This is a genomic window from Shewanella sp. SP1S2-4, assembly GCF_031932075.1.
Taxonomy (GTDB): Bacteria; Pseudomonadota; Gammaproteobacteria; order Enterobacterales; family Shewanellaceae; genus Shewanella; species Shewanella baltica.
Genome location: NZ_JAUOET010000006.1, coordinates 173,014 through 224,181, shown reverse-complemented (window position 1 = coordinate 224,181; position 51,168 = coordinate 173,014). Strand labels below are relative to the sequence as shown.

The window sequence follows — 51,168 nt, the reverse complement described above, 5'->3', positions numbered from 1 at the left end:
GGCTTGGATCTGGGCGCTGAGCACTGGCGCATCGTTCGTGCCCATGATCGTGACGGTGACGGTGTGGGTGGTGCCGTCGGTGTGGGTGATGGTGACGGAGTCGGTCGCCGTCTCGCCGTTCTTGAGCGCATCAGTGCCGGCGCGGCTGTTGTCCAGCGTGTAGGTCCAGGCGCCGCTGGCATCCATCGCAAAATTGCCAAGCGGGGTGCGCTGCTGCAAGGGCACGAACTCGGCGCTTTCGCCTGTGGCCACCAAATTGCCGCCAGTGACCGCCGACACGTCTTCCTTGACCACGCCCACATCCACACCGCCGATCACGACGCTGTCGCGCTGGCCCTGGATGGTGACGGTGATACTGTGGCTGCTGCCATCGGCGCTGTGCACCGTGAAGGTGTCGGTGGCGGTCTCGGTGCTCATGAGCGCCTGAACCTCGGGCTTGCTGTTGTCCAGCTGGTACTGCCACTGCCCGTCTTCGCTGAGCGTCAGACTGCCGTAGCTGCCGGCCGTGGCCGTCTGGGCGACGAAGTGCGCCTGGCCGTCGTCTGCGTCGGCAATCGTGAGCTGGCCGCTGACGGCTTGGGTGTTGTCCTCGGCGGTGCTGCCCGTGTTCACGCCGGCGATCGTCGGGCCGTCGTTCGTACCGGTAATTGTGATCGTCAGGTTCTGCGTACTGGTGGCGCCCGTGCCATCCGTTACCGTGATCGGAACGACCACGTCCTGCGTCTGGCCCATCGCCAGATGCTGATAGCTCGCGTGGCTGGGGTCGAAGCTGTAGCTGCCGTCGGCATTCAGTGTGAAGCCGTCGACGGCATTGGCGAGGCTGAACGTCTGCGTGTCGCCAGCATCGACATCAGTTGCAAGCATGTGGCCAGTGAGCTCGCTGCCGTCTTCGGTGACGGCCTGTGTTTGCGCCTGAAGCACGGGTGCATCGTTCGTGCCCTGCAGCGTGACCGTGATCGTGTGGGTCGTGCCGTCGGCACTCTGCACCGTCAGGCTGTCCGTCAGGCTGTCGCCCGTCTTGAGCTGCTGAATGGCCACCTGGCTGTTGTCGGCGGTGTAGGTCCACGTGCCTGAGGTATCGAGGCTGAAGTGGCCGAGGCCGTTGCTGCCCGCGATGTCAGTCTGCGCCATGAAATGCGCTTCGCCGCTGTCGACATCGCTGATCGTCAGCTGGCCGTTGGCTTGTAGATGACCGGTGGTGACGGCCGTGTCCTCGGTGACGGTCGCGATGTCCACGCCGCCGATCACCGCGCCATCTGCGGCGCCCGTCACCGTGATCGTGAGGTTTTGCGTGCTGGTCGCACCATCGCGGTCGGTCACAGTGATGGGGATCACCACGTCCTGCGTCTGGCCAGCGGCCAGATGTTGGTAGCTGGCATGACCCGGATCAAAGCTGTAGCTGCCGTCGGCGTTGAGCGTGAAGCCGTCGACTGGCTGGGCGATAGAGAAGGTTTGTGTGTCGCCGGCGTCCACATCAGTGGCGACCATGTGGCCGCTGAGCTGCGTACCGTCTTCGGTCACGGCCTGCGTCTGTGCTTGCAGCACCGGAACGTCGTTCGTGCCCTGCAGCATGACCGTGATCGTGTGGGTCGTGCCGTCGGCGCTGGTGACGATCAAGGTATCGGTGAGGCTGTCACCGGCCTTGAGCTGCTGAATAGCCGCTTGGGTGTTGTTGGCGGTGTAGCTCCAGGCGCCCGCTGCATCAATGCTGAAGTGCCCGTAGCCGGCGCTGCCGGCCACATTCGTCTGCACGGTGAAATGCGCTTCGCCGTTATCGGAGTCGGTGATCGTCAGTTGGCCACTAGCCTGCAGATGACCGCTGGTGACGGCGGCATCCTCAGTGACCGTTCCCACATCCACACCGCCGAACACTGCGCCGTCTGCGGCGCCGGTGACGGTGATGCTGAGGTTTTGCGTGCTGGTGGCGCCAGCGCTGTCGGTTACAGTGATGGGGATCACCACGTCCTGCGTCTGGCCAGCGGCCAGATGTTGGTAGCTGGCATGACCCGGATCAAAGCTGTAGCTGCCGTCGGCGTTGAGCGTGAAGCCGTCGACTGGTTGGGCGATAGAGAAGGTTTGTGTGTCGCCGGCGTCCACATCAGTGGCGACCATGTGGCCGCTGAGCTGCGTACCGTCTTCGGTCACGGCCTGCGTCTGTGCTTGCAGCACAGGAACGTCGTTCGTGCCCTGCAGCATGACGGTGATCGTGTGCGTCGTGCCGTCGGCACTCTGCACCGTCAGGCTGTCCGTCAGGCTGTCGCCCGTCTTGAGCTGCTGAATGGCCACCTGGCTGTTGTCGGCGGTGTAGGTCCACGTGCCTGAGGTATCGAGGCTGAAGTGGCCGAGGCCGTTGCTGCCCGCCACATCGGTCTGCGCGGTGAAGTGCGCTTCGCCACTGTCAACATCGCTGATCGTCAGCTGGCCGCTGGCTTGCAGGTGGCCGCTCTGGACGGACGTATCCTCGCTCACGCTGCCGACGTCCACACCGCCGATCACGGCGCCGTCTGCGGTTCCCGTGACGGTGAGGGTGAGATTTTGGGTGCTGGTCGCGCCGGCGCTATCGGTCACAGTGATGTGGATCACCACGTCCTGCGTCTGGCCAGCGGCCAGATGTTGGTAGCTGGCATGACCCGGATCAAGGCTGTAGCTGCCGTCGGCGTTGAGCGTGAAGCCGTCGACTGGCTGGGCGATAGAGAAGGTTTGTGTGTCGCCGGCGTCCACATCAGTGGCGACCATGTGGCCGCTGAGCTGCGTACCGTCTTCGGTCACGGCCTGCGTCTGTGCTTGCAGCACAGGAACGTCGTTCGTGCCCTGCAGCATGACCGTGATCGTGTGCGTCGTGCCGTCAGCGCTGGTCACTGTCAGCGTGTCGGTCAGGCTCTCGCCTGACTTCAGTTGCTGGATCGCCGTCTGGGTGTTGTCGGCTGTGTAGGTCCAGGCACCTGTTGAATTGAGGCTGAAGTGCCCGTAGCCGGCGCTGCCGGCCACATCGGTCTGCACCGTGAAGTGCTCCTCGCCGCTGTCTACATCGCTGATCGTCAGCTGGCCGTTGGCTTGCAGATGGCCACTCTGGACGGGCAGGTCCTCTGTCACACTGCCGACGTCCACTCCGCCGATCACGGCGCCATCTGCGGCGCCCGTCACCGTGATCGTGAGGTTTTGCGTGCTGGTGGCGCCCGCGTTGTCGGTGACAATGATTGGGATGACAACATCTTGCGTCTGGCCCGCAGCCAGATGTTGGTAGCTGGCATGGCTTGGGTCAAAGCTGTAGCTGCCATCGGCATTCAGGGTGAAACCGTCCACAGGCTGGGCGATGCTGAAGGTTTGCGTGTCACTGGCGTCCACATCGGTTGCAATCATTTTGCCGGTCAGCTGTGTGCCATCTTCGGTGACTGCTTGTGTTTGCGCCGCGAGTACTGGCGCGTCGTTTTTGCCGTTGATGGTCACGGTCACGGTATGGCTAGTGCCGTCCGTGCTGCTGATGGTGAAGGTGTCGGTAAGTGTTTCACTAGCCTTCAGTTGCTGGATCGCGGCCTGTGTGTTGTCGGCGCTGTAGGTCCAGGCGCCAGTGCTGTTCAGGCTGAAGTGTCCGTAGCCGCTGCTGCCGGCCACATCCGTTTGGGCGGTGAAGCGGGCTTGTCCGGCATCGGAGTCGGTGATCGTCAGTTGGCCACTAGCCTGCAGATGACCGCTGGTGACGGCTGTGTCCTCGGTGACTGTGCCTTTGTCGGTACCCGCAATGACGGCGCCATCATCACGGCCAGCAACGGTGACACTGACCGTGTGCATGGTGCCGTCGGCGCTGGAGACGGTGAAGCTGTCGGTAACGGTCTCGCCGCTCTTAAGCGCTTGGACGGCGGCCTTGCTGTTGTCCAGCAGGTACTGCCAATGCCCGCCCTCGTTCAGCGTTAGACTACCGTAACTGCCTGTCGTGGCAGTCTGGGCGATGAAATGTGCCTGGCCGTCGTCCACATCGGCGATGGTGAGCCGGCCAGTCACAGCTTGGCTGTTGTCTTCGGCCGTGCCGCCGGTGTTCACACCGCCGATGGTTGGGCCGTCGTTGCTGCCGGTGACTGTGATGGTGAGATTTTGTGTGCTAGTTGCTCCGGCGCTATCAGTTACAGTGACCGGAATAATCACATCTTGCGTCTGGCCCGCGGCCAGATGTTGGTAGCTGGCATGGCTTGGGTCAAAGCTGTAGCTGCCGTCGGCATTCAGCGTGAAGCCGTCGACGGCGTTGACAAGGCTGAAGGTTTGCGTGTCGCCCGCGTCAACATCGGTGGCAATCATTTTGCCACTGAGTTGTGTGCCGTCTTCCGTTACACTTTGCGTTTGCCCAACTAGCACGGGCGCGTCATTGCTGCCCTGTATCGTGACGGTCACGGTGTGGCTAGTGCCGTCAACACTGCTGACTGTGAAGGTATCGGTGAGGCTCTCGCCAGTATTGAGTTGCTGAACGGCAGTCTGCGTGTTGTCGGCGTTGTAAGTCCATACCCCTGAGGAATTAAGGCTAAAGTGTCCGTAGCCGTTGCTGCCAACCACATCGGTTAGTGCAGTGAACTGGGCTTGGTCAGCATCGGGGTCGGTAATGGTGAGTGTGCCATGTGCCTGTAATTGCCCATGCTGGGCAGATTGATCTTCGATAAGCGTTGCGGTGACGGTTCCACCGATAATCGCTTTATCATCAGCACCTTTGATCAGAATCGTGATCTTTTGGCTTGTTCCATCCAATGCTTGTACAAACAGGGTGTCAGTTAAGGATTCACCATGCTTGAGAGCTTGTATGCTGGGATTGTTGTTGTCTGCTGTGTAGGTCCAATGGCCATGGGTGTTGATGGATAATATGCCGAATTGACCTTGGAGTTGTTCGGCTGCAAATCCTGCTCGCCCGGTATCGGGATTGCTTACCCAGAGTTGACCGTCTGTATGGAGTTGTCCTTGAGAAAGGCGTTTGTCTTCAAACACCCTCATTACTGATGTGCCCATAATCACAGAGTGATCATCGGTACCATGAATGGTGATGGAGATGGTTTGCTGTGTGCCATCTTGGGTTTGTACCACAAGGGTGTCAGTGATGGATTCTCCGGTTTTGAGTGCTTGAATTGCCGTCTGCGAGTTATCTGCGGTGTAGGTCCAGTGGCCTAATTCATCAATGATGAGGGTACCAAACTGACCATATTGCTCTGTAGCTGTAAATAAGTGTGGTCCGTGGTCGTTATCTGTGATGGTAAGGTTGCCATCGGCCCTAAGCATGCCTTGATAAGTGTCACTATCTTCAGTGAGTGAGGCCGAGGTTGTGCCTGATATTTCGGCCTTATCATCAGTTCCATTAATCGTGATTGTAATGTTTTGCCCAGTACCATCGGCGCTGTGGATAGTAAAAGTATCAGTAAGATGCTCACCCGATTTAAGGCTTTGAACGGTGGCCAGTGAGTTATCGGCGCTGTAGATCCAATGGCCGTTTACATCGATCGTAAGATAGCCAAATTGTCCCTGCAATGAACCTGCCGAAAAATGGGCTTGATCCTTATCTGGATCTTGGATGCTTAATTGACCTGATACCGTTAATTGGCCGTTGAGAGCCTGAGTATCTTCCGTCACTAAACCCGTCATATCACCTTTAATGATGGCGGTATTATCAGCCCCATTCACTTGAATGCTGACTTGCTGGCTAACAGGATGGCCTGATTGATCTGTTGCGGTGACGATAAAGGTTTCCGTCACTTGTTGGCCAGAGACTAGAGCAAGCGTGGCGTTTGCATGGTTATTTAGTTGGTATTGCCATTGGCCCGTGAGTGGATTGATGCTCAGTTGGCCATATTGACCTTGTCCATCAAGCACAGCCCAAGTGATTACATCGTTATGATCGGGATCGACACTGCGTAGTTGCCCCATCACTGTCTGCAAGGAGTCCGCCGAATTAATACTGGCGAGGTGCGATCCTAAAATTTGGGGCAGATCGTTACTGCCTTCGACATCGATGATGATGACAGTGTTTACTTGTTCGCCATTGGGGCTGCTGACGGTAATCGTAAATTGTTCGGTTTGATGCTCACCTTCGGCTAATGCATCAGTGTTAAGTGCATTATTATCGAGTTGGTAATGCCATTCGCCCGTTGTTGGATCGATATCAAGGTGACCAAATTGACCTTGATGTTCTGCGACCGTCCATTGGAGTGGGGTTACTATTCCCCCATGGGCGTGCAGTTTTCCAGAGGCACTCGCGACTGGGGCATCTTCTTTAACCGATTGATGGCCGGCTTGTTCGTCAATGGTGAGTGGGGTGTGCTGTTCAGTGCTAATGATTGGGGGGCGCACAATTTGAGTTAATGTGGTTCTTGCCATTGATACCGTTAATACTGCCGGTTCAATCTGCTGCTTAACATGTCCAATTTCAGGGAGTTGGCTGAGGGTAACAAGGGGCAATTGTGTGTCGTCAAAGTGTGGACCTTGCCCTAAATGGGTTGATTCACTCGAACCATAATCTTGGAACTTAGGGGCATTTTGGGTTTGCGTTTCATCCGCTTGCTGTGGCATCTCTGACAAGGTTTTTTCCGAGTCTGTGCTAGAGCTAGCTGACTGGGCTGTTACATGGCGGTTATCAATGTCTACGGTAGCGGGTTGCGAATCAGGCTTTTGCTCTGTCGATTCTTCGGTATTAACAAGCTGCGTTGCTGCGTGCGAGGGTAAGCGCCAAGACTTGCTTGCCACAATATCTGGGCTTGCAGTGCTTTGGACTTCACTCCCTCTAAATTCCTTTGCCTTGAGCTTGGCGACATCTTTATCAAGCTTTTTAGCGGCAATTTCAGATTTTTTGGCGAGTTTTGCTGAAATGCGACTTTTTCGTTTTGCGGTTGAGAGCGTTAATGGTTTTTTTTGGCTCATAGTTCGTGCTCCCTAGCGTTCACCAAAGGCTTCAGTCACATTGGTAAATACGGGTTTCCACAGGTATTGAAAGACGGTTTTATCCCCTGTGACAATATCCGCTTCGCCAGTCATACCGGGGATCAGCTCTAGCTTATCGGGTTGATCGCCAAAGTAGGGCTTGTCAATCGAGATTTGTACTTTATAAAAAACGCCGCCTTTTTCATCTGCATCTGTGCTTGGGGAGATGCGTTTGACGATACCATCAAGTGCCCCATAGCGACTGTAATCAAAGGCATCAATTTTTATGCGCGCGTTTTGTCCCACACTGACAAAGCCAATGTCCCGAGGGGAGAGTTTGGCCTCAAGTAGGGCTGTTGGCGTGGTGGGAACAATCACCGCAACTGTGCCACCTGGTTGAATCACACTCCCTGATGAGGTGTTTGGAATGGACTGGATGATGCCATCAACAGGGGAGGTAATGGTGTTTTGTTGCACCTGCAAATCGGAGGATTTTAAACGTGCGGTAATCCCTAATAATTCAGCTTGTGCATCAGTGCGAGCTTCACCAACCTCTTTTAGCAATGTGGCTTGTTTTTGCTCCAACTGCCGTTGAAGATTTTCAATATCCCGTGCCAATACCTGTTGTTTACCTTCCATACTTTTTAGTTCACGTATGTAGGAGTCTAATTTTTGTTGCGATTCCAGCATAGTGAGCTTAGAGATAGCCTGAGATTCTTTGATGGAATCCATCATATTGATGGTTTGTTGGGCTGAATTGATTTGATGTTTCAGTGGCGGAATTTCTTGATCAAGACTTGCCAACTCAGCTTTCGATTTGGCGATTTCCGCGAGGGAAGATTGAATGATGGCTTGTTTTTCGGTATTCATCCGTTCGAGATCACTAATATGCCCTTTCACAAGATTGGGATGACTTTCAAGGTAGCGAGCAAAGTTGGCCTCTCTGGATTCGATAAAAGCACTGTAACGCTCAATTTTGAGCACCAGATTAGCTTGTTTACTTTCCAGCTCTTCAGCGGCAGCTTGGCTATCGATGGCGATAAAGTTGGCGAGGACATCGCCTTTTTTCACTAAATCCCCCTCAGAGACCAAGATAGAGGCTATGGTTCCCCCTGAAAAACTCTGAATCACTTGTTGATGTCCAAGGGGGATAACCTGACCTTTCGCTTTGGCAATTTCTTCAATATTAGTGAACAGTGACCACACAAACATAATGAACACTGAACCCGCAATAAAGTAGGTGATTTGTTTGATGATGCGCTTTTCTGCTGGTGCTTCAATGGCTTGACTGAACTCGTGTTCTGGCAAAGAACGATGGTTAAGTTGACGATCATTCATTGTGTGTTGTCTCCATGCTAGCCACTGATTGGTTGCCATTGTCTACATTAGGTTTGTTTGGGATAGGACCAGCATAAACCACTGACCCTTTATCTAAGATAACGACCTTATCCGCGTGTTGGATCAGTTCTTGATCATGGCTAGTAAATAAAATAGTCGTTTTCCCTTTTAACTTGGTTAAGGTTTCGATAAAGGTTTTTTTCGCAAAAGGATTGCGGTTGGCTATGGGTTCATCCATGACAAGTAAAGGCGATTTTTTTAATAGGGCCCGAGCTAGGCTGATATAACCACTCCCAATCACCGAAAACATATTGGCTCCCTGAGCGGATAAACTGCGATTTAAATCGCCACCGAGCACCTCTTTTAAAGCGTCTCCACCTGCTTCATACAATGCTTGACACAACTCATCATCGGTGGCATCGGGTTTAGCCAGCCGTAAGTTATCTGCTAACGAGCCCGGTAGTAGTTCGGTGTGGGTCGGGCTGAATGCGGCCCATTGGCGTAAAGCTTCGGGGTCGAATTGTTTCAGGTTTTTACCATCTAAAGTGACAAAGCCTGCTTGGGTATCAATTACGCCTATGGCTGTCAGCAATAAGGTGCTTTTACCATTGCCATTAGGGCCGATAATGGCGACGGTTTCTCCTGCTTCAACATCAAATGTGACGCCAGAGAGTGCAGGTTCAGCTTCAGCACTGTAACGAAAGGTGACATGTTTAAAGTTGAGCGCGGGTGCTTTATTTAGGTTAGGTCCATCGAGGCGGAGTTGATTAAATTCGGTCGTCACCTCCATAAAACGGTCAAACTGGGTGACAGTACTGGTTATCATGTTAATTTTAGACGCCGAAGAAAATGCTAATTGGGCGGGGCCTGTGATGCGCCAAATCAACATACCACAGGCGATTAAAGCGCCGGGTGATATACTTTGATTTAACACTAAAAAAATGCCACAAAACACGGTAACTAGGGCTGTCATCAGCCCCATGGCATGGGCAACTGCCGCTGTCAGCCCATTACGTTTGGTATATAAAAATTGTTGTCGGCAGTGCTCACGGCAACGACGGATAAAATCTGCGTACCAGCCTTCGGTTTCCCCTGCGGTTTTCAGCTCTAATACATTTTTAGCTAGTTCATTGAGACTGTTTTGATAGTCATTACTGATGGTTGGGCTGGCGGCTTGGGTAAAACGGTTTAGGGCTTTCATCACTAGGTAAAACAGAATCAGCATACAAAATGGTACTAATACCAGCCAACCACTGAGAACTGTGATGGCAATAAGCGCCACGATCGTAAAGGGCAAATCAATCAGCCCACCTCCGCTAGGGCCTGACAATAATCCTCTCACCTTTTCTGCATTACGAAGTCGTGCTAAATGATTCGATAATCCAACTCGGGATAACATCATCAACGGCATACTGAGGAGTTGATTAAAGGATACGGCTGAGAGATCCCTTGCCAATTTATTGCTTGCTCTGGCCAGTACTTTGGCTCGCAGCATTCGGCTATAAATAAAAATGCTTAAGGCAAGCAATGCACCTATTGCGATCCCAGGTAAAATTTCGGGGGCTTGTCCTCCAATGACTCTGTCGTATACCGCCATGGTAAAAAGCGGTATCGCTAATCCGGTCAAGCTGGCGACGAGGCTTAACAAAAAAACGGGTTTGAACCACTTTTTTTGCTGCTTAAACTGGCTTGCAAAGCGACTCCTTTTTTGATTGGAAGAAGGTAGGCTATTAATAATAAAAACTTTTCCATCAGTGGGGAGTGTGAGTGGTTGCCATTGATGGTGTGGGCCTAAATACTCAAAGGTGTGCTGGCTTCTGCGGCCTATTTGCGGTTCGCCCTCTTCGGGTAGGATCAGGAACGGGTAAATTGTATGGCTGAGTACCTCGGGATCAAGAGATCGTAAATCGGCAACAACATGATGTTTTTTAAATAAGATATACAAATCTAAGTAACTCGCATCATCGACTAACGCACTGCGTTCAATATTCTTGGCTTGGGCATTAAGTCCGAGTTGATTAAATAGTGTGACTAGTTGGGATTTTAAGTTTGGGACAGACTGGGTTTGGCTATGCATTGTTAAAGTTCCCCATTTGACATCATGGTTGCATCCCCTTGAGATGAAATATGGATGCGATAGTCACTGATCGCTGCAATTTCCGTAAAATAGGAGGCCACAATCAGGGTGATGTGGTTTTTGAGTTCGAGTAACAAAGCAAGTAGACGTTGCTGAGAGTCTGCATCGAGGGAGACCATAGGCTCGTCGAGTAAGAGTATCGAAGGGGATTGGGCAAGCGCTCTGACAATGGCGATGAGCTTTATGGCACCCTTATTGAGCATTTGGCTGTCATTATTACCCACTAAGGTTTGATAGCCCGCAGGCAACTGCGCAATCGTGGCAGATAAGCCCAGTTTGTCAGCGAGAACCATGGCATAGGCTTCCCGCTCATGGCGAAAGAGAGTCAGGTTATCCAAGATGGAACCTGCAAATAACGTTGCCCATGGCGACACATAACTAATGGATTGGCGATACTCCAGCGGGTCATGTTCAGTTAATGGGATAGAATCAATCTTGATGGCACCTTCAGTCACCTGATGATATCCGCCCACGGTACTTAACAATAAACTGGCATGTGTGAGTGGGTTTGAGGTTACAGTGACCAGGCTACCCGCGGGGATTGTCAGGTTAATGTGCTTAAGCTTTGCCCCTGTTTGTTGTGCAGATACTTGATCAAATTGAATGGGGCCTGAGGGTAATTTTTGATGGTAAATCTTATTACCATTTAAGGATTCTGGAGGGGAGGCTATGATTTCGTTAACATCTTGCATTGCAGATTGCGCGGTAACAAACTTCGCTTTTAAACTGCCAATGGCACTTAAGGGCGCTACGGCTCGGCCTGCAAGGATTGAGCATGCGGCTAATCCCCCCGTTGTTAGATCGCCATTTAAGACTTCAAAACAGCCAATCAGTACCAGTGCTAGTGTGGTGGCCTGTGAAGCCCCCTGGATCCATTCTTGTAACTTGGATGATAGCCAATCAACCTCATTTTGCTGCGCTAATCTTTGGTAGTTGATTTTTTTGTAGGCAGAGGTAATTCGGGATTCCAAGGCTAGGGCCTTTGCCGTTGTTAAGCCTGATAACACTAAAATGAGTAAGCGGGTTCGTTCATCTTCACTTATGGCGAGTTCTCGGGTGGCGATGGCGAGTTTTTTGCCGATTTGCCACACTCCAACGCCTGCTATACCCCAAACTAGTATGGGGATAAAGACTAATGGCCCGCCAATATAGGCTACCAAGGCTAAAAATATGATAACAAAAGGGAAATCCATTAATGCGACTGCTGCTTGCCCAGAGTAAATCTCACGCATGGTCGCGATACTCGTAATTCCGTGGAGTATTTTGCCTGCCCCTAATTGCTCAACATGGTGATAATCCGCCTTCATTAGCCGGTCGACAAATTGAGTGGTGGTTTGTAGCTCATAGTTTGAAGCATTGAGGGCAAGCAACCAACTACGTATATAGCGCAGCAGCAGTTCCAGAAGTATCGCTATCCCAACGCCAATCGCTAATACACTGGCTGTGCCATAGGCCTCATTGGGTAAAATCCGATCATAGATTTGCAGCATAGTGAATGGTAATGCCAGTGACAGTACATTAATGAGCGTGGATGAAAGCAAAAGCTCGGTAAATGATTTGTGCTGTGCCAATAGACGTAAAGATTCGATCATGTTTCACACACCTTATATACGTTACATTTATCACGAAAATCAAAAAGCGCATTAACATCACAGTTAACATTATCATTAACAATTTATAGTGTATATCACCAAACAAATGAATTTTATTGCTTATTTAGTTTAACTTTTAATGTGTTCACTCTGTTTTGTCGTTAACATTATGTTTGCTTTATGTTGGTGGTCGATGTGGTGTTTTAGTGGTGTTAGACAACGTAATCATTATTTAGGGTGACAGTCGGGTATGAATAAACCATGTTCAAAATAAAGTACTTCATCATTTTTCTCGTCGTATTTGCACTCGGATTGGTGCTGGTGAAGGGCGTGGATCGCATCATTGCTAATAGCGTTATCGCGCGTGATTCGGAGATGCTCGCAAGTAAATTTCAGATGTATATTACTGAATCAGCTGAACAACTACTTGAAATGCCTCGCTTAGAGCCTAGTGTGATTTGCTCTGCAGAATTAGAAAGTCTATTGAAACAGAAAGCCTTTGACTCCAGCTTTGTCCGCTGGTTGGCCATTTACAAAGATAATCAGGTGCTCTGTCAGTCTGGCGTAATACCCCATGATTTAACTGCATTGAAAGCCCATAAGGTGAGAGAGAATTTAAGTATTGCGGTGGCAAGCCATAATACTCAGACAAGTCACGAATTATTTTTAATACGTCACATGGAGGGGATTGATTACATTGCCAGTATCACTCCCCTTAGGCCGAGGTATTTTGTTCCTGTGGATTGCGAGCGATGTCTTGAGTACAAGGTGAGCTTAGATTCAGATCCTTATATTGAGTTTGGGTTTGATAATTTTGCTGATGAACCTGTGGTTTACCATGTCGTTCAAGAGCAAAATCCCTACTACCATGCGACCTTTGAGCTATCAGGTAATCGTGTTTTCCTTGAACAATATTCACAGCTCGGTTGGCGGGTCAGTGTAGCAACCGGGATTGTCTTAGGTTTGTTGGCGTGTTTAGTGTATTGGCGTTGGAACAACCATCAAATTTCCCTTGATAGTCAAATAAAACGGGGCATTCAGCGGGGGGAGTTTATTCCCTATTATCAGCCTATTGTCGATAGTAGTACGGGAATGCCTGTGGGGGCAGAAGTGTTGGTGCGCTGGCTTCGGCATGATAATCGGATGATCCCACCCAATCAGTTTATTCCCTTTGCTGAAGCGAGGGGACACATTCTTCCCATGACGACGAGTATGTTGAACAAGGTCATTAATGATATTCAACTGCTAGGGGGGCAATGCCCGCCGTTATTTTTTAGTATCAACATTGTGCCTGCTCATCTTGAAAATGATGATTTTTATCATCAATTACAAAAAATTGTCGAATCAGGAATACTGGGGCATCACAGGTTATCCTTGGAAATCACCGAGCGACTACCGATCAAAGATATGATGTTAGCTCGCCAGACACTCGATAAGATTTATGCGCTAGGTATTGACCTTAAGTTGGATGACGCAGGTACGGGCTATGGTTGTTTTAGTTATGTTCAACACCTTGGGATCAGTACATTGAAGATAGATAAGATGTTTGTCGATACCATTGGTCAATCCCATAATTTTAATGGCAAAACCTTAGATGCCATTATCTCGTTTGCAAACGAGTCTAAGTTGCATGTTATTGCGGAGGGGGTGGAGACGGTTGAACAGCAAGGGTATTTAGGTGAATTAGGAGTTAAACTTATCCAAGGTTACTATTATTCTAAGCCTTTGGCTGCGGAAGATTTTTTCAAGTTTACTCTTGCTTAGTGCTCGAAAATTATCGTCATGCGATGCGTAAATTCATCTTGTTATCATCGCAAAGTGCAAGTTTGAGGTTAATTCCTTTTGTCGATTGCATTTACCGCTCACTTAACGCGTGTTGAGGTTAGGTTGTGAGATAAAAAAAGAGAGCTTAGCCGACGGGATACTAAGCTCTCAAAGGTTTGCAGGGGAGCGATACTCGCCTTGGCCTCGATTAGGCTTTAGGCGAGTCAATAGGGTTATTGCTTATGTTTAGGGCCTTGTTTGTTTTTCATTGGGTCGCCTTGATACCCCAAGGCTTGCCAATCAAGTCGTGTGCCTTTGTTATGGCAGTCGTTACAATTTAATGCTTGCTCCTTAGGTGATACCATGTGGTTGATACGCCACCACATTTCGGTGGCTGCAAAGTCATATTCACCACTGTATTTGATGCCTTTTTCCAACATGGTTGGATTGGCTTCCATACCCAGTTTCGCAGCTAAATTCCAGTCAAACTCGCTCCAATATCCGCCTTTGCCATAGGTTTTTGGGGTGATAAAGATATTGAGTTTCTTGTCGTAAATTTGCTTACCAGTATGCACTTTAAAGGGATAGATTTTGGCTTTGGCATCGTTAATATCACCCATTGGGTAGGTGAGTTTAGTGACGACATTCGGGTCCATCTTGTCTCCCGCCATATAGGCATTGGCGGTGCCGTTGTACCAAGCGTACTGGGGCTTAACCATTTTCTCCCATACAAAGTCACCCTTTTTCTTCTGATAGGTGTGTTTACCATATTGATCTACGGTTTCAGGCTTATCATCCCCTGCGGTTGACCAATCCCACTGCATCTTGGTGGGTTCATTCTTAGCGAAGAAGGGAATATGGCAGGTTTGGCAAGCCACGGTTGCGGTATGGGTATTGAGCTTTTTATTGCTGTGCGGCGCGCTATCGTGGCAGTTTTCACAACCTATATGGTCGATACCGCCTGGTGACACGCCCATGGCATTACCCGAAATTTGATGTTTTTCAGTGGTATGGCAGTTTTGGCATTGGAAGTCATTGCCATCACTGTCCATATGCACATCGGTCGCTTTGTCAGGGTAAGACATGGAAGAATCAAGATCCCCGTGTTTCACCGCATCACCACCACCGCCGTAGAAGTGGCAGCTACCGCAGTTGTCCCGTACTGGAGCGCCGACATTTTGGGCTATCTTCGCTAGATCGAGCTTAGCCATAGGTTCGCCAGCGCCCGCAGGATCTTTCACATAGGTGCCAGTGGTGTCGTGGCAGACTAAGCAGTCCACTTTGGTTTTATCTTTAAAATCAAAGGTGTTGTCCTTCCAACCATAGCCAGCATGACAGCTAGTGCAGCGAGGCTCATTGCTGGAGATAGACACGCAGAAGTTGTTAATACTGTTTTTCTTGCCCCGCACTACTATCCTATCGGGGAGTTTTTGGGCTAACTCCCAAGTCCAGTGGGAGGTTTTCATCACATCTGTTGCTTGGTCTTCGTGGCAGACTAAACATTGTGTGGTGACTTCGGAACCTGTGGTAAAGGGGCCTTTTAGTGCATCTTTATGGGGATTGGCGGCATAGGTTTGTAATGTCATGCCCGCCAAGGCAATAAATAAGAGTCTTTTCATTTTGTACTCCCGCCCTCGGCTTGACCGAGGGCTGATTGCGATTATCTATTCGGATTAGAAGTTAATGGTCAGTGAGGCGTTAACATCAAAGGCGGTATCGACCACAGGCAACATGGAGTAAGCCGTGCCCGCTAACACATCATCAATTTTTTGAGGGGCACCCACTGGCGTACCGCTGCCTGTGTATTCATAGTCGTAGTAGAGTCCCGCAAGCTTGATAAACATTTTTGGATTGATATCAAAAATGTAATAAGCTTCGGCCACATGACCACGGGTGGCAAGTTTGCTACCGATAGGGTCGTCTTGGGCTTGGGTGAAGGGTGTCCAATATTTAGAACCATAGTTATATTCCAGACCAAACTTGCCGTAGGGGGCGGGGATTTGAATGCCCACATAGAGGCCATAACCGTCTTTGGCGTCAGTATCATCGCTGGTCTTAGGCACCATGATGATTTCAGTGCCTGTGCTATTTAACTCGGCCTCAAAAACGGCGTCGGATAACATGCCGCCAAACATACCTGCATTGCCATTAGGCTCGGCGCGAGTCCAACCTAGTGAGGCAAACCATTTGATATCGTTAGCTTCTTCACGCGCAAAGCCAATGCCGCCGAGGTACATGTCGCCGATAACTCCGCTGGGTTGCACTCGGGTGACAAAGTTAAAGTTGTCGAACTTTTGCATATCTTGGTACATGGTGGGGGCAAAAATGCCGGCGAGCTGGGTCGGGAAGGCCATAGTGCCCTTAAAGCCGTCGTTAACGTCTTTAGCACCAAACAGCGTAAATTGCAGGAAGTTAGTGCCATCGTTGATGGCATCGATATTAAAACCGCCGAGGTGGGTATCTTTAGTTATGATGTCGCCAAACATTTCCCCATTACCCCATTGGGATTCAAACCCTTGGCCGTAACAGAAACGCACTACCTGGCCTTCAACATCGGTAATTTCACCCAGGTTGTAGCCTAAGGTGGCGCCATCGAAGTTGAAATTCACTAAGTGGCCTGAAGGTGTGCCACCACGCATTTCATTTTCACGGTAGTGGGTTGGAGGGCCGTAAGTGGATGGACGACGACCAATGGAGAGATAAAATTCTGAACCATTGATGTTTTTCCAGTCGAAATAGGCGCGCTCGACCCGCAACCAGTCACCGCTGGTATTGCCACTACTGGTGCCATCCATAGTGAATGACCGCCAAGAATCAAATACTTGCACGCCAGTTGAGTCGCCCCAGTTTTTATACATGCTCAGGCGACCTGCAAAGCTGACGTTATCCCATACTTTGGCTTTCAGATTTAAACGCAGGCGAGTGGTGTAAAAAATATCGTTGTCGATATCTTGTATATGTTGAGGTGCGAGCACGTAGGGCATCACTCCCTGCAACAGACCATTTTGGAAGGCGGCTGCAAGGTCTGGATTGGCTTGCATCATTTGCCCTAGTGGTGAGTTAGGATCATTGGGCATGCCAAAGGCGCCCGACATGGCCTTGGCAGCAAAGTCATTGAAGTTGACATTAATCGCAGGGTTCCAAACCACATCACGGTAATGCAGCGAGTGGGCTTTGGTTCTAAAGTCACCAGTAATTTCAAGGCGATCTAATGACGTGTGTCGCTCGGTTTTATCGACCCGGTTATTGAGGTCGTCTAATTGTTCCGTGATATCTGCGAGTTGTTGATTTAACTCCGCTATTTTTTGAGCTTCGGTCTGTGGGTCCTGGGGGGTAGCAAAAGCGCTACCGGACATAAACAGTGCATTTGCAACCAGTATTGAGATAAGGGTACGCATAAGGTTTCTCCCTGAGTTTTCCCTACGGCGCGTTCAACTTAAGCTGAATTGCGCCAAATTTACCCAATAGGAGTCCCTGAGGTGTGTTCCCCATTTTTCTCACATTGGGTTTGAGTGTTAAGCCGCTAGGTGTAAAGCAGTTGCAGGGCCGCTCTGTGCTATGGCTTTAGGCTGTTAAGGCGCGAAGGCCTTGCTCGAGATCAACCGCAGGTTTGAGGTTGGTCTGAGTCCGCCGCGTGGTCATACAGAAATTGCTGTATGTCCTTGAGATCTTGCTCCGAGAGGCCGTTGAATACTTCAGGCTTGTTTTTGTGTTTATCTTTATCGAAGAAGCGATCCCACTGGCCCATGGTTTTAGCCATAGGGGTGAGTTCGCCACCCTCACCACCTTGGCCGTGGCAGGCTTTACATTCCTTTTTGTATAAGTGTTTACCTTTCTTTGGGTTGCCCCCCTCCGCAGCATAGGCATTGATGCCTATTCCCCCGATTAGCGCGAGTGCGATAGCGATCTTTACTGACGTTTTCATCATCTCATTCCTTTATTTTTTTGTGATCAAATATGCGGCTTTGTTGGTGAAATACATTTATTGATTTCACCTTGTTAATTAATTTATCAAATCGAGGGCGCTGCAAATTTGAGGTGCGTCACTTCCATTAAAAAAATCTAATTGATAAAAATTTCATTGATAAAAATCTAATTGATTGGCGGCATAAGGGTTTTAACAGGGATTTACATTTTCAAAAACAAAGGTTTGTTTCTATAGCTAAATTAGCTTGTTGTGTAGCAAGGTAGGTTTAAGGTCGAAAAGGGCTCAAATTCGACAGTGATCGAGTTAACACTTTGTAAAATTTACTATATCTAAAGTAGTAACTCTGAATAATTTGGCTCGATTAGAAGCGTCTAGGCTTGATGGATTGCTTGCTATTCGGCTTATCAGATAAGCGAAGATAAAGCCTAATCTCGACTCAGAGAGGGTCATGCAGCGTGCTATAGGGAGCACGCTGTGTTTTGCTCGGCATTGGGGCAATGCAGCGTAGCAAGCAAATCCTTTAAGGTTGCTGACGTGTTGGCGCCAAAACTATCTCACGCACACAGACATTTTGCGGTTGTTGCCATGCAAACAGCGCGGCAGCGGCGACGTTTTCAGGCGCGATTACGCCGCCCATTTCTTCTTTCCAGTCATGGTAACCGGCTTTAATGTCATCGCTGGTGGTATGGCTTAGCAACTCAGTTTCTACCGCGCCGGGAGCGATAGTGATCAGGCGTACGTCATCCATTGCGACTTCTTCACGAATGTTTTCTGTTAAGGCGTGCACGGCAAATTTAGTGGCGCAGTAAGCGGCGTGGTTTGGAAAGGTTTTACGCCCCGCCACTGAGCTGACATTAATGATAGTGCCAGTTTTGCGAGCTTTCATGTCGGCTAATACCGCATGAATGCCATTAAGTACGCCCATCACATTGATATTGAGCATGCGGCTCCATTCGTTAGGATCTTGCACATCGATTTGACCCAGCAACATCACACCCGCGTTATTGATAAGACAGTCGACAGGACCGAATTGTGCTTCGGCTTGGGTTATGGCGGTTTTAATGGCTGCAGCGTCGGTGACATCGACGCTGATAGAGAGGCTGTTAGGTAATTCAAGCGCTTGCATTGCTTCAACCCGGCGTGCCAGTAATAACAGTGGGTGGCCTGCGGCGCTAAAACTTTTGGCCATAGCGGCGCCAATACCCGATGAAGCGCCCGTGATGACCACCAGTGATTTAGTAACTTGATTCATTAGTATTTCCTATTAATTGAAGCCAATCTGAGCCGTAAACAAATTGTTCTTCGGCGTCTTAAAGTTGGCAGTAGTATAGGCTGGGGATTTTTAGCCGAAAAATACTTATTCCAGCTGGATATGATAGGCTCAGCCTATGACACTATTGTCGAACTTTGTACTTAATTCGCCGTTGTCGGAGAAGATAAAATGGTTGATTTACGTTTGCTGCGTTTCTTTATCGCAATTTTTGAAGAGAACAATATCACCGCAGCGGCTAACCGTTGCTTTGTGAGCCAGCCTTCACTGTCAGCTGGCTTAAAGCAATTGGAAGAAGAGTTAGGCGGCCAGTTATTTGAGCGTAGCAAAAAAGGCGTTAAACCTTTGGACAGCGCGCACTATCTATACCCTTTGGCGGTTAAATTAGTCGAGGAGGCGAGTAAGTTACCAGGCTTATTTATGGCGAAGGCGAGCCGGCAAAAGCTACGTTTGGCTGTGATGCCAGACTTAAGTCAGCGGCGTTTGGCGGGATTTTTACAGCAGGTGAATCAAGCCATTGAGAAGCTAGATCTGGAGCTGGTGGATTACCAAAGTCCCGCAGATTGTCGTTTAACTATCGACAGTTTACGCCATGAAGATGAAGTGTTTTTCCCGCTATGGGAAGAAGATTATGTGCTGTGCGTTCCGACTGAGCATCAGCTCGCACAGGCTAACCGTATTCGCCCCGAAGAGTTAAGTCAGTATGATTTTATTGAATGTCCGCCCTGTGAGGCACATCAGCAAACCATAGGACTACTAGCATGCAGTAATTTGTCACTGAATCTGGTCGCAAAGGCTGACTCTAAATCTTTGGTGATGTCATTGGTGCTGGCTGGATTTGGGGTGAGTTTTTTACCCGATGGTTTAATTGAGGATGAGCCTAGGCTCAAGCAAGTAAAATTTGATGGTCCGAGAATGTTTCGTCGTATTGGTCTGTGTTACCCGTCCCATCAGACGATTGCGCCAACGCTGGCTGCCTTGTTACGGCATTTAGCCGCACGCGCGAATTAATTCCAAGTTAGTTTTGGGTTATCAGTATTCAGATCAGTGAGTCGCTAAGGGCGATTCAGTGAGATTTAGCGGTGGCTCGACACCATAGGATTCAAATAGCCGAGTGATTTCGCCTGAGGTGCGCATATCGTTGACTATCTGGTGAACTTGCTTGGCATATTGATGCAGCGGCGACATGAGCGGAATGCTGAAGTAACGGCCGTTCTTGCTGATGTCGACGTATTCCATTTGCTTAAGCTGGGGGTCTTTAGCAAAGAATTGCATTTCATGTTGTTCGGAGGTGATGGCTAAATCGATACGTCCAGCCTTCAACATGTTGATTAACTGACCGTTATCATTAACAAAAGACACTTTTAGTTGGTTTTGATTGTCATTGAACTGCGGACAGTAAAAAGCGCCTCTGAGTGCGCCAATGATATGGGGTTTTAATTCATCGAAATGTTTGACCTCAAGCTGTCGATTCGCAAGGGCAAAGTAATAGACGTAGCGTTTGTCGTAGCCCAACAGCATCGGGTCTAGAAAATCCTTACGCTCGGGTGTCATCGAATGGACGGGAATGAGGTCGACTTGTCCCGTTTCGGCGACTTTAATCGTGCGTGCCCAAGGCACATTACTCCAATTTACCTTGTGACCTAGGCGGGTGATGACTTGATTGATCACCGCAGCACCAGGGCCTTTACACTCACCCTTTTCGACATAAATAACAGGATGCCTATCGCGGCAGTGTGCTTGCCAGACAACAGCAGAAGTTTCTGCCTTCGCTTGGGACAGAAATAAGCATGAAATGACAATGGTCAGTATCAGCCTCATTCATCTTGCCTATTAAAATGGTCAGTTTTAATTATCGGGCTGGACAGTTAATCGGACTAGGTTTTATGTCTAGTCATTTGGCCGTACAGGTTTAGTGAATACAATGATTGTAGTGCTTATATATCTATTGTGCTTTTTAAGGATTTATAAATGCACTCTATTTTGCCACTAAAAGGTTTGGCTTATTTAATTTGGCCAAACCTTTTTGGGACTCATTCGCTGCTGGTAAACTTACCTTTCTGACTCAAGATAGGGCGTTAATTGAGTTTCAATGGCCTCAATTTGGGTTTCGGCGTAGGCAAGCTCAGATTCTGTTAGGCAAGATTTAGCGTTGGTTTGATAGAGCAGCTGATCGCTATTCATACCGTATTTGCCAAAATGACGCAGTAATAAGCTAGACCAAATAAACACTTGTACTGGCTTGTTTAATCGCTCCGCGCTGTAAATATCCACCAGTTCTTGCATGGCATTTTCATTACCTAGCTCTGCCGATTTGATGTACCAAGCTTCTGCTGCCTGTAGATCCTCTCGCGTAGGATTTTCACCACTTAGAAACGATTCAGCCTTGTTGCCATAGAAATAGGCTTGTTGCTCAGTGGGGATCGGATACTGATGCAAGAAACTGTCACGCAGCCGCTCGGCCTCTCTTATCTCTAAGGTGCCTAATTGTTGACCCAATCTAGCTAATTCTTTTAGGTGATCAGCGCTATGGCTCATGGCCGCGAGCTGATAATACATTAACGCTTTAATCGGCTGGCGGCTCACGCCTAAGCCTTGTTCATGTATTTTGCCTAAGCCTGATAGGGCGTCCTCATTCCATTCTGTGATGAGTTCTTCGTAGTAATTTTTGGCTTTTAGGTAGTCATCATCATTTTGCGGGTCGACGAGTAAAAGATTGGCCAACGTGACCTGAGCAAAGCTATTACCTGCTTCAAAGGATTTCGTTAACCAATAACGGGCCTTGACATAATCCACTGGAAAATCTTCGCCATAAAAGAAGCGTCTACCCAAGTAAAATTGTCTGAAATCATTGTCTTCGGCTTGTTCGCTGAGCAAAGCCTCTGCACGAGCTACATCTTTTGGCCCACCTTGGCCAGCGAGGAGCATATTGCCTAAGTGCTCTTTGGCCAGTTCATCGCCATTAGCCGCCGCCTTTTCAAAGTACTGCCTCGCTTTGGCAAAGTCAGACGTCACTCGTTTGTCATGCCAATAAAGCGCCCCTAGGTGGTAATCGGCATCTGGATGTTGCTGGGCTGCGGCTTTTTCAAACCAATCAATTGCTTGAGTCGCATCTGGATCGAGTAAAGGCTGCCTTTCATATAAAAGCCCGAGTTCATACTGAAAGGCGGCATCGCCTGCTTCAGCATTGGATTTGAGCTGAGCCTCCAGCATTTCTAGATCTTCCCGCGTTTGCGCTTCTGGCGAAAGCAAATTCGGTAGCGTTAACAGTGATAAGTATTGGGCATCCAGTTCGGCCGCTTTTTTATACCAATCGTTCGAGGCTTTAGCATCGGCTGGCACTTGTGGAAATCGGCCCGAATATAATTCGGCAAGGGTGATAGCCGCAACTGCTAGCCCTTTATCCACGGCTTGATGAATAAAATCTAAGCCTGTTTCTACTTGATCTTTATTAATCAGTGCGATGCCATGATGGAGTAGCGCATTGGGCTCTCCTGCGGCAAGCGCTTCGGCTTGAGCTTGTTTTTTTTGATATTTAGCGAAGAAAATAAACAGTACAACAAAAGCAATAATTATGAGTATCAACAACATAGTAATCCATCACTATCGATATTTGGGAGCATAGTAAACGTAAATTCGTACAAGAATGCAAGTTTACAATGTGAGCTAGGCTGACTGACTACGCCGGTCAACCCCAGGATCATTAGCGTTATTTATCTTGCAGATGGATCTCTCTGATGGGGCAGGCAATCTCTATTCCCGCCTGCTTAAGGGCGTTGTAGAGGGCTAAGTTCACCTTATATTTATGCTGAAAATAGCTTTGCGTGGGCACCCAATAGCGCACTCCCATTTCAATCCCGATAGCATTAAAACCATTGATGCCGACATTGGGCATGGTCTCTTGATAGACATAGGGATTGTTGCTCAATAACTCAGTGATCACACTAATGGCCCGTTCGGGATCTGTGTTGTAACTGAGATTAAACTGGGTTTCGACCAGTTTATTGCTAAAGGAATTATGCAGGATCTCACCGACGATATGCTTATTGGGAATGCTGATTTGTTCGCCTTCCTCATTGGTGAGTATGGTCATGCCTAAGTGAATACGTTTAACGACGCCGCTTTCCCCTTTGATTTCGATAGTGTTTCCCACCACGAAAGGACGGGTGACGATAATGGTCACGCCGGCGGCATAGTTGGCCAACATGCCTTGCAAGGCTAAGCCAGCACCTAAGGAGGCTGCACCAATGGCTGCCACCATAGGGGTGACGCTGATGCCAATTTTGCCGAGGGCGATGATCCCAACCATGATGATGATCAGAATGCGGATCAGGTTACTGACAAAATTACTTAAGGTAATGTCGATATTGTGTTTTTCGAACTGCTTCGCGACTAAACGTGATGCCTTACTGGCGACCCACAAACCCAGTAAAAAGATCAGCAAAGCGCCGACCAATTGGAAGCTATAGGTAACTAAAAACTCTGTGATCAGCTGATAAACGCCTTGTAGTTGCTGCAATTCCTGATCGAGTCCAGGTGTTATCATTATGATATCCTTGTAATAAACTTAACTGTGCGATTATAGCGCAGAAATCCCATCAAATGCTTATTCGCCATGCATGTGTGAAGCGTATCATGTAATCGCGGTTGGTTTAATGAGTCGATAGGGGGAGTCAGGTATGCTGTCCGCCTATCCAATAATGGAGTCGAGTGTTTATGAAAACGCTGTTGTTATGTCTGTCTTGTCTATTAACCCCCATGTGGGCCTATGCTGCGAGTTATGTTGCTGGCGATGCGATTAATCCTATTTCACTTCTCGATCAAAATGATCAAACGATAAGTGTGACAGATGAAACTCAAGTTTTACTCTTTAGCCGCAGCATGAAAGGCGGCGATGTGATTAAAGAAGCACTCACGCCTCTGAGTACGACTCAAATGCCTGCTGGGTTAGTTTATGTCGCGGATATCAGTGGCATGCCTTCTTTGATTGCTAAGTTTGTTGCTGTGCCACAAATGCAAGATTTACCCTTTGCGATTGGGTTAGATAGGGAAGGTGAGATCAGTCGCTTATTACCCGATACCAAAGATATGGCCACTATGATATTGCTTAATCAGCGCAATATTTTAGATATCGCCTATTTTGATTCCAGTGAAGCCTTGGGCCAAGCAATCACAAAATTGAATCAGCCGCAGTAACGATTCAACTTACTTGAACCATTTTAAGGCATCACATTAGCTCGTTTTCGTGGCGTGCTCGCCCCCTCAAGTTTATCGCTTTGGGATGGAAATGTTGGCTTGAGCCAGTCTATCTCTCTCCTTTGCGATAACGTCGTAAAAAATTCACTTTTTATTCTGATTATGCACACAAATTTACCTTATACCAATCACATTAAATATCTAATCAGTTCAGAGCCTCACAGGCATCTCAATCCAAGGCGCATTGACGCAGAAATGGTCATTCCCTTTTAAGTCAATGTAACACCGGAGTGGGATGCCTGTGTGGCTCCCGAAGGGCGGGTTTCAACGCGCTTTATACTGCGTTTAAGGCTTTCGACAGAGCACCACTATGCCTTCAAGCCTTCGCCTTGTCTAAAGCGCGTTGAACTCCCGCTGAATGAACAGATATTTAATACGATTGGTATTAGAGTTTGTGTGCATAATCATTTGTTTTATAGAGGCTTTTTTTGATTATTTAGTTCCTTAAAACATTGCGGAATAAAAAGTTATAAAATCAGCATAAAAATTCGTTGCGTAAAGCAAAAAAATATCGTTTACTGCGCACGTTTTTTAAGACATTACACTCACTTTTTTCTACTTGACCCAAAGGAGACTCTGGCCCAATGAGCCAATTTCAATCTATTGATGTTGCTGACTATTATGACGTGGATACATTCAAGCGTATTGAAGCGTTTGCCAAAGACAAAGCAACCCCGTTCGTAGTAATTGATACCAGTATCATAGCGAAACAATACGATGACATGGTTAATAGTTTTCCTTACGCCAACGTTTATTATGCAGTTAAGGCAAACCCCGCGGCCGAGATCTTATCTTTACTGAAAGATAAAGGGTCAAACTTTGATATTGCCTCGATTTATGAGCTAGATATGGTCATGAATGTCGGCGTGACAACCGACCGAGTCAGCTACGGCAATACTATTAAAAAGCGTCAAGATGTACGTGCATTTTATGAGCGCGGCGTGCGTATGTATGCATCCGACTCAGAAGCCGATCTGCGAATGATCGCCGAAGAAGCACCGGGATCGCGTATTTACGTGCGCATTTTGACCGAAGGTACAGACACGGCTGATTGGCCATTATCGCGTAAATTCGGCTGCCAAAACGAAATGGCCTATGAGCTATTAGTATTGGCGCAGGAATTGGGCTTAGAACCTTTTGGTATTTCTTTCCACGTCGGTTCACAGCAACGTGATATCGGTGCTTGGGATTCTGCCATTGGTAAAGTGAAAAGCATTTTCGACCGTCTCCGTGATGAGCACAATATCACCTTGAAGATGATCAATATGGGCGGCGGTTTCCCTGCTAACTATATTGATAAAACTAATCAATTGGGTGTGTATGCCGAGCAGATCACTCACTTCCTGAAGGAAGATTTCGGTGACGATTTACCGCAAATCATCCTAGAGCCGGGCCGTTCGTTGATTTCTAACGCGGGGATTTTAGTGTCTGAAGTGGTACTGATCAGCAAAAAATCCTACACAGCGTTAGAGCGTTGGGTGTTTACCGATGTGGGTAAATTCTCAGGCTTGATTGAAACGATGGACGAGGCAATTAAGTTCCCGATTTATACTGATCGTCAAGGCGAGTTGGATAAGTGCGTGATTGCCGGCCCAACCTGCGACAGTGCCGATATCATGTACGAACACTACAGCTATGGTTTACCGAATGACTTAGCCATTGGTGACCGCATGTATTGGTTAACCGCTGGCGCTTATACGACGACGTATTCAGCAGTGTGCTTTAACGGTTTCCCACCGCTGAAAGATTACTATCTGTAAGCGATTAAGTTGACATGAATAAGGGCGCTTAGGCGCCCTTGTTGTTCGCTAAAGAAGTTTGGAATTACTCGTGGGATTTGAGGATCTGATAAATCTCTTCTTTTAGGTGTAACTTTCTGCTTTTGAGTTCTTTCACTGTCGGGTTGAAATCACTGGCGACACGTTTTTCCAGTTGTTTGATTTCCTCGTCTAACTGATTATGCTCGTTAAACTTACGTTGAAAATGAGCATCTTGGGTTTTCAAGGTGGAAATTAATTCTCTGTACTCTGGAAACATCGGCATTCTCCTTGTCGTCATTTATTACACTTCTGGTTTCGTCTTAACCCTAACCTTTCACTCTGTAGTGAAACGTGATTTAGATCACCTTTCATCCCGCTTCAGATTAATACTAAATGATGATTTATTTTAATTTCTTATAAATCAGTTTATTAAACGATCTTTGCCGCTATCTATGGCATGTGATTAGGATCTGGTTCACACTTTGTTAGGCATAAATCAGACTGACATTCGCAGTGCGGGCAAATTTGCTATCTTGTGATCAGATGTGAGGGTGATTGGTAATTTGATTACGACTAAACAATTACTTCTTGCCGATAATTCTGTGATCAAGTTAACCTTCACCGCTTCGATACTAGGTTAAAGTCGATTTTATAAGAATTTAATTATCAAAAATGAAAGGGGTTTTCACAATGGCTGATGTATTTCATTTAGGTTTGACCAAAGCAATGCTCGATGGTGCAACTTTGGCAATCGTTCCAGGTGATCCAGAGCGCGTAAAACGTATTGCCGAACTAATGGACAATGCGACGTTTCTTGCTAGCCACCGCGAGTATACAAGCTATTTAGCGTATGCCGATGGTAAGCCAGTAGTCGTGTGTTCAACCGGTATCGGTGGCCCATCGACTTCTATCGCAGTAGAAGAACTTGCACAGTTAGGTGTGAATACCTTCCTGCGCGTTGGTACTACAGGTGCAATTCAACCCCATGTGAATGTGGGCGATGTGATTGTGACTCAAGCTTCAGTGCGTTTAGATGGCGCAAGCTTACACTTTGCACCTATGGAGTTCCCTGCGGTTGCAAACTTTGAATGTACCACTGCTATGGTTGCAGCGTGTCGCGATGCAGGCGTAGAGCCACACATTGGCGTAACGGCTTCTTCCGATACTTTCTACCCAGGCCAAGAGCGTTATGACACTGTCACTGGCCGTGTAACGCGTCGTTTCGCGGGTTCAATGAAAGAATGGCAAGATATGGGCGTACTGAACTATGAGATGGAATCTTCCACCTTATTCACTATGTGTGCCACTCAAGGCTGGCGTGCTGCCTGTGTTGCTGGTGTGATTGTAAACCGCACCCAACAAGAAATTCCTGATGAAGCAACAATGAAGAAAACCGAAGTCAGTGCGGTTTCTATCGTGGTTGCTGCAGCGAAAAAACTGTTAGCCTGATTTTTATTACGCTAAGCGACACTCCCCTGCAAAGTGAGTGAACAAACTAAAAAAGGTGCCAATGGCACCTTTTTTGTTACTTCAAAATAGTGTCGATACCGATTAGAAATGGTATTGGGCAATCACAGAGTAAGTGTCTTGATCGACGCCTTTCACACCGTATTTGTTGGTCCACAAATCGTATTCGATACCCACCAATAATTTATTGGCTTGATGATCCCCGAACAGGCTTTTACCAAGATCGTATTTTAACTGTGGATTGAAGTGAAAGTTCTGTTCGTAGCCATTATCATCGGTGGCAAATACCCAGTCGATAAAGCCATCGAGCACTATGTTGGCTGAACCAACGGGAATGTCGATGCGAAATACTGGGGTGAACTGCCAGCCGTCACTATTGTTGCCAGTGCTCATACCATTGCGGCGATAGGTATTAAAGTTAAGGTAAGTGAAATAAGGCACGGCGACATCAACGCCTAAACCGTAAAGCAGGCTGTGAACCGGGCCTTCACCTTCTTCATAGGTCAGTGCCAGAGACAAATCTGTCACTGGGCCAAAGGCTATTTTCTCGCCGAGGATTTTGCTGGCACTGAAGCGTGGCGAAATCTCACCATAGGTAGTGCTTTCCATGCCCGTGTCGTTACCTTTGAAATAGATAAAGTCTTGGAAGGCAAACCAGTCACCGTATTTCCAGCCGCCCGCCGTTTCTAAGGTGATAGTGGCTTGTTTGTCCGATGGCGCTAAATCGTAGTCTTCGCCATAGAGGGCTGTTGCACTGAAATCCCACCATTGTACTAAGTCACCCGCAAATGCTTGAGGAGAAAGCATAAGTGCTAGGTATAGGCATGTTTTTTTCATTGTTATTTCCTGTTGTATAGGTCGAAGTTAATTCGTGTCTTACTCAATCTGCTCTCTGACCTATGGCATGGTTTGATGGGTAAGTTCAAACCATGCGTGGGTGTACGTCAAAGGACTGGCACAAAAGTGGGGGCAATATATGCAAAAATTTACATTTATTCAAAGTTTTTATCGAATGTTGTTGTCAAAATCACATAATCATTGTGGTGAAAATCCATTTTTAGCTGATTGATTTTAAATGGATTTTATTCTTATTGAATGAGTATTTCCTTTTATGTTGGCTATCTTTTTGAATTGATTATGCTTAATTTTAAAACAACCTAAGGGCATTGCCGTATGGATGTGGGAGAATGAGGCTTAACACATAGGCGATTGATTGCGCGTTTGGCTGAGTAAATTTTGACATATTATGTCGCTTATCCGAAAAGCTGCTGTTATAGTTGCTGCAAGGACACTCTCATTTCAGGGGGAAATATGGAGTTTTCAAATCCGATTTTAGTGTGGGCTGTGGTGGGGCTAGTATTCATGCTCGCCGAAATAGTGGTTCCCGGTGGCATCATAGTGTTGCTGGGTGCGGCTTGTTTAGTCGTGGCTGGCGCGTTAGGCATAGGGCTAGTCGAAGGCTTAGTGCAGAGCATGACCCTGTGGTTTATCTCGGCCATTGTGCTGTTATTGACCTTCAGACAAGTGACTCAAAGGCTCGTTGGTGGTGATTCCCATGTGGATAACACGGATGAAGCAATCGATCTATACAATCAAATTGTTCGCGTAAAGCAGACCATAGGTCCTGGGCAAACACCCGGGCGGGTGGAATTTCAAGGTAGTGAATGGCCAGCGCTTGGCGATGGCACCACTATCGCTGCGGGGACCGAAGTCAGAATTATTTGTCGTGAAAATATCGCTCTAGTCGTTGAGCCTATTTCAATAGAAGCTTCCAAAAACTAAAGGATGGAATCTATGTTTGTATTTACCTTAGTCATTTTATTTATCTTTTTTATTCTCTATAAGTTGATGCTTATCGTGCCGATGCGTGAAGTGCATGTCATTGAGCGTCTTGGCAAATTCCGTGCAGTATTAAGCCCTGGATTTCATTTTTTGATCCCTTTCTTCGACCGCGTCTCCTACCGTCACGATACCCGTGAGCAAGTATTAGATGTGCCGCCACAGAGCTGTATCTCTAAAGATAACACTCAACTGGAAGTGGACGGCTTAGTCTACCTAAAAGTGATGGACGGCAAATTGGCGAGTTATGGTATTGAAAACTATCGTAAAGCGGCGGTGAATTTAGCCCAAACCACAATGCGTTCTGAGATAGGTAAGCTGAGTTTAAGTGAGACCTTCTCCGAGCGTGATAGCTTGAATGAATCCATAGTGCGGGAAATCGATAAGGCGTCAGAACCTTGGGGGATCAAAGTATTGCGCTATGAAATTCGCAATATTACGCCTTCGCGCCATGTGATCCACACCCTTGAGAAGCAGATGGAAGCCGAGCGTCGCAAACGCGCCGAAATCACGTTGGCCAATGCGGAAAAAGCGGCGATGATCAATATGTCTGAAGGTGAGCGCCAAGAGGCGATTAACCTGTCAGAAGGTCAAAAACAGAAACGGATTAATGAAGCCAAAGGGACAGGTCAAGAGATTGCTATCATAGCCAAAGCGAAATCCGAAGGTATGGCAATGATCTCGCAGGCGTTAGCGGTCAATGGCGGCACAGATGCGATGAATATGTTATTGAAAGAACAGTTTATCGCTCAAGTTGGCAAGATCCTCAATGATGCACAGGTCTCTGTTGTCCCCGCTGAAATGGCGAAACTCGAAGGTTTCTTCGAAGGCATGGAGCAAGTCACTCAGACTGTGAGTGGCCAAAATAATAGTGGCAAAGGAGCGCGATAATGAATCTTCCATTAGATACAGATTTGATTGTGATGGCAATTTGGGGACTTATCTTTGCCATTCTCGTGATTAAGCTTTTCCAATCGATTCGACTCGTTCCTACTAAGTCGGCTTATATTGTGGAGCGTTTAGGTAAGTACCACAGCACCTTAGATGCGGGTTTCCATACCTTGATCCCCTTCGTGGATAAAGTCGCTTTCATTCATGATTTGAAAGAAGAGACCATCGACGTACCGCCGCAGGAATGTTTTTCGAGCGACGAAGTTAACGTTGAAGTGGATGGGGTGATTTATATCTCTGTGACCGACCCAGTCAAAGCCAGTTACGGTATTACCGATTATCGCTACGCGGCTATCCAGTTGGCGCAAACCACCACGCGCTCTGTCATAGGAACGTTGGACCTAGACCGTACCTTTGAAGAGCGTGATGTGATTTCTGCCAAGGTAGTGCAGGTATTAGATCAAGCGGGTGCCATGTGGGGCATACGTGTGCATCGTTATGAGATTAAAAATATCACGCCGCCTGAAACGGTTAAAAATGCCATGGAAATGCAAGTGAATGCTGAGCGTGAGCGCCGCGCATTATTGGCTAAGAGTGAAGGCGACAAGCAGAGCAAGATTAATCGTTCAGAAGGCGTTAAAGCTGAGACGGTAAACCGCTCTGAAGGTGAGATGCAGCGCCGGATTAACGAAGCCGAAGGTAAGGCTGAGGAAATTTTAACCATTTCCCGCGCGACGGCGGAATCGATTGAGCGTTTAGCCTCTGTGATTGCCGCGCCGGGTGGGCACAATGCTCTGCGGATGCAACTCGGTGAACAGTACTTTAAACAGCTCGATGGCTTAAGCCAGAAGAATAGTCGAGTGGTATTGCCGGGTAATATGGTGGATTTCGATTACTGGATGAATAGCATAGGCTTAACGGAAGAAAAACCGAGCTAAGTCCCTGGTTAACATCTGAAAATAGCTAGTTTATTAAGGTCAAATACTCAGGTATTTGGCCTTATTTTTTGGCTGTAATTGGATGATGTGTGTCGTGGCGGTTTATATAACGGTTTGTGTTGTGAGTTACGAGGAGATCATGCAGCTTCTGTTGAGTGAACCGCGAGAAGCTGCAGTTGGGCATAGATAAATTTTTCATTGAATGGAAGGCTAATAAGCTAGGCGTTCATGAATTTGAGAATGGGCGTGGGTTTCAATGAGCTTGGCAATTTGGTTTTGCTCTAATTGCTGAAGCGCAGAAATTTCGTCATAAATCTTGTCTTGAACATCCAGCGGCATGCGAACATGCTCCATAAACATTCTAATTCCTAGCATGTCACCACTTTTGAAAAGTTGGCTGAATTCGGTGGCTTCTATCTCGATTAATGCATTCATAATACTTCACCCTAAGGTTGGATTTGACACAGATACAACAGTCTTGCTGTTACTTAAGAGATACGCCTAAGTTTGATCTAGGTCAATTAAACTGCATATTAATCTTTATTAATAAAGGATTTTGTTGTTTATAAATAATCAGTTATAGATTTAGCAAAACAGTACTTTAAAAAATAGGGTTGTTTAAAACTGGGCGTGTCTAGATGAGCTTGGAGCGAATGCTGAGTTATGCAGCAAGCTAAATCGTAGCGGATAAAAAAATAGCGACGAGCGATAAACGCTGGCCGCTATTTTTGTGATTAGGTATTTAAAAAACGCCTAGAAAGGGTGAAGCCTTATTTAGGGATAGCCAGAATCTGACAACCATTAATCCCCGCATTTTGTAGCGTATGACGCTTACGTTCGGCATCACGCTTACGTTCATAAGGACCTAAAGCGACTTTGTACCACACGCCAGTCGTACCTTCGACCTGTCTTACTTGCGCCTCCAAACCTTGGAAAGCGATGACAGCTTTCATCTCATTCGCCTGTGATTCTTGGCGGAAAGAAGCACATTGCAATTGATATTGCATTGGCGATCGTGTTGCAACCACATCGGGAATATCGACCTCAACATGCTTGTTTTCAAGCTCATTGAGATAGGTCCATTCTTCCTTTGGTTGAGGCGGCAGAGCGTTAGGGTCCTTCTTCGGCGGCGCAACAGGCTCTGCTGTTTCCTCTTTCTCCACAGGAATAACGACGGCTTTACGTTCGGGTTCTTTCACCTTAGGAGTGAGCACCACATTTTCTTGCGGCTTCACTCGAGTTTCAGTTTTCTTGGCCGGAGTTGGCTGCGGCTTTTCTTCTTGTGGCGCATTATCTTTAATGCTCCATAGAAAATAGACGAAACAACCCACAGCGAGTATGACAAAGCCTATCAGCGTCAGCGGCAGCTTCTTACGCGGCGCTGATTTAGATTGTGAAGGCTTTGCTCGGGTTGGACGAGTCGCGCGGACTGGGCGCGGTTTAGCGCCCGACTGCGGCCTTCTATTGGCATAATCGCGATTACTCATGGCTTACATCCGCTCTAAGGTTTCGATACCGAGTAGATTTAGGCCTTTTTGTAACGTACGAGCCGTCAATTGTGCGAGTAATAAACGGCTATTCTTTTGCGCGTCGTTATCGGCGGCAAGTACGGGGCAGGCTTCGTAGAAGCTTGAGAAAGCACCCGCTAATTCATACAGGTAAGCACACAATACGTGCGGTTGACCTTTATCGACAACGCGACTGAGGATCTCGCCGAACTGCGCTAACTTGTTACCGAGATCTTTCTCTTTTTCATGCTCAAGCACGATTTTCGCTTGGCTCAAATCCAGATCAGTTACACGCTTGAAGATGCCCGCAACACGGGTATAAGCGTACAGCAGGTAAGGCGCGGTATTGCCTTCGAAGCTGAGCATTTGTTCGAAGCTAAAGATGTAATCGCTGGTACGGTTTTTCGACAAATCAGCATATTTAACGGCACTAATCCCAACGACACGGGCGATTTCAGCCAGCGTGTTCTCATCCATATCTGGATTTTTGCTGCGAACGAGTTCTAGTGCGCGCACGTTTGCTTCTTCTAACAGGTCGACTAACTTAACGACGCCGCCGCTACGGGTTTTGAATGGACGGCCATCTTCGCCGTTCATAGTGCCAAAACCTAAGTGTTCCAATGACATATCTTCACGGACAAACTTAGCCAGCTTGGCTAGGCTAAAGACTTGTTGGAAATGCAGTGCCTGACGTAGGTCAACAAAATACAGTACGCGATCGGCTTTTAACACGTTCGAGCGGTAGCGCATTGCCGCAAGATCTGAGGTGGCATACAAGTAGCCGCCATCAGCTTTTTGGATGATCACTGGCAGTGGCTCACCTTCTTTATTGCGGAAGGCTTCTTGGAACACAACTTTGGCGCCGTTGCTTTCGGTTAATAAACCTTGGGCATCTAAATCTTTAACTACTTGTTCTAGATCGGCGTTATAGGCACTTTCACCGTGCACGTCGGCGCGGGTCAGGCTCACACCTAAACGGGCGTAGACTTCATGGCAGTGGCTTAACGAAATGTCGTTAAATTCGCGCCACAATTTGTTGCAATATTCGTCGCCAGATTGTAACTCAACCACTAATTGACGAGCGCGGGTGGCGAATTCTGCTGATTCGTCGAAGCGCAGTTTGGCTGCGCGGTAAAAGTTTTCTAAATCAGACAGTTCAACTTGAGCTTCTTCGCCATTTTTGGCGCGTAGCTCTTCCATATAGGCCAGCAACATACCAAATTGTGTGCCCCAGTCGCCCACATGGTTTTGACGGATAACTTTATGGCCCAAAAACTCCAGCGCACGCACCACACTGTCGCCAATGATGGTTGAACGTAGGTGACCTACGTGCATTTCTTTGGCGAGGTTGGGCGAAGAGTAATCGACAACAACGGTTTGTGGTGTCGGTAATTTAATACCTAAATGCTCATCGTTGACGGCATTTTGCAGTTGATCCGCTAAGGCGCTGTCGTTGATAAAAAAGTTGATAAAGCCAGGACCTGCAATTTCAACCTTAGCCACATAAGCCGAAGCCGGTAAGGTATCGATGATCAGTTGGGCTAATTCACGTGGATTCTTGCCCGCGACCTTGGTTAACATCATGGCTAAGTTGGTTGCCAAGTCGCCATGGCTCTTATCCTTGGTTCGATCTACCTGAATGCGCGCTTCAAAGTCAGCAGGCACAATACCTTGTTGTTTAAAGGATTCTAGAGTTTGTTCAAGTAATGATTGGATATGTGATTTCATGGGTTCTAATCGGCACTAACTTTAAGAGTGAATACAGGGAATAACCGCATATTTTAGCCGTTTGTGGTTAACAATTGCTATCTTCCCGATGATTTTTTATCAAATGGCGCTTAAATACTTATCAAATACTCGACTCAGAGGAGATCCTGCGGATCTCTGTCTAAGCTCCATCGGCACCGCTTGGCTTCGATAAGCTGCTCTACAAGCGGATGAATACGTTCAAACTCTTGCTGCAGACGGTTGCGGTTTTTAGCTTGGAATAGCAGTTGGCGCCGGAACTTGCCGGCTTTTTTATCTAAGGGCGCAGGCATAGGACCAATCACCTCAAATTCTTTATCTTGCGGCAAGAGCGCGGCGAAGGCGTTGAGAAAGTTATCGGCATCACTGGCTAAATGGGCTTCGGCGCGTACCAACACCATGTGCCATGCTGGCGGCAGCAGTGCTTGTTGACGCTCTTTTAACTGGCTGCGGGCAAACTCGCCATAACCGCGGTGCAGCAAATCCCGCAAAATAGGATTGTCGCTCTGGTGAGTTTGCAATAATACCGTGCCGGGTTTGCTGGCGCGCCCAGCACGACCGGCGACTTGGGTATAGAGTTGCCCAAAACGCTCGGGCGCGCGGAAGTCGGCGCTGAATAAGGCGCCATCGACATCGAGTAGCCCAACAAGCGTCACATCAGGGAAGTGATGACCTTTGGCCAGCATTTGCGTGCCGACGAGGATTTTATATTCGCCCTTATGAATTGCGTTTAAGTGGGTTTCTAATGAGCCTTTTAGGCGAGTGGTATCGCGGTCGATGCGCACTACTGGATGTTTCGGAAACTCCAGTTGCAGCGCTTCGGCGAGTTGTTCTGTGCCTATACCTTGGCCCATCAGCATAGTGCTGCCGCATTTGTGGCATTGCTTAGGGATGGCATATTGATTGCCACAATGGTGGCAGCAAATTTCACCAAGGGATTGATGTACTGTGAAAAACGCGTCGCAGCGGTCGCATTCGTGTAAGTGACCACACTCATGGCAAAGCAGGGCTGGTGCGAAGCCGCGGCGATTGAGAAACAGTAATACTTGGTTACCTGCGTCTAAATGCAGACGGATTTCGTTCAGCAGCGGCACCGACATTCCTGCTTTTAACGGCATATTTTTAATGTCGATAATCCCTTGGCGCACTTTTTTAGCAGCGCCAGCGCGCTCACCCAATTGCAAATGATGGTAACGGCCACTTAAGGCATTTTGTAGACTTTCGAGTGAGGGGGTTGCCGTGCCTAATATCACAGGAATTGATTCTAAATGGCCACGCATGACTGCCAAGTCGCGGGCGTGATAACCGACGCCTTCCTGTTGCTTGAAGCTACTGTCGTGTTCTTCATCGAGTATGATGATGCCGGGATAGGCCATAGGCGTGAACAAGGCTGAGCGGGTGCCGATAATGATGGCGGCCTGACCGCAGCGGGCTTGGCGCCAAGCTTCGAGTCTCTGATTGTCGGTTAACCCTGAATGCAAAATGGCGACATTGACTTTGAAACGCCGCTTAAAGCGATTGATAGTTTGGGGCGTTAAACCGATTTCAGGCACTAAAATTAATGCTTGCTTGCCTTGCTTAAGGACTTCTTCGAGCACCGCCAAATAGACTTCCGTCTTACCCGAACCGGTAATGCCTTCTAATAAAGTACAGTGATATCCTTGTTGCAGATTTAAAGTGGCAACGGCGACGGCTTGTTCTTTATTGAGTTTATGTGGCGTTTCGTCCATTTCGAGTGTGGTGCGCCAGTCGAGGTTAAGCTCGGCGACTTTCTCATGACGTGCTACCCAGCCTTTATCTTCTAGGGCTTTAAGCGCCGCCTTACTGATGTCTAAGCTGATAACCTCTTCTTGGGTTAAGCTGGCGGTTTTGAGTAACTCGAGTAGTTTTTTCTGTGCGGGTGCGCGTTTAACTGCTTCGGGCGCAATATTTTGGCCTATTTCAGTTAATTGCCAGAATTGAATCTTTTGTGGCGCGGCATTGAGCCCTTTGCGAAGGGCGACTGGTAAGGCTTGGGTTAGCATCTGCCCTTGGCTGCAAAAATAGTATCTCGCGGCCCAAAGCGTTAATTTATAAAGTGATTCAGGCAGCAAAGGTTTATCGTCGATAAACTCAAGCACAGACTTAATCTGTTTAGGCGCTAAGCTGCAAGACTCAGTGATACCTGTGACTAATCCAATTAATTGTTGACGACCGAAGGGGACTTTAACGCGCACGCCTATCTGCGGTGTACTAGGATAAGTTTCGGGTACGCGGTAGCTAAAGGTTTGCCGCATAGGCACAGGTAACGCAACTTCGACAAACAATGACATATGCAGGCAAGTCTTAGGCAAGAATGTGGTTTAGTGTACTCAGCGCGGCTGGCTAGGGCTAGCCCTAATGATGGTTTACCAAGGATAGTTGAGAGTAAATAAATGGCTAATATAGTGAAATCATTAGGTCTACTCGCGTTAGTGTGTAGCGCACCTAGCATGGCACAAGTCTCCCATGTGAGTGTTAACAGCCGCATGTTTGAGTTAGGCGGTTATCCAAAACTCAGGGTGAATGTGATTGCGGACAATCAAGACATGTCGCGCTTAGAGTTTGTGGTGCAGCAAGCTGGCGGCGAAGAAAAGTTAATGGTTGAGGAGCTTAATCGCTTTTTAGTTTTGCTCACAGGTGTTGAAGATGTAAAGGATGACAAAGCTAAACTCTTAGTGAGGGAGTATCGACTCGACCGATGGTACGAGGTCAAAAGTATCAATCTATTTGGCGAGGCTAAGCCAACATCGGCTGCGCTATCTATGAGCGCGGCATCGGGCAGTAAAAGTACGACGACAGCGCTGGTGCAAAAGCGTGCGGATAAAGTGAATGTTCAGCCTGTAAAAGTGGCCGCAGAATCCACATCAGTGGTGGGTGCTAAGACCGCGACGGTTATTACGGCTGCAAATATTCATGTAGATACTCATGTAGATGCTCATGTAAATACTAAGCCCACAGTGCCAGCGGCTGAAGTTGTGACTGGCTTTAAATTTCCTGAAGTAGCGGATGAGCAAATAGTGGCCACTGAAGCAGTTAAGACAACAAATAGCGAACTCAAAGTGAATGCCGCTGAAACGTCCCCAACCGCTTCGCAGACACCTGAACATTGTCAGTTAACTTATCTTGCTGGTGAGACCTTGTGGCGTATCGCCAATCGCTATGCCAACGATTGGGACGTGAGTGTCTATGGCGCTATGCTGGCGATCTATGAGGCGAATCCTGCGGCGTTCTCAAAAAATAAAATCAACGCACTCAAGAGTAATGCGGCTCTGTCCTGTCCTTCGAAAATGATTTTGGCACAGCATGCTAACGCCAAAGAGGCTCAGGCGATGTTTGAAGCTAAAGAGGCGGGAGAATGAAGCGGCGAACTAAAGTCAAAATAGACGCAGATTAACCGCCAAACGCTCAGATAATCTACTTGTATCCCTTGTGGGTATGCTGTACCATTCTGCGCCCTAAACATATTGTTATTAACATGCATGTGGTGTCCGACTACGGGTTGGAAGAGCGACATGGCCTTACACTTTTGAGGTAACCCCAATGAAACCAGGTATCCACCCAACATACGCTATCATCACTGCAAACTGTACTTGTGGTAACGTTATCAAAGTAAACTCTACTGCTGGTAAAGATCTGCATTTAGACGTATGTGGTGCTTGTCACCCATTCTACACTGGTACACAAAAAGTTGTTGATACTGGCGGTCGTATCGACAAATTCAACAAGCGCTTCGCAGTGCTTGCAAAGAAATAATTGCGATTGCAATGTTTCTAGAAAAGGCGCCTATGGCGCCTTTTTGCTTTCTGTCATTTGCTGAACTGCTTTATTTACGCCTATCTTAATACTTATGTTAAATCCCCCATCTGGTACGACTTCACTCAATTAATCGTCAACTTACTGAGTATTGCGAGTTCAAGTATGTAATTCGACTTATTTATAGCAATTATCTATAAGATAAATATGCTAGCCGTTATATATTGTAATTTAACCAACATTTTTGAGATTAACTCGCTACAACTAGCGCTATAACTACAAAATATATGTTTGTTTCCTACAAAATATATTAAGAAATGCAGCTTTATTATAGGAGATAAGTTTATAAAACTAAGCTTAGAGGTGATATTTGCAGGCTAAAGTGAAATTTCTGAATCTCTTATTTAAAAATCCCCCTTATTGGCGTATCTTACCCCGACCAGCCAGACTATTAACATCACCCTTTGGTGAGACTAGATGTGTGTTGGTAGGCCTTACTCTCATAAATTATAAATGTCGCATTTCAGGATTTTAAAATGTCAGATATTCGTCAACAAGCACTCGATTATCATGAATTTCCAATACCAGGCAAAACCGCAGTTTGCCTTACCAAACCTGCCGAAACGAGTCACGATCTCGCTCTAGCTTATAGCCCTGGAGTGGCTGAGCCTGTGCGTGAAATCGCGGCTAATCCTGACAATGCGTATCGTTATACCAATAAAGGTAATACGGTTGCCGTGATTACCAATGGTACGGCGATCTTAGGTTTAGGCAATTTAGGCCCCTTGGCTTCTAAACCTGTGATGGAAGGCAAAGCATTATTATTCAAGCATTTTGCAAATATCGATTCGACAGATATTGAGATCACCCACAATACGCCTGAAGAATTTATCAATACAGTTGCTGCGATTGCTGACACTTTTGGTGGTATCAATCTTGAAGATATTAAAGCGCCAGAATGCTTTGTTATCGAACGTGAATTGATTGCCCGTTGTAAAGTGCCAGTATTCCATGACGATCAACACGGCACCGCAATTGTGACCGCGGCGGGTATGATTAACGCGCTGGAAATTCAAGGCAAGTTGATCAGCGACGCAACGTTTGTGTGTATGGGCGCAGGTGCGGCAGCCATTGCTTGTATGACTATGCTGGTCAAGTGTGGTGCGAATCGCGCTAACATTTATATGTTAGACACTAAAGGTGTGATTCATTCTGGCCGTACGGATCTTAATGAATATAAAGCGCTATTTGCGAATGATACTGACAAACGCACGCTTCTTGATGTTATTAAAGGCGCAGACGTGTTTTTAGGTCTATCTGGTCCTGACGTGATAGGTGCAGAAGAAGTTGCATTGATGGCCGATAAGCCAGTAATTTTTGCCTGTTCTAATCCCGATCCTGAAATCAAACCGGCACTGGCTCACGCAACGCGCAGCGATTTGATCATGGGTACGGGTCGTAGCGATTATCCAAACCAAGTGAATAACGTATTGTGTTTCCCGTTTATTTTCCGTGGCGCCTTGGATGTACGTGCGTCATGCATTAACGATGAGATGAAAATCGCCGCGGTTCATGCCATTGCTGCACTGGCAAAAGAGCCTGTGCCTGCGAGTGTGTTGAAGGCTTATCCTAATGTGAGTTCACTGAGTTTTGGCCCTGAATACGTGCTGCCAAAACCTATGGACCCACGTTTATTGCCTAATGTTGCCCGTGCGGTTGCTCAGGCGGCTATCGACTCTGGTGTCGCTGCGATTCCTTCTTTACCTCAATACGCCGACTAGGCTAAAAGTGGTAAAAACATCGAAAAGAGGCTAATTAGCCTCTTTTTTGTTTTTAAGTGGACATTAAAGTCACAGCGTCTTGGTTGCCTTTTAGGTTATGCTACTGAATAATCAACGGACAACTTTGTTGTACTCCTGTTAAAATCGCACAAATAATTATAATAATCCTGCAGGATAGCGGATAGATGAAATTCACCCGAATGTTAACTACAAAATTAACCAGCTTTTGGTTAATGTCATTAGCCGCTATTGCCTTCGTATTTTTGCTGAGCGCTATGATGAGTTTCGTGCAGCTGACCTATAAATTTCAGCAGCAGAAAGTCGCCGAACTCGAAACTATGTTAGTGGACCAATATCAACACCAACCCGATTGGGATTTGGAAGCTTGGCTGCCGCCCATGCTGCTTGCCTACAATGCTGTTGATTTTCGGCTGACCTTGAAAGATGAAGTGATCTTTGCCTATGAAGGCAATCTGACTACGCAAAATGCCATGGTGTATGACCATGTGTTAGAACCCAAATCTGGCCTGCGTATGCAGCTGACCTTAACCCAACCCTTCGAGCATTACACTTTTAGTTGGTATGAAATCCTCATCCTGTTGGTCGGTGTGTTAGCTGTGGCTGCCTTAGTGCGTTTTGGCTATTTATGGTTTTCCCAGCAATTGGATGGCATTGAAGAATTAGCCTTACGCAGTCGATTGATTTTGCAAGGTAAGCACGAGCAAGCACTCGCGACCCCCGGAAATGGCAAGCCAAGGCTGATTAACCGCGCTTTGACCAAGTTGTTAGAAGAATTACAAGACGCACAAAAAGAGCGCGGTCGTTTTGACAAGTTCATTCGTTCTAATACCTTTCTCGATGCGGAAACCCGCATTGGTAATCGACTTTTCTTAAATAACCGTCTCGACGCCCTTAGCCATAATCAGGCGATGCTCGCCCATGGGGTGATTTATTTATTAGAGATGGATGATCTGGATTTATTGCAGCAATCCCAAGGTGAAGCGGTAACTAAAGAGTTATTAAATTCGACCGTCAACGCGATAAGCCAATTGCTGCAAACCCAAGCTAACAGTATTTTTGCCCGTCGTTCTCACAATCAATTTGCCATAGTCGTGCCGCAAATCTCGTTAATCGAAGCGGACCAATTCGCCAGTAAGTTGCTTAAGATATGTTTGAGCCAGCCTTTACCCGAAGTCGACAATAGCGATAACTTTTTCCACCTCGGATGTGCTTATTTTACCGCAGGCGATAATGCGGCGCAGTTAATTGAAGAAGCCGATATGGCTTTGAGGGCGGCACAATTACAGGGCAATAGTAATTGGTTTATGTACGACAAAGGCGCAATTGATGAAGAGTTTGCTAAAGGCTCGGTGCGTTGGCGCAGCTTTTTAGAAAACGCGTTAGTGCAAAGGCGATTCTTCCCCTTTAGCCAGCCTATAATCGATTCTGATGGTAATGAGCATCATAAAGAAATATTTACTCGGGCGCGGGATAATCAAGGAGCGCTAATTCGTGCCACACTGTTTATTCCAATGGCGAATAAATGTGGTTTAATGCCGCAGGTCGAACGGCAAATTATTGAGCGGGTATTGTTGTTACTGTCGAATGAATTAGCGGGTGGCGTATCGAATACTCAAACAAATAAAAAACCAGCGTCACAGATATACAGTATTAATCTGAGTTTGGATTCGCTAATGAGTCGAGCTTTTACCCAATGGCTAAAAACGACGCTGTTAGAATATCGCCATCTGACCACGCGACTGATTTTCGAAGTGTCGGAAGATATCGTGATTCAACATCAAGAAAAATTACAGCCAAAATTAGACATGATCCGTAAAATGGGTGCGAGATTATGTGTTGATCATGTGGGTCAGCAGGTCGTTGGCACTTACTATATTCGTGAATGTCATTTTGATTTAATTAAGCTACATAGATCGATTGTGCGGCATATTCATTTACGCCCAGAAAACCAATTATTCATCCGTAGCTTGATTGGCGGTCTGTATCGAACGGAAGTGCAAGTTTGTGCCGAGGGGGTCGAAGTCTTCGAAGAATGGCAGACACTGCAAATCCTCGGTGTTGGCGCAGCGCAGGGAATGTATTTCAGTGAACCCATAGAGGCTAAGTAATGAAAGTGTGGTATTTGGGTGACTAATGTCGTCTTAGAGACAAATAGATCCTATTATTCACGTATTTATCTATAAAATACGAGTATTTGCAGCTAAACTATCCAGTGCCAAAATAATGACGTTTGCTGTTTAAATTAGCGATAAAGCAAGTCAGAGGGCAAGGAACACTGGAGAGTGGAGTGACAGGACGTTTAAGCAAAAGAGACTACTCACGCTTTTAAATTCAGTTGGTTACAGGCATCTTTATGGAAAAAAGTCTTATAGGTCGACTCGCCTTTTGGCAGAAAAAAACGGATCCGACTAGCCTTGGCATCTATGTTTATGCCGATAAATTATGGGTTTACGCACCTGCTCAAAGTGATCGTACTGAACTGTGGTTACCCTTCGAGCTTAAAGATGAGCACTGGTCATCGGCGTTTGCTGCCGTCGCTAAATCCTTCCCTAATGCCCAATTACAACTGGTTTTAGCTTCAGGGCTTTATCAATTACTGCTGACTGATAAACCCAATGTCGATACTGTCGAATTATCCCAAGCCTTGCTGTGGTCAATTAAAGACATGGTGACGCTACCTGTGCCGCAAATCCATTTAGACTATTTCGAGTCACCCATTCCCAGTAATAAAATCAATGTGGTGGTGGTCGATAAAGCTAAACTCGTGAGCATGGTACAGGCCATTCATGAACAAAATTTACAACTTATCGGTATCAGTATCGAAGAGTTAGCCATGACCAACTTATTTGGTGATGACCACCAAGCTCGTCTGGTGGTCAGCCATATTCCAGGGCAAGAATTGTTATTGACTGTGGTTAAGCAAGGGCAGCTGTACATGCAGCGGCGTGTGCGCGGATTTACCCAGTTGGATAAGACTCAAGCCGATGAGTTAACTTATGGCATGGCAGATAATTTAAGCTTAGAGATTCAGCGCTCTATGGATTACTTTGAAAGCCAGTTAAGGCAAGCTCCGGTATCTTCTATTGAACTTCTCGCCGATGGCGCCGTGGATACTTTAGCTAAGCTAGTGTCGGCAAACTTTAATCAAGCTGTGAATGTTATCGATAAAAGCTGTGTTGGCGCGCGATTAGCGGGATTAGCCTTTGCCGAATTTTCCAGAGGTGCTGAGTGATTAAATACCGAGTCAATCTCTACACTCCTTCCTTACTTCCGCCAAAGCAAAGATTAACCTTTGCACGTTTGGGGGCTTATGCTGCAGGATTTTTGGTCCTATTTTTAGCCTTAGGCGGTTATATCTACTGGCAAGTCAGTGAGCTGCAACAGGCTCAGCAATTGGCTGCCCAGCAAAAGCTGCAATTCGATACCCAAAAACAGGCATTAGAAGCACAAATTGCAGCGCGTAAACCCGATGCCGAACTCGTTGCGCGAGTCGATTTAGCGGCACAACAGTTAGAGCTGAAGCAGTTACTCATGGGTGAATTGAGTCTTAGGGCCTCTTTAACCAGCCTAGGTTTTGCGCCTGTACTTAAAGATTTAGCGGTCGTGTCGGATGCGAGCGTGTGGCTTAGTCATATCGTCATTAATGAGCAAGATTTTATGTTCGAAGGTTTTGCCGACCATCCCCAAAGCATTCCGCAGTGGATTGGCAAACTTAAAACAACGCAGACTTTAAAGGGGCAAGCTTTCTCGTCGATGAGTATGGATCGCGGTGAAGATAAACCTTTGGCCTTTACCTTGAAGAGCGATAGCAAGGAGGAGACCGCGCAATGAAGCAAAAGTTAGCCCAACTAGGGCAACAGTTTGATGCGTTAAGTCGCCGCGAGCGAGTGCTGATCTCAGTCGCTATTCTGGCCGTGGTCGGTATGCTGAGTTATTTACCCTTAGAGTCTCTGTGGAAAACCCATGTGGCGTTGTCACAACAGCTAAAAGCCTTAGAGCAAGAAAACGTGATTTCGGCCCAGCAGGTTGACTTGTATCAGCAACGTTTAGCGTTAGATCCCAATCAAGATTACCAACAGCGTTTAGTCTTGTTAGAGCAACAGAATCAAGCCTTAGATGCCCAGCTCAATGAGCAGATGGTGGACATGGTGCCTGCAGACTATATGCCAGAGCTATTGGGAAATTTACTGGGACAAGTCCAAGGGATTAAATTAATTAAGTTTATGTCGATTGCACCCATTCCTCTGTTGGCTGTGGGTGAAGAGAGGAAACTCAATCTGTATAGCCATGGTATTCGTATAAGTTTAGAAGGCGATTACTTCTCAGTGCTGCGCTTTGTGGAAGCCGTTGAGGCCATGCCAGATAAACTTTATTGGAAGCGTCTCGACTATAAAGTCGCGGAATATCCCCAAGCGACAGTAGAGATTGAGCTTTATACCTTGAGTATTAATAAGGACTTTATCAGTGTCTCTAAATAAGTCTTATATTATCAGTGTGTTGTTATTGGTCAGCAGCCCTATAGCGTCTGCTGAATCGCTGCGCGACCCTACCTTGCCCGGTAAAGGTTTTGCTGTGGTCGGCCATGCGAGTCAAGCGCAGGATCAGGCAATGGTACTTAACAGCATAGTGAGTTCAGGCAACACGGCTTATGCTGTGATAAATAACAAGATATTGTCTGTTGGCGACAGCATTGAGGGGCAGAGTATCGTCAAGATCACCCCCACTTATGTGTCGCTGTCCGATGGACGGAAATTGACATTGTTTCAAGCAATAACAGAGAGATAGGGAATACACCTCAGATGAAAGCGATTAAATACTTTACACCTCTGCTCTCACTTTGCCTTGTGGCGTGTCAGACCACAAATAGGCCACAGCCGGAGGCGAGTAAGGCGGCACTAGCGGCCTCAATGGCGACGGCGACGGCATCAACGACGCCACCGCCTGCGACTATGCCGGATGCGGTTCAGCGAGAATTGAATTCGGGCGCTTTACTGTCAGGCTTAACCCCTGCGCTGGAGACTGAGCGTCGTTTCGATGTCTCTGCCCATGATGTGGATGCCAAAGTATTTTTTCCAAGCTTAGTCCAAGGTACGCCGCTGAGTGTTGCCGTGCATCCTGATGTGCAAGGTACGATTTCGTTATCCCTTAAAGGTGTAACTTTAAGCGAAGCAATTCAAGTGGTTGAAGATATCTACGGTTACGAAGTGAGCCGTGAAGGGCGTATTCTAAGAGTGTTCCCCGCTGGAATGCGTACTGAGACTTTCCCGCTGAATTATCTTTATATGGAGCGCGACGGCTTATCTGTGACCTCTGTGAGTTCTGGACGCATTTCCGATAGCAATAATTCCAATAGTAATTCGAACAATAACAACTCAAATAACAGTGGTTCGAGTAATAATAATTCCAACAGCAGTAACGGCAACAACTCCAGCAGCAATGGCAGCAGCGATAGCAGTAACGGTACATTTATCCGCTCGCGCACTAAGACTGATTTTTGGGGCGAGCTGAAAGAAACGCTGACGGCGATTATTGGTGACACAGGAAATGGGCGGCAAGTGGTGGTTACGCCGCAGGCGGGTTTAGTGACCATTCGTGCTTTCCCTAGTGAATTACGCCAAGTTCGCACTTTCTTAAATTCTGCCGAGAGTCATCTGCAGCGCCAAGTAATCTTGGAGGCTAAGATCATCGAAGTCACATTATCCGATGGCTATCAGCAAGGTATCCAATGGGAGAATGTGCTGGGTCATGTCGGCAATACGAATGTGAATTTTGGGACTTCGAAAGGCCCTGGGTTAAGCGATAAAATCACTTCGGCGATTGGTGGTGTGACCTCGCTGAGTATTAAAGGCTCCGACTTTACGACCATGATCAATCTATTAGATACCCAAGGCGATGTGGATGTATTGTCTAGCCCAAGGGTGACTGCATCGAATAATCAAAAAGCTGTGATTAAAGTCGGTACCGATGAGTATTTTGTCACTGACGTTTCATCGACCACAGTAGCGGGCGCAACGCCTGTGACCACTCCACAAGTCGAGCTCACGCCGTTTTTCTCAGGCATTGCCTTAGATGTCACGCCGCAAATTGATAGTGACGGTAATGTGTTATTGCACGTGCATCCATCCGTTATCGATGTGAAAGAGCAGACTAAAGATATCAAAGTGAGTGATGCTTCGTTGGAGCTACCTTTAGCGCAGAGTGAAATTCGCGAGTCTGATACCGTTATCCGCGCCGCTTCCGGTGACGTGGTCATCATAGGTGGCTTGATGAAGAGCGAAAATACCGAAGTCGTCTCGCAAGTGCCTTTGTTGGGTGATATTCCTTTCCTCGGTGAATTGTTTAAAAACCGCAGCAAGCAAAAGAAGAAAACTGAGCTGATTATTCTGTTAAAACCTACGGTAGTTGGCGTCGATACCTGGAAAACTGAGCTACAACGTTCTAAGACCTTATTAGATCGTTGGTATCCGGAGACAAAGTAAGCTTCTATGTATCAGAAGCATTTTGGCCTAAGCCAAGCCCCATTTTCATTGACACCCAATACCGGATTTTTTTTCGGCCTATCGCCACACGTAGAAGCCTTGCAAGTGTTGCAAACTGCGCTACAAACGGGTGAAGGTTTTATCAAGGTGACAGGGGAGGTGGGGACAGGTAAAACTCTGATTTGCCGCAAGCTTATCAATGAATTACCCACTAAGTTCCATTGCGCCTATCTACCCAATCCTTACCTTACGCCTGCAGAGTTACGCTGGGCGGTGGCGAGTGAGTTAGGCCTTAAATACGCCAGCAATATCGACCAGCAGCAGCTCACTGGGCTTATCCAGCAGCAGCTTTTAGCGTTGAGCGCCCATGGTCACGCCATCGTATTAGTGCTCGATGAAGCGCAGGCATTGCCGGACGCCAGTCTAGAAGCGTTGCGGTTATTCACTAATCTCGAAACCGAGACGCGTAAATTATTGCAGGTGGTGTTATTTGGGCAACCTGAGCTTGATGAAAGGCTTAAACGCCAAGAATTCAGGCAATTAAGACAACGTATTACTTTTAGCTACAACCTTCGCCCACTGACATGGGATGAAACCGATGCTTATATTCGCCACCGGCTAGCCATTGCAGGTCGTGCGGGCGAACCACTCTTTACATCACGGGAAACACGTCAGATTGCCTATGCGTCCCGAGGGATCCCCAGATTGATCAATATTCTTGCCCATAAAGCCTTGTTACTGAGTTTCGGCGAGGGCGCTACGCGTGTGCAAACCTCCCACGTTAAAGCGGCGATTCAAGACACTGAAGATGCGAGCGTGCGCCGATTATTGTCGTGGAAATGGCTGCCTTTTTTCACTCTGATAACTGTGGCTTTCGGTTTGGGATTACAACACGTTTTGAGGAGTGTTGTATGAGTGTGATCAACAAGATGTTGCAGGACCTCGACAAACGTCAGCAGGGGCACGAACTCAGCAATGTGGCTCAACCGCAGGTGCAATATTTAGCTCGCAGGCGTTCATCATCTCACTGGCTGCTGCTCTGTGGTTTGTCACTGCTACTCGGTGGCGGCACGGTTTATGGCTGGCAATTTTTCATGGCAGAGCCTGCAGAAGCGACAGCTTCATCTCAAGCGCAGGAACAAGATACTTTAACCGCCCAAACTGAGTCTGTGCGGATCGACAGTGTTGCCTCAGAAGAAGCTTCACCTAACGTCGATGCCGCTGCAGAACCCTTGAAGCTTGCGACGACACAGAAGATTGCGGCGGCGATGACAGCGAATAGTGAAGAGTTTGAACCAAGTGCCACCGAAGTGGCATCGAGTCAGGCACCAGAATTAGGAACCGCAAAAGAAGCTGAGCATGAGCAACAAGCTCAGTCTCAGTCGCAACCACAACAAAAACCACAAGCAGACGTGAGCCTTGCACTCGCAGCGGACAAGGTCGATACGGTAAGCGAGCCAAGCCACTCGCAGCCAAGCCATTCACAGCCAAGTAGTGCGACATCGAGTGTGCGTAGCGCCGAGGTCACTGTAGCTGCGCCCTCTGCGTTAATGATGTCGGAGCGGGCCAGTGTGGCCGCCGATAATGAAGGTAACGCGAGTAATGGGCTTAACGTACAAGAAGTTAAAGCAGATGCTGGCGCTAATCGACTTGCGCCCAAAGCACAAGGGCAAATGGCGATTACTGAGGTGAAGTTGACGCCAAAGCAGCTAGCAAAGAAGCGGTTCACGTTAGCGAGCGAGGCCGAAAGGGATGGCAAGCTCAAAGAGGCCATTAGTTATTATGAGCAAACATTAGCGCTCGACCCCAGTATGCACGAAGCGCGCAAACAATTAGCTGCGCTGCATTATGGGCAAGGTCAATTAGCCAAAGCCAGTGAAGTGTTACAGCAAGGTATGCTGTTATTCCCACAGCAGTTAGACTTTGCCTTATTGCTCGCTCGGGTTCAGCAAGCCGCTGGTCTGGCTGATCTCGCATTAGCGACGTTAGCCAACATACCTGATACGCATCCGCTGGCGAGACAAAAGTGGATGGCACAATCGGATCTGGCGCAAAAGCTAGGGCAGTTTTCAGTGTCGGAACAAGCCTACAGGCAGTTATTACAACAAGAACCTCAACAGGCTAAATGGTGGATGGGGCTGGCCTATGCGCTTGATTCGCAGCAGCAATTTACCCAAGCACGCCAAGCCTATCGGACTGCATTAGGCCACAGAGGCTTATCGGCGCAGGCGAGTGCCTTTATCGAACAACGTTTGACTCAGCTAGGAGATAGCCAATGAAACCCAGATTAAAAATGCGTTTAGGCGATCTGTTAGTTCAAGAAGCCATTATTACCGAAGCCCAGCTACAACAGGCGTTAGGCGAGCAGCGTAATACGGGCAAAAAACTGGGTCGTACCCTCATTGATCTGCAATCGATTACAGAGCATCAGTTGCTGCAGTTCTTGTCGCAACAATTGAATGTGCCTTTGCTCGATATCAGTAAAATGCCAATCCCAGCTGAAGTCGTTCATCTTATTCCTGAGGTGCAAGCCCGACGTTTCCGCGCTTTAGCGGTTGAAGACAGGGGCGATAGCGTACTGGTAGCTATGAGTGATCCTGCCGATTTGCAGGCGCTCGATCACCTCGAAATGCTTATCGCACCTAAGCGTTTGAAGTTAGCGGTAGCGCCCGAGCAACAACTGCTGCAAGCGTTTGATAACTTATATCGCCGTACAGACCAAATTGCTCAGATCGCCGGTAAGCTCGAAGAAGAATACGCCGCCGATGAGATGTTCGATTTAGCCAGTCTGACTTCGGGCGACAGTGACAATGAAACCACAGTGGTTAAGTTGCTGCAGTCGATTTTTGAAGATGCGGTGCAAATGCGTGCCTCGGATATCCATATAGAACCCGGTGATAAAGCCCTACGTATTCGCCAGCGTATCGATGGTCAGTTACACGAAACGATTCTGAATGAAGTTAATATTGCCGCAGCTTTAGTATTGCGACTTAAGTTGATGGCAGGACTCGATATTTCTGAAAAACGTTTGCCGCAGGATGGCCGTTTCCACATGGAAATCAAAGGTCACCATATCGATGTGCGTATGTCGACTATGCCGATTTACCACGGCGAATCTGTGGTAATGCGGTTACTCGACCAATCGGCGGGTTTATTGACCCTAAACGAAACCGGTATGCCGCCTGCTATTTTGGCGCGTATTCGTAAACAGATAAAACGTCCTCACGGCATGTTGTTGGTTACTGGTCCCACGGGTAGCGGTAAAACCACCACTTTGTACGGTATTTTGAGTGAGCTCAATACCGCCGACCGTAAGATCATCACGGTGGAAGATCCGGTCGAGTATCAATTGCCACGGATAAACCAAGTACAAGTTAACCATAAGATTGGCTTAAACTTTTCCAACGTATTGCGCACCACCTTACGTCAAGACCCCGATATCATCATGGTCGGGGAAATGCGTGATCAAGAAACCGTTGAGATTGGCCTGAGGGGCGCATTAACGGGTCACTTTGTATTATCAACCTTGCACACTAACGATGCGGTCACCAGTGCACTGCGTTTGCTCGATATGGGCGCCGCCAGTTATTTGGTCGCCAGTGCCTTGAGGGTGATTATTGCCCAGCGTTTAGTGCGCCGCGTTTGCCATAACTGTGGCGTTGAGTATCAGCCGACACCGCAGGAAAAAGCCTGGCTGAGTAGTGTGAGTCATAAAGACTTTAGCCATGCGAACTTTAGAATCGGTACCGGCTGTCAGAGTTGTAACGGCAGCGGTTATCGTGGCCGTATTGGTATTTTTGAAATCCTCGAGTTGGATGAGAAGATGATCGATGCGATGCGTACCGGTAATCCGCAGGATTTTGCCAGAGCCGCGTTGCAGAGCCCTAACTTCACCCCACTCGCCGAGTCAGCGTTGCAATATCTGAGCGAAGGCATGACGACCATTGAAGAGGTGGCTAAGCTGGTAGAGGATGTGAGTGAATCACAAATACCTTTGTCGAAGGATATTATTAGCCAACAAGGCGTTGAGGCGTAATTATGCCGATTTATCAATACCGTGGACGCAGTGGTCAAGGTCAATCCGTTACGGGGCAATTGGATGCGGCATCGGAAAGTGCCGCTGCTGACATGCTATTGGCGCGGGGGATTATCCCCCTTGAGGTCAAAGTCGCCAAAGTGGTTAAGTCATTCTCACTGGCTAAGTTATTTGGTGGAAAAGTCGCGTTAGAAGAATTACAGATTTTTACTCGGCAAATGTACTCCTTGACCCGTTCTGGCATCCCGATTTTGCGGGCGATTGCGGGCTTGTCTGAAACCGCGCATTCCCAGCGGATGAAAGATGCGCTCAATGATATTTCTGAGCAGCTCACCGCAGGCCGACCCTTATCATCATCCATGAATCAACATCCCGATGTATTTGATTCCTTGTTTGTTTCTATGGTGCACGTGGGCGAAAACACAGGTAAGTTAGAAGATGCCTTTATTCAGCTTTCTGGCTATATCGAGCGTGAGCAGGAAACACGGCGGCGAATTAAATCGGCCATGCGTTATCCCATGTTTGTCTTGATTGCGATTGCGCTCGCTATGGTGATCCTCAATATTATGGTGATCCCTAAGTTCGCTGAGATGTTTTCCCGCTTTGGCGCCGACTTACCTTGGGCGACAAAAGTGCTGATAGGTACATCGAATCTGTTTGTGAATTATTGGGCGCTGATGTTGGTGGTGTTGATTGGCACTATTATCGGCATTCGTTACTGGCACCATACGGAAAAAGGCGAGAAGCAGTGGGATAAG

At 47.5% G+C, this 51,168-nt stretch carries 39 protein-coding genes (1 of these 39 only partly in view); 22 read left to right on the top strand and 17 right to left on the bottom strand.

The window, feature by feature from the left end; all coding sequences use genetic code 11:
* From Q4Q52_RS09005 to Q4Q52_RS08990, 4 genes are all read right to left on the bottom strand, one after another.
* Nucleotides 1–6,885: VCBS domain-containing protein (locus Q4Q52_RS09005; protein ID WP_311990417.1), on the bottom strand; the 6,885-nt coding region annotated here is incomplete at its 3' end.
* Nucleotides 6,886–6,897: 12 nt separating this feature from the next.
* Nucleotides 6,898–8,223: an HlyD family type I secretion periplasmic adaptor subunit gene (locus Q4Q52_RS09000; protein WP_311990416.1), complete on the bottom strand. Its 1,326-nt coding sequence runs from the start codon at nt 8,221–8,223 to the stop codon at nt 6,898–6,900.
* Complete coding sequence (locus Q4Q52_RS08995; protein ID WP_311990415.1) at nt 8,216–10,300, bottom strand: ATP-binding cassette domain-containing protein; 2,085 nt, start codon at nt 10,298–10,300, stop codon at nt 8,216–8,218. The genes Q4Q52_RS09000 and Q4Q52_RS08995 overlap by 8 nt, the downstream gene beginning before the upstream one ends.
* 2 nt (nt 10,301–10,302) lie before the next feature.
* Nucleotides 10,303–11,952 (bottom strand): ABC transporter transmembrane domain-containing protein, encoded by a 1,650-nt coding sequence (locus Q4Q52_RS08990; RefSeq protein ID WP_311890642.1) that lies wholly within the window; start codon nt 11,950–11,952, stop codon nt 10,303–10,305.
* Nucleotides 11,953–12,213: 261 nt separating this feature from the next.
* On the opposite strand from Q4Q52_RS08990, the gene Q4Q52_RS08985 reads away from it, so the two are divergent.
* Complete coding sequence (locus Q4Q52_RS08985; protein WP_311990414.1) at nt 12,214–13,716, top strand: EAL domain-containing protein; 1,503 nt, start codon at nt 12,214–12,216, stop codon at nt 13,714–13,716.
* A 233-nt stretch (nt 13,717–13,949) separates the two neighbouring features.
* On the opposite strand, the gene Q4Q52_RS08980 is transcribed toward Q4Q52_RS08985, so the two are convergent.
* The 4 genes from Q4Q52_RS08980 to Q4Q52_RS08965 all read right to left on the bottom strand — a co-directional run bounded on the left by Q4Q52_RS08980 (nt 13,950) and on the right by Q4Q52_RS08965 (nt 18,896).
* On the bottom strand, nt 13,950–15,335 hold the full coding sequence (locus tag Q4Q52_RS08980; RefSeq protein WP_311989410.1) for a tetrathionate reductase family octaheme c-type cytochrome: 1,386 nt from the start codon (nt 15,333–15,335) through the stop codon (nt 13,950–13,952).
* 54 nt (nt 15,336–15,389) lie between these two features.
* The gene (locus Q4Q52_RS08975) at nt 15,390–17,114 is read right to left on the bottom strand and encodes a DUF3373 family protein (RefSeq protein WP_311990413.1); all 1,725 of its coding nucleotides are present in this window, start codon (nt 17,112–17,114) and stop codon (nt 15,390–15,392) included.
* Nucleotides 17,115–17,314: 200 nt separating this feature from the next.
* On the bottom strand, nt 17,315–17,644 hold the full coding sequence (locus Q4Q52_RS08970; RefSeq protein WP_311890638.1) for a cytochrome c: 330 nt from the start codon (nt 17,642–17,644) through the stop codon (nt 17,315–17,317).
* A 520-nt stretch (nt 17,645–18,164) separates the two neighbouring features.
* On the bottom strand, nt 18,165–18,896 hold the full coding sequence (locus Q4Q52_RS08965; protein WP_311990412.1) for an SDR family oxidoreductase: 732 nt from the start codon (nt 18,894–18,896) through the stop codon (nt 18,165–18,167).
* 189 nt (nt 18,897–19,085) lie between these two features.
* Here Q4Q52_RS08965 and Q4Q52_RS08960 point away from each other — a divergent pair, with 189 nt between their 5' ends.
* Nucleotides 19,086–19,925: a LysR family transcriptional regulator gene (locus Q4Q52_RS08960; protein WP_311890636.1), complete on the top strand. Its 840-nt coding sequence runs from the start codon at nt 19,086–19,088 to the stop codon at nt 19,923–19,925.
* Nucleotides 19,926–19,958: 33 nt separating this feature from the next.
* On the opposite strand, the gene Q4Q52_RS08955 is transcribed toward Q4Q52_RS08960, so the two are convergent.
* The 3 genes from Q4Q52_RS08955 to Q4Q52_RS08945 all read right to left on the bottom strand — a co-directional run bounded on the left by Q4Q52_RS08955 (nt 19,959) and on the right by Q4Q52_RS08945 (nt 23,460).
* On the bottom strand, nt 19,959–20,735 hold the full coding sequence (locus Q4Q52_RS08955) for a transporter substrate-binding domain-containing protein (protein ID WP_311990411.1): 777 nt from the start codon (nt 20,733–20,735) through the stop codon (nt 19,959–19,961).
* A gap of 231 nt (nt 20,736–20,966) precedes the next feature.
* The gene (locus tag Q4Q52_RS08950) at nt 20,967–22,505 is read right to left on the bottom strand and encodes a tetratricopeptide repeat protein (RefSeq protein ID WP_311990410.1); all 1,539 of its coding nucleotides are present in this window, start codon (nt 22,503–22,505) and stop codon (nt 20,967–20,969) included.
* 118 nt (nt 22,506–22,623) lie between these two features.
* Nucleotides 22,624–23,460 carry a mechanosensitive ion channel family protein gene (locus Q4Q52_RS08945; RefSeq protein WP_063883323.1) on the bottom strand — a complete coding sequence of 279 codons (837 nt, stop codon included), beginning with the start codon at nt 23,458–23,460 and terminating at the stop codon, nt 22,624–22,626.
* A 170-nt stretch (nt 23,461–23,630) separates the two neighbouring features.
* Between Q4Q52_RS08945 and Q4Q52_RS08940 the strand changes: the two genes are divergently transcribed.
* The 3 genes from Q4Q52_RS08940 to Q4Q52_RS08930 all read left to right on the top strand — a co-directional run bounded on the left by Q4Q52_RS08940 (nt 23,631) and on the right by Q4Q52_RS08930 (nt 25,930).
* The gene (locus Q4Q52_RS08940; protein ID WP_311990408.1) at nt 23,631–24,110 is read left to right on the top strand and encodes a hypothetical protein; all 480 of its coding nucleotides are present in this window, start codon (nt 23,631–23,633) and stop codon (nt 24,108–24,110) included.
* A 303-nt stretch (nt 24,111–24,413) separates the two neighbouring features.
* Nucleotides 24,414–24,602, top strand: coding sequence for a hypothetical protein (locus tag Q4Q52_RS08935; RefSeq protein WP_261272944.1), 189 nt, complete (start codon nt 24,414–24,416; stop codon nt 24,600–24,602).
* A gap of 152 nt (nt 24,603–24,754) precedes the next feature.
* Entirely contained in the window at nt 24,755–25,930 is a 1,176-nt protein-coding gene (locus tag Q4Q52_RS08930) for a type III PLP-dependent enzyme (protein WP_006087063.1), read from the top strand.
* A gap of 64 nt (nt 25,931–25,994) precedes the next feature.
* On the opposite strand, the gene Q4Q52_RS08925 is transcribed toward Q4Q52_RS08930, so the two are convergent.
* Complete coding sequence (locus Q4Q52_RS08925; RefSeq protein ID WP_006083288.1) at nt 25,995–26,207, bottom strand: YdcH family protein; 213 nt, start codon at nt 26,205–26,207, stop codon at nt 25,995–25,997.
* Between the two features lie 413 nt (nt 26,208–26,620).
* Here Q4Q52_RS08925 and udp point away from each other — a divergent pair, with 413 nt between their 5' ends.
* On the top strand, nt 26,621–27,379 hold the full coding sequence (udp, locus tag Q4Q52_RS08920) for a uridine phosphorylase (RefSeq protein WP_006083287.1): 759 nt from the start codon (nt 26,621–26,623) through the stop codon (nt 27,377–27,379).
* Nucleotides 27,380–27,481: 102 nt separating this feature from the next.
* Here the strand turns inward: udp and Q4Q52_RS08915 are convergent, their stop codons facing one another.
* Nucleotides 27,482–28,234 carry an outer membrane protein OmpK gene (locus tag Q4Q52_RS08915; RefSeq protein ID WP_311990407.1) on the bottom strand — a complete coding sequence of 251 codons (753 nt, stop codon included), beginning with the start codon at nt 28,232–28,234 and terminating at the stop codon, nt 27,482–27,484.
* Between the two features lie 474 nt (nt 28,235–28,708).
* Here Q4Q52_RS08915 and Q4Q52_RS08910 point away from each other — a divergent pair, with 474 nt between their 5' ends.
* The 3 genes from Q4Q52_RS08910 to Q4Q52_RS08900 are packed head-to-tail and all read left to right on the top strand — an operon-like array spanning nt 28,709 to nt 31,065.
* On the top strand, nt 28,709–29,179 hold the full coding sequence (locus Q4Q52_RS08910) for an NfeD family protein (RefSeq protein WP_311890633.1): 471 nt from the start codon (nt 28,709–28,711) through the stop codon (nt 29,177–29,179).
* A 12-nt stretch (nt 29,180–29,191) separates the two neighbouring features.
* Nucleotides 29,192–30,127 (top strand): slipin family protein, encoded by a 936-nt coding sequence (locus Q4Q52_RS08905; RefSeq protein ID WP_006083284.1) that lies wholly within the window; start codon nt 29,192–29,194, stop codon nt 30,125–30,127.
* Nucleotides 30,127–31,065 carry a stomatin-like protein gene (locus Q4Q52_RS08900; RefSeq protein ID WP_311990406.1) on the top strand — a complete coding sequence of 313 codons (939 nt, stop codon included), beginning with the start codon at nt 30,127–30,129 and terminating at the stop codon, nt 31,063–31,065. Before Q4Q52_RS08905 ends, Q4Q52_RS08900 begins: the two co-directional genes overlap by 1 nt.
* A 210-nt stretch (nt 31,066–31,275) precedes the next feature.
* On the opposite strand, the gene Q4Q52_RS08895 is transcribed toward Q4Q52_RS08900, so the two are convergent.
* From Q4Q52_RS08895 to priA, 4 genes are all read right to left on the bottom strand, one after another.
* Entirely contained in the window at nt 31,276–31,500 is a 225-nt protein-coding gene (locus tag Q4Q52_RS08895; RefSeq protein WP_006083282.1) for a hypothetical protein, read from the bottom strand.
* A gap of 335 nt (nt 31,501–31,835) precedes the next feature.
* Nucleotides 31,836–32,552 carry an SPOR domain-containing protein gene (locus tag Q4Q52_RS08890; protein ID WP_311990405.1) on the bottom strand — a complete coding sequence of 239 codons (717 nt, stop codon included), beginning with the start codon at nt 32,550–32,552 and terminating at the stop codon, nt 31,836–31,838.
* A gap of 3 nt (nt 32,553–32,555) precedes the next feature.
* Entirely contained in the window at nt 32,556–34,301 is a 1,746-nt protein-coding gene (gene argS, locus Q4Q52_RS08885) for an arginine--tRNA ligase (RefSeq protein WP_311901066.1), read from the bottom strand.
* A gap of 134 nt (nt 34,302–34,435) precedes the next feature.
* Nucleotides 34,436–36,631 carry a primosomal protein N' gene (priA, locus tag Q4Q52_RS08880; protein ID WP_311990404.1) on the bottom strand — a complete coding sequence of 732 codons (2,196 nt, stop codon included), beginning with the start codon at nt 36,629–36,631 and terminating at the stop codon, nt 34,436–34,438.
* Between the two features lie 102 nt (nt 36,632–36,733).
* Here priA and Q4Q52_RS08875 point away from each other — a divergent pair, with 102 nt between their 5' ends.
* From Q4Q52_RS08875 to Q4Q52_RS08815, 13 genes are all read left to right on the top strand, one after another.
* Nucleotides 36,734–37,699, top strand: coding sequence for a FimV/HubP family polar landmark protein (locus tag Q4Q52_RS08875; RefSeq protein ID WP_311990403.1), 966 nt, complete (start codon nt 36,734–36,736; stop codon nt 37,697–37,699).
* A gap of 181 nt (nt 37,700–37,880) precedes the next feature.
* A complete protein-coding gene (rpmE, locus tag Q4Q52_RS08870) occupies nt 37,881–38,093 on the top strand; it encodes a 50S ribosomal protein L31 (protein WP_063883331.1) in 213 nt (70 codons plus the stop codon).
* A gap of 536 nt (nt 38,094–38,629) precedes the next feature.
* Nucleotides 38,630–39,874, top strand: coding sequence for a malic enzyme-like NAD(P)-binding protein (locus Q4Q52_RS08865; RefSeq protein ID WP_311990402.1), 1,245 nt, complete (start codon nt 38,630–38,632; stop codon nt 39,872–39,874).
* A 185-nt stretch (nt 39,875–40,059) separates the two neighbouring features.
* Nucleotides 40,060–42,003: an RNase E specificity factor CsrD gene (gene csrD, locus Q4Q52_RS08860; RefSeq protein ID WP_261272938.1), complete on the top strand. Its 1,944-nt coding sequence runs from the start codon at nt 40,060–40,062 to the stop codon at nt 42,001–42,003.
* Nucleotides 42,004–42,248: 245 nt separating this feature from the next.
* Nucleotides 42,249–43,127 carry an MSHA biogenesis protein MshI gene (locus tag Q4Q52_RS08855; protein WP_311890630.1) on the top strand — a complete coding sequence of 293 codons (879 nt, stop codon included), beginning with the start codon at nt 42,249–42,251 and terminating at the stop codon, nt 43,125–43,127.
* Nucleotides 43,124–43,726, top strand: coding sequence for a fimbrial assembly protein (locus Q4Q52_RS08850; protein WP_311990401.1), 603 nt, complete (start codon nt 43,124–43,126; stop codon nt 43,724–43,726). The genes Q4Q52_RS08855 and Q4Q52_RS08850 overlap by 4 nt, the downstream gene beginning before the upstream one ends.
* A complete protein-coding gene (locus Q4Q52_RS08845) occupies nt 43,723–44,373 on the top strand; it encodes an MSHA biogenesis protein MshJ (RefSeq protein ID WP_311990400.1) in 651 nt (216 codons plus the stop codon). The genes Q4Q52_RS08850 and Q4Q52_RS08845 overlap by 4 nt, the downstream gene beginning before the upstream one ends.
* Nucleotides 44,360–44,680, top strand: a complete 321-nt coding sequence (locus Q4Q52_RS08840; RefSeq protein WP_311990398.1) for an MSHA biogenesis protein MshK — start codon at nt 44,360–44,362, stop codon at nt 44,678–44,680. Before Q4Q52_RS08845 ends, Q4Q52_RS08840 begins: the two co-directional genes overlap by 14 nt.
* A gap of 14 nt (nt 44,681–44,694) precedes the next feature.
* Nucleotides 44,695–46,374 carry a pilus (MSHA type) biogenesis protein MshL gene (gene mshL / locus Q4Q52_RS08835; RefSeq protein WP_006083270.1) on the top strand — a complete coding sequence of 560 codons (1,680 nt, stop codon included), beginning with the start codon at nt 44,695–44,697 and terminating at the stop codon, nt 46,372–46,374.
* A gap of 6 nt (nt 46,375–46,380) precedes the next feature.
* Nucleotides 46,381–47,289, top strand: a complete 909-nt coding sequence (locus Q4Q52_RS08830) for an AAA family ATPase (RefSeq protein WP_311990397.1) — start codon at nt 46,381–46,383, stop codon at nt 47,287–47,289.
* Entirely contained in the window at nt 47,286–48,653 is a 1,368-nt protein-coding gene (locus tag Q4Q52_RS08825; protein ID WP_311990396.1) for a tetratricopeptide repeat protein, read from the top strand. Before Q4Q52_RS08830 ends, Q4Q52_RS08825 begins: the two co-directional genes overlap by 4 nt.
* Nucleotides 48,650–50,410, top strand: a complete 1,761-nt coding sequence (locus Q4Q52_RS08820; RefSeq protein WP_259523776.1) for a GspE/PulE family protein — start codon at nt 48,650–48,652, stop codon at nt 50,408–50,410. The genes Q4Q52_RS08825 and Q4Q52_RS08820 overlap by 4 nt, the downstream gene beginning before the upstream one ends.
* A gap of 2 nt (nt 50,411–50,412) precedes the next feature.
* Nucleotides 50,413–51,168 carry the 5' portion of a type II secretion system F family protein gene (locus Q4Q52_RS08815; protein WP_259511419.1) on the top strand. It continues 465 nt past the right edge of the window, so 756 of the gene's 1,221 nt are visible here — the first part of the coding sequence; it begins with the start codon at nt 50,413–50,415; its stop codon lies beyond the right edge, outside the window.

Coding starts and splice junctions, on each gene's coding strand:
- Q4Q52_RS08900 (WP_311990406.1), top strand. CDS start 30,127: ATGAATCTTCCATTAGATACAGATTTGATTGTGATGGCAATTTGGGGA.
- Q4Q52_RS08945 (WP_063883323.1), bottom strand. CDS start 23,460: ATGATAACACCTGGACTCGATCAGGAATTGCAGCAACTACAAGGCGTT.
- Q4Q52_RS08950 (WP_311990410.1), bottom strand. CDS start 22,505: ATGTTGTTGATACTCATAATTATTGCTTTTGTTGTACTGTTTATTTTC.
- Q4Q52_RS08875 (WP_311990403.1), top strand. CDS start 36,734: ATGGCTAATATAGTGAAATCATTAGGTCTACTCGCGTTAGTGTGTAGC.
- Q4Q52_RS08895 (WP_006083282.1), bottom strand. CDS start 31,500: ATGAATGCATTAATCGAGATAGAAGCCACCGAATTCAGCCAACTTTTC.
- Q4Q52_RS08925 (WP_006083288.1), bottom strand. CDS start 26,207: ATGTTTCCAGAGTACAGAGAATTAATTTCCACCTTGAAAACCCAAGAT.
- Q4Q52_RS08855 (WP_311890630.1), top strand. CDS start 42,249: ATGGAAAAAAGTCTTATAGGTCGACTCGCCTTTTGGCAGAAAAAAACG.
- csrD (WP_261272938.1), top strand. CDS start 40,060: ATGAAATTCACCCGAATGTTAACTACAAAATTAACCAGCTTTTGGTTA.
- Q4Q52_RS08865 (WP_311990402.1), top strand. CDS start 38,630: ATGTCAGATATTCGTCAACAAGCACTCGATTATCATGAATTTCCAATA.
- mshL (WP_006083270.1), top strand. CDS start 44,695: ATGAAAGCGATTAAATACTTTACACCTCTGCTCTCACTTTGCCTTGTG.
- Q4Q52_RS08915 (WP_311990407.1), bottom strand. CDS start 28,234: ATGAAAAAAACATGCCTATACCTAGCACTTATGCTTTCTCCTCAAGCA.
- Q4Q52_RS08970 (WP_311890638.1), bottom strand. CDS start 17,644: ATGATGAAAACGTCAGTAAAGATCGCTATCGCACTCGCGCTAATCGGG.
- Q4Q52_RS08930 (WP_006087063.1), top strand. CDS start 24,755: ATGAGCCAATTTCAATCTATTGATGTTGCTGACTATTATGACGTGGAT.
- Q4Q52_RS08830 (WP_311990397.1), top strand. CDS start 46,381: ATGTATCAGAAGCATTTTGGCCTAAGCCAAGCCCCATTTTCATTGACA.
- Q4Q52_RS09000 (WP_311990416.1), bottom strand. CDS start 8,223: ATGAATGATCGTCAACTTAACCATCGTTCTTTGCCAGAACACGAGTTC.
- Q4Q52_RS08990 (WP_311890642.1), bottom strand. CDS start 11,952: ATGATCGAATCTTTACGTCTATTGGCACAGCACAAATCATTTACCGAG.
- argS (WP_311901066.1), bottom strand. CDS start 34,301: ATGAAATCACATATCCAATCATTACTTGAACAAACTCTAGAATCCTTT.
- Q4Q52_RS08890 (WP_311990405.1), bottom strand. CDS start 32,552: ATGAGTAATCGCGATTATGCCAATAGAAGGCCGCAGTCGGGCGCTAAA.
- Q4Q52_RS08980 (WP_311989410.1), bottom strand. CDS start 15,335: ATGAAAAGACTCTTATTTATTGCCTTGGCGGGCATGACATTACAAACC.
- udp (WP_006083287.1), top strand. CDS start 26,621: ATGGCTGATGTATTTCATTTAGGTTTGACCAAAGCAATGCTCGATGGT.
- Q4Q52_RS08825 (WP_311990396.1), top strand. CDS start 47,286: ATGAGTGTGATCAACAAGATGTTGCAGGACCTCGACAAACGTCAGCAG.
- Q4Q52_RS08820 (WP_259523776.1), top strand. CDS start 48,650: ATGAAACCCAGATTAAAAATGCGTTTAGGCGATCTGTTAGTTCAAGAA.
- priA (WP_311990404.1), bottom strand. CDS start 36,631: ATGTCATTGTTTGTCGAAGTTGCGTTACCTGTGCCTATGCGGCAAACC.
- Q4Q52_RS08955 (WP_311990411.1), bottom strand. CDS start 20,735: ATGAGGCTGATACTGACCATTGTCATTTCATGCTTATTTCTGTCCCAA.
- Q4Q52_RS08845 (WP_311990400.1), top strand. CDS start 43,723: ATGAAGCAAAAGTTAGCCCAACTAGGGCAACAGTTTGATGCGTTAAGT.
- Q4Q52_RS08975 (WP_311990413.1), bottom strand. CDS start 17,114: ATGCGTACCCTTATCTCAATACTGGTTGCAAATGCACTGTTTATGTCC.
- Q4Q52_RS08985 (WP_311990414.1), top strand. CDS start 12,214: ATGTTCAAAATAAAGTACTTCATCATTTTTCTCGTCGTATTTGCACTC.
- Q4Q52_RS08995 (WP_311990415.1), bottom strand. CDS start 10,300: ATGCATAGCCAAACCCAGTCTGTCCCAAACTTAAAATCCCAACTAGTC.
- Q4Q52_RS08960 (WP_311890636.1), top strand. CDS start 19,086: ATGGTTGATTTACGTTTGCTGCGTTTCTTTATCGCAATTTTTGAAGAG.
- rpmE (WP_063883331.1), top strand. CDS start 37,881: ATGAAACCAGGTATCCACCCAACATACGCTATCATCACTGCAAACTGT.
- Q4Q52_RS08910 (WP_311890633.1), top strand. CDS start 28,709: ATGGAGTTTTCAAATCCGATTTTAGTGTGGGCTGTGGTGGGGCTAGTA.
- Q4Q52_RS08940 (WP_311990408.1), top strand. CDS start 23,631: ATGAAAACGCTGTTGTTATGTCTGTCTTGTCTATTAACCCCCATGTGG.
- Q4Q52_RS08965 (WP_311990412.1), bottom strand. CDS start 18,896: ATGAATCAAGTTACTAAATCACTGGTGGTCATCACGGGCGCTTCATCG.
- Q4Q52_RS08905 (WP_006083284.1), top strand. CDS start 29,192: ATGTTTGTATTTACCTTAGTCATTTTATTTATCTTTTTTATTCTCTAT.